Raw genomic sequence first — 57,671 nt, 5'->3', positions numbered from 1 at the left:
ACGGAGAAATTTGTTGTCAAAAGGTGCATGTGACCATTTCGTCAAGCAAGAGAAGACTGTAAAGTAAGATTATGGTTGTGATGGAGAGTACAAATAAATTCGTGATTTTATTGCGCTATTGACTATCCAACAGCTAGTTATAACCCTTTGTATCAATTGTTCGACGCATATCACTATTGTTTTAATTAGGTTCATTTAATCAATAGGTTATGGATTACCCGTTTAAGGTTTAGATACATTTTAAGCTATAGAAATAACGGTTAAGCGTTATTGTATAGATTAGCGACTAAGAGGGTAGATAGATTGACTTGAAAGGTTACTGGTATAATAAGGACTTGAACGCAAATAGGTGATTAAAGGGGAGAGCTATCGACTACATAACGCAAAGTCATTTACCTAACAAAGCCAACAAATACCAAGGAGGTATTTTATAAACGTATCTATCGACAACACCGTTATAGAATCGGCAACATGGTTCACTGTTGCTTTAGTGTTCTTAGTAATCGCTTTAACATTCTTCGCTGTTAAAGCAATTCCACATCTTTGCCAATTTATAAAAGTATGGAGAGCAAAGTAATACGTACAGTAAACCTCTTTTATCGTTTGGTAGCGGATAAGAGGTTTACCACGCTTGTATGCGTTAATATAACTGTATGCTAACTATGTTTGCATTACCACCACTTAATTTGATGGTTGGTTAAATAAATATGTTGACGTGACGGTCATCACGAATTTTTTGAAAGATATTTGTATGTATTTTCAACAAAGCGCACCGGTTGGACTCTAGTTGACTGGCAATAGATGGTGAATGCCTATCCTTTATTTGTGGCACGTGCATAATGTTAGGATAATATTTTGAAATGGATAAATTTATGTCTTACAATGAATTTTGGCACAATAAATGGGCCTCTAATCAAATTGGTTTTCACCTTGATGATGTTAACCCGCTGCTTATCCAATACTGGCCAATGACCAATCCAAGCTCAAGCGATAGTGTCTTTGTTCCTTTGTGTGGTAAGTCTGAAGATTTGGTTTGGCTTGCGACAAAGCATCAGGATGTACAGGGGGTAGAGCTTAGCAATATTGCCGTTAGAGCTTTTTTCGCCGAGCATTTTTATACACCGATGGTAATGCCTGTTGGAGGGCAACATGAACTGTTTCAGTTTGATGAGCTGTCCATTTATATCGGTGATTACTTTACGGCGCCAATCAAACCGGTTGATATCATTTATGATCGTGCGGCATTAATTGCATTGCCTGAAACGATGAGAGATGAATACGTCGCTTGTTTGAAAACACGTTTGAAGTCAGGTGGCCGTATTTTGTTGGTGAGCCTTGATTACCCGCAAGAAGAAATGGCGGGTCCTCCGTTCTCAGTACCGGAGCAAGAAGTGCTGCGTCATTTTAGTGAATTTAAAGTCACTAAGCTGTATCGCGATGAAGCCGATGAGAATCACCCTAAAAGAGCTCAAAAAGGCTTGTCTCGTTTTGCTGAGGAAGTTTATTTAATCGAGAGTTGATTTCGGGTTGGATTAAAATGAATAACGCTTGCCACTCGGCAAGCGTTTTTTTGTTTAGACCGTGGGTGGGTGATGAATTAGTAGATCACCTTAACTTTACTGGCTGCCTCAACCGCATCTTCGATCGCTTGCTCGATACTATCACGACGCGTAATCGTAACACCTAAACGGCGGCGGCCATCGATATCAGGCTTACCAAACAGGCGCAGTTGCGTTTGTGGGGCAGAAAGTGCATCAGCCATGCCTTCAAAACGAAGGTTGTTTGAGGTACCTTGACCAAGGATAACCGCAGAAGCCGCTGGGCCTAATTGAGCGATGGTTGAAATCGGCATACCTGTAAAGGCGCGTACATGTAGGGCAAATTCAGACATTTCTTGCGACATCAATGTGACTAAGCCTGTATCGTGCGGGCGAGGGGAGACTTCATTAAAGATCACCGTATCGCCTTTGATAAACAGCTCAACACCAAAAATACCGTATCCGCCTAAAGCATCGACGACTTTACCTGCTGCATGCTGCGCTGCTTTTAATGCCGCAATCGACATCAATTGTGGTTGCCAGGATTCACGGTAATCGCCATCTTCTTGGCGATGACCTATCGGTGCACAAAAATGAATGCCATCAACAGCGCGAACCGTTAAAAGGGTGATTTCATAGTCAAAGTCGATAAAGCCTTCCACGATGACACGGCCAGCACCAGTGCGGCCACCTTCTTGGGCGTAATGCCAAGCGGTTTCAACATCTGCGACCGTTTTTATGACACTCTGGCCTTTGCCAGATGAACTCATTACGGGTTTGCAGACACATGGAATCCCAACTGCTTCAATTGCCGCCACGAAATCATCATAGTTATCAGCAAAACGATAAGGAGATGTGGTCAGTTGTAGCTCTTCAGCGGCAAGACGACGAATGCCTTCGCGGTTCATGGTCAGCTTGGTTGCCTTCGCCGTCGGTACCACGTTAAGACCTTGCGCTTCCAGTTCAACCAGCTTGTCAGTCGCAATAGCTTCAATTTCTGGAACGACATAAGCAGGTTGTTCTTTGGCAATAATCTCAGCCAGCGCGTCTCCATCCAGCATATCCAGCACATAACTACGATGAGCTACCTGCATCGCAGGGGCATTAGGGTAGCGATCACAGGCGATCACTTCTAATCCTAAACGGTGACATTCGATAGCGACTTCTTTACCTAGTTCACCAGAACCAAGCAGAAGAACACGGGTAGAGTTTTCACAAGTAGCGGTGCCAAACATACATAACCTTTCATCTAAAGATATCGAGAACTGGCACGAATCATACTGGATTAAACACAAAAAGCAACGTTTGCTTTTTGTTGGTTGCACGGCTAATTACTTGTAAAACAAGACATGAAGCACAGTTTTATGAGTAGGGTATTTTTGAATGAATATTCATTGATCTAAAGCTACGTTTCGCTGCAAAAACAAGCGGATGATACGGGTTCACTATTAAAATCTCAGGAAGAGTTGTGACGTTATGCGTTCTTATTTTAAATATATAATCCCAGTGGTGATCCCACTGCTGATTCTTTTAATGCCGTTAAGTGCGTTCCCGTTTGAAGGGATTACTATTCTCCAGCAGCGCGTGATTGCCATTTTCTTACTCGCTGCTTTGTGTTGGGTACTGGAACCCATTCCAATCTATGCCACGTCAGTGCTGATTATTGTGCTTGAGTTATTGATGCTATCGGATAAAGGTTTGATCTTTTTCCGTCTTGCTCAAGACGAACCCCAGTTTGGTGAGCTGCTTAAATACAATGAAATAATGGCCACCTTTGCCAGCCCAATTATCATGCTATTTTTGGGTGGTTTTTTCCTTGCAATGGCCGCGACCAAATATCGTCTAGATGTCAACTTAGCACGTGTTCTTCTCAAACCATTTGGGCGTGACCCAAAATACGTCATGCTGGGTTTGATGCTCATCACCGCCATTTTCTCGATGTTTATGTCTAACACGGCAACGACGGCAATGATGCTCTCTATCTTAACGCCGGTGATTGCGGTTTTCGGTCCTAAAGATCCAGGAAGAGTCGCATTTGCATTATGTATTCCAGTTGCTGCAAACATTGGTGGTATCGGTACGCCAATCGGCACGCCACCCAATGCGATTGCGTTAAAATACTTGGTCGGAGAGAACTACATTTCGTTCGGTGAATGGATGGCCTTTGGTGTGCCATTTGTCATCGTGATGATGGCGCTGGCTTGGTTCCTGATTAATCATCTTTACAGTGCGGAACAAAAGACGATTGATCTTGATATTAAAGGTAAATTCCTAAAAACGCCGAAAGCAATCGTGGTTTACATAACCTTCGGCCTAACGATTTTGTTGTGGCTGATGGGTTCAAGTCATGGCATGAACTCTTATACAGTGGCGCTAATTCCAGTCGCGGTGTTCTCATTGACGGGCATTATTAATAAAGAAGATTTGAAAAAAATATCGTGGGATGTGTTGTGGCTTGTTTCAGGCGGTATCGCTTTGGGCCTTGCGCTTGATAAAACCGGTCTTGCCCATGAAGTGGTGCATAGCATCCCATTCGATGAATACTCGCCATATGTCGTGCTATTTGGTGCAGCCTTCTTGTGTTTGTTGATGGCAAACTTTATGTCCCACACTGCAACAGCCAACTTGCTGATGCCGATCATGGCAGCACTTGGTGCTTCAATGACCTCTTTGGCGCCACTTGGTGGCGAAGTGACTCTCATTCTTGTGGTGACTTTCGCCGCATCATTAGGGATGTCGTTGCCAATCAGTACACCACCAAATGCTTTGGCTCATGCCACAGGTAATGTACAAAGTAATCAAATGGCACGTGTTGGCGTCGTATTGGGCGTCGTTGGCGTCGCATTGAGTTTTGTGTTGGTTTGGGTGCTTCACTTTGTCGGTCATATTGGCTAAGTGATGTATCAAGCAGATTTAAAGACTCTCATTGAACGCTATTTTAGCCAGCCAGAGCGTATCGTGTTGGTGGAAGCTGGGTGCACCCTGATTGAGCAAGACGGAACCAATGAACGTCTTTTCTATGTGTTAAATGGTGAGTTAGGCGGCTACTTTAGCGAAAATGGTGAAGATCTCACTCAAGTGTTTTCTGCCGGACAGGGCGCTTTTATTGGTGTGCACAGTTTTTTCTCTGGTACGTGGACGGCCTCTTCAACGGTAATCGCGAAAAGTGATGTTGAACTGGCATGGATTGATCGAAATACCCAAGCGGTAGAAGAGGAGAACTATGGACCTTTGACTGCTCAATTCACGCCAGTGATTGTCAATGAGTTATCGAGAAGGCAGCGAAGAGTGACACAAGAAGCATTGGCGAAAGAGAAGGCTTTGCAAAAGCTCAATTTGGCTGAGCAGATGACCACTCTAGGTCAATTAGCCGCAGGAATTGCTCATGAGCTAAATAATGCAATTGGTGTGGTGAGCAGCAAATCAGAGCGGCTAGAAAGTGTCATCATGTCGCTATTAGAAGAGGTTCACCCCGAAGCAAGTCAGTTCTTTGATTACGGCTTAATGCACGGGCAAAAAGTCTCGTCAAGTGAAGCGCGCAGTCGCGGCAAGCAGCTTGAACAACGCTATGGCTTGGACAAGCCTATAGCGAAAGAACTAGCGCGTGCGCTGCCGAATGAGTCGATTTCATCGCATTGGTTAAAGAACCCTCATGAAGCGATAAAATACTGGCAAATGGGGCGTGATCTGCATGATTTACGCATTGCTTCGAAGCATACGGTTGGCATTGTAAAGTCGGTGAAGCAGTTAGGTAGAGCCGATGTTGAAACCGTTGAAGAGATCGATATAAACGAAAGCATTAACCGCGCAGTTTCATTATTGCAAAGTGATCTTCGTCGTGTCGCTGTACGTATTCGGCCAGCCACATTGCCACTATTTGTTGGTTCGCAAACGGAGTTGGTTCAAGTGTGGGTAAACATTATTAAAAATGCCTGTGATGCAATGCTTGATGTTGATGAACCGGAAATAGAGATCCAAACAAGACACAGTAAAAATCGAATCTTAATCACCATTGCCAATAATGGCCCTGAAATAGATTCATCAACAAGACGCAAAATATTTGACCCAAACTTTACCACCAAGAAGGGCGGTTTATCGTTTGGTTTAGGGTTAGGGTTATCCATTGTGAGAAGAATTATTTCAGGCTACGGCGGAAGCATTGCGGTCAAGAGTGATGCAGACCTAACGATATTCAGAATTAAATTACCGATTGAGGATTAATATGGACAAGCTTAATGTGATTTGTGTTGATGACCAACGTGAGGTTCTTAGTGCCGTATTGCAAGATCTTGAGCCATTAACTGCTTGGTTAAATATCGAAGATTGTGAATCTGCTGACGAAGTGTTGCAGCTTATGGATGATCTCGACGCTGAAGGTGAGTACATTGCGCTGATTGTCTCTGATCATGTCATGCCGGGAAAAACCGGGGTTGAACTACTTTCCGAAGTGCAGCGGGACCGTCGTTTTGCTCATACTAAAAAGATATTGCTGACCGGGCAAGCGACGCATACCGATACTATCAATGCCATTAATGCGGCGGGTATCAACCAGTATTTTGAAAAGCCATGGCAAGCAAATGTATTGGTTGATGCGATTAAACGTTTGGTAACTGAGTATATTTTCGACGTTGGTCTAGATTATACCGAATTGCATAGTCATCTTGATCAGCAAGTGGTGTTGGAACGATTAAGATAATAATGTGATATCGTTAAATATTTTAACTTTGAAATATAAATTATGCGTTTTTAGACGAGAGTAGAAACCAAGGGCTGAAGTAAGTCCTTGGTTTTATTGCGGGAATTAGAATAATTTGCGATGCACTTTCAATAATCTGCGCAACACATTCTGTTGTTTTTGCGATATTTGCACAGAAAAGAACCAAACGGACAATAAATTAAGGCAATGTCTGCGCGAGCGTAATATAATTCTCGCCGACTTATAATAATGATTTGAAGAATATTGTCTTAATGAAATACGATCCTAATAAATCAATTAAAATTTCAATAGACACCTTATCTATTGGCATGTTTGTAACAGCAATAGAGCACAGTAAGCGCGTTAATTTAGCCAATGCTGGACGTGTCGCAAGCGATAAGGCGATCGATCAATTAAGACAGAGTAACGTGAAGTTTGCTTGGGTTGACCGCGAGTTATCCGCTGATGGGTGCGAGTTCAAGCCAGTAGACGTTTCAGCCTCCAATCCAATCCCAAATCAAACCGTCTCTCCTGTATCAACGGCACCAAAAAGAAGTAGTCGATTTTCTCAGCAGCAGCGCGCCTCAAAAATTATTCGTGAAGCGAAAGGGCTTGCCCATAAGCTGATTAATCAAACTTTTGAAGGTAAAGTGATTGATGTTGCTGACATCGATAACTGGGCAGATGACCTGATTGAATCGGTGCTAACCGATTCGGATGCCTTGCAGTGTGTTTCTGCCTTACGTAACAAAGACAAATATCTGCTTGAGCACTCGGTTAATGTAGCCTGCTTATTAGTCAGTTTCGGTCAGCATTTGAAGCTGCCCAAAGAGACGCTAAAGCACATGGCGATCGGCGGTATTATCCATGATGTTGGTAAAATAAAAGTAGACGATGAAGTGCTGCATAAACCAGCTCGCTTGACGCCTGAAGAGTTTGAGCACATGAAATTACATCAGGTTTACGCTAAGCAAATTATTACTAACGTTAAAGGACTGAGTGATATTTCTCGCGATGTTTGTTTGATGCACCATGAAAAGTTAGATGGTAAAGGTTATCCTTCAGGTCTTGCTGGTGAGCAAATTCCAATACATGGTCGTATGAGTTGTATTGTCGATATATACGATGCACTCACATCAGATCGTTGTTATAAAAAGGGCATGAGTTCGGCTGAAGCATTTAAAATTTTGCTGAGTTTAACGCCCCATCATCTTGATAAAGAATTGGTGTATAAGTTTATCAACTGTATCGGTGTTTATCCGGTGGGGTCAATTGTTGAGTTGAGTGACGGTCGTGTTGGGATTGTATGGAGCTCAAACTCAGATGAACCGTTAAAACCCGAAGTAAAATGTTTCTATTCACGCAAGTATAAGCGCTATGTTGATGTGGCTTACATCGATCTGAAGCATGCACCGATTAAAATTGAACGTGCGATTGCGCCGCATAATTTAGAAGTCGATGCGACTCCCTTCTTTGATCTGTAGCATCACGCATTGCCCTAGATATAAAACGGTTGATACAGAAAAGGCGCATAGAGCGCCTTTTTGTTCTTTATTTTCGAGGACGAATCGTCCGGCAAACAGTGTTTATACGGCTAGGTAAGCCAGTGGGATATCCGGATCAACCGCATCCAATGTTGCCTGGGTATAGGCAAGGTGGCTGATGCTACCGTCAACCAATTCAGCTAATGCTGCCGATTCAATATCCGCTAGTTGCTGTTTGTCTAAAAGTAATTGAACCATCGCGACTTGCAGTGGTGGAAGGCTAGGGTTAAATGCAGCATTTTCAGCATAAGCACCGATATATTCCTTACCATCTTTCATCCGCAGTGCCACACCACTTAGATTTTGGCTGTATGGAGCATGACTACGATTTAGTGCTGCAAGTGCTTTAACAACTAAAGGATCGTTTTCATCACTCTGTTTGCCGTGATCGACTGTGGTCATCAGGCCTGATTCAATTCCCAAATCACTTGGGCCAAAAGATTCTGGCAGGTATTCTTGTAAGGTTTTTTCGTCACGTTGTGGTAATTGCACCAGCAACGATTGAGCCGTGCTTAGTTCGTTCATAAACTGTCGGCAGTGGCCACAAGGGCTAAAGTTGATGGTGATATCGGAAATGCCTTGTTCGCCTTTCATCCATGCGTGGCTAATAGCAGATTGCTCTGCATGAACGGCTTGATTTAGTTGAGTGCCGAGAATTTCCATGTTTGCGCCGAAGTACAACTTACCTGATAGTCCACGGGCAATTGCACCAACGTAAAAGTTAGAGATAGGCGCGTAAGAGTAGGCCGCCGCAAAAGGAAGCAGGGCAACACGTAACTCAGCGTCTTCTAATCCTGATAGTTCGAGTAGTTTATCAAATTGCTCACAGCTTAATGTAGCGTCATAGTTGTCCGCTAGTAGGATAGGTGCGAGATATTCGGCAACGTTCGATGGAATATCAGCCAGCGCTTGTTCGATACGGCTTCTCATAGTGAATCCTTGTTAGATCAGTCATTCGCTCTTAGTTAATTCAGCTAAGGCGTTGGCTACCCATTTTATGATCGAAAAGAGATATTTCCGAGATTTAAATCACATTAATTGATGCAACAGAATTTAACGTTTCACAATTAGAGTGAGGTCACACTATGCGACCTCATTAATGGGGGCGAACGTTGGATTAACCGTGCAGCCAAACCGCGAAAGCAAAGAACATGGGCGCTAAAACTGAGGTTAAAACGCCGCACAACACCAACGCAAGTGAACTAAACGCAGCATCTTCACCGTCTTTTTCAGCGCAAGTAGCGGTCCCAAGCGCATGGGAAACCGTTCCCATGGTTAAGCCTTTAGCAATAGGGTGGGTAATGTTAAGTAAGTTATAAATTGGATAGGCGAGAATGGCGCCAAACAAGCCAACAATCAGCACTAATATTGCAGCAATTGCTGGTTCTCCGCCCAAATTACGCGAGACTTCCATTGCGATGGGTGTGGTTACAGATTTACCCAATAGGCTAGCAATCAGCGACATGTCTGCTTGCATGTAGACTGCGATAACACTGGCAGTAAACATCGACATCACGGAGCCTACACCACATGCCAACATGATGATGCGCCAATTCGCACGGATTTGTGGCAACTGTTCGTAAAGCGGGTAGGCTAATGCCACAACGGCAGGTTGCAGTAAAAAACTGATCCATTGATTGTCGGCATAATAAGTTTCAAATGGAATTTTGCAAAATATTAATAGCGGGATCAAAATAGCAATACAGATCAGCAAGGGATTCATCAAGGGTGTATTGCATTTGCGGCTTAGCCAACGGGCGAAGAAAAACACCACGACAGTAACAATCAACCACATTATTTATTCCCCTTCTTAAGTAAGCGATCAAGAAAGAGCCCGAGAGTCACCAGAACGATCAGCGTACCACCAACAGCACTGGCCAAAATTGGCAGCGCGTTATGAATTAGGGTGTCGAAGTGTTCCATTAAGCCAACACTGATAGGAACAAACAGCAAAATCATGTAACGGATAAACAAGTTAGCACTCGGCTTAACCCAATCCGATGAGACAAGCCCACTAGCCATTAAAGCAAAAAGGAGCAGCATACCAATGATGCTACCTGGTATTGATGTACCAACCAGTTGTTGAATATTGGTGCCCGCAAGTAAGCAGAGGAAGATTAACCCCATGGATACTGCGTATTTTAAAAACGTTTTAGCCATATTTTTAGCCGTAAGCGAAGAGCGGTGGTGAAGAGCTTGCCGGTTACGAAACAAGCTTCTCTACGTATTGATACACAGATTTTAATAGAGTGATTTTCTTTGTATCACTTTCATGTTCGTGAACTAAGTTTTCAAAATTTAGCATGTACTCGTCCATGCGACTTTGGAAGTAGTCCTGGCAATGGCTATTCCAACGAAGCTGTTCTTGCTCGGTGAGTGTCCATGGGAAGTTACGCGCACGATAACGGAACAATAGCGGTTCGATACGCGCATCGCTGAAGGTGATATCAAGCGCCGCTAAGTGCTCAGGTTCGGTTTGACGAACAATGTCCATCGCAGCGCGATCCGCGGGTGAAAAGAATCCATCATAGAGTTGAGTATCAACGTCAGCGCTCTTTTCATATTCACGTTCAACAGCGAACAAGCCAATCAATTTTTCTCGGATCTCTGGGTGTTGACGGATCACTTGTAAGTTTTGTAAGCACTGTTCACGATCGATGCCAATCTTGTCGGCATTTTCTGCCGTCAGTGTTTTCGCAGGGGCAAGAATCGGACATTTGTTCAAATGCACCAGCTTTACAGGAACGGGCAACTCATCAGGAGCCAAATCACTGTGTTTGGTATATAGGCGCTCTTTCAACGCATCCCCATCCAGATCGAACAATACTTGTGGGTCTTTGGCGAGATCAACCACGATAACTGCATTTTTATTGGTTGGGTGCCAAGCAACAGGCACAATCCAGCTGGTATAGTTGCATTCACGGCCAAGCATTCCCGAGACATGCATCAGCGGGGTCATATTGACGATATCGACCAATTCGTTGAGCTTGCGCTTGTGACGCATGGTAAGGAAGTAATCAAACAGTTTTGGTTGTGCGGCTTTGATTTTTTTTGCCAGTTCGATCGTGGCAATAACATCGGCCATCGCATCGTGCGCATTGGCGTGTTCAATACCATTCGCCACAGAAAGGTGCTCAAGTTTGAAGCTAATATAGCCTTCGTCGTTTTCTGGCCATTCAATACCTTCAGGGCGTAAAGCATGGCAAGCACGCATCACATCGAGTAAGTCCCAACGCGAGTTACCGTTTTGCCAGCTCCACGCATAAGGGTCAAAGAAATTGCGGTAACAAGTATAGCGCGTTACTTCGTCATCAAAACGAATACTATTGTAACCAAGGCTAATCGTGTTTGGCGTTGCCAATTGTTCATGAATTTGGCGGATAAATTCAGGCTCGATCAGGCCTTTACTTGCAGCCAGTTGAGGAGAAATGCCAGTGATCAGCGCCGCTTCGACTCCTGGCAAATAGTCTGAGGGAGGTTGGCAATAGATGACAAGAGGTTCGCCAATAATATTGAAGTCCATGTCCGTGCGCACACCCGCAAATTGGCTTGGGCGATCTTTGGCTGGGCTGGTTCCCCACGTTTCATAATCGAAGAAGAAAAACGTCGGTTGGTGCTCTTGTTGCATGCTATCTACCATGGTTTAAAGGCTTTTTTACTATTAGACCACTGAGTGGTGCGCTTAGCAATCAAGTCGCGAGAGTTCGGCTACTTTGTGCGCCTTTTTAAGCGTAGCAGTCTGCATGCTCAGCTTCTTGTTATGTTAATGAATAACAACGCAAGGAAGCGTTATTCAAGACGGGTCGAAGGGAAAAGCCACTAACCCCATCAGGGGTAGTGGCAAATGATCACGCTTGAAGCGCTATGGTGGCTTCTATCTCAATATGCAGATCAGAATCAAACAGGTGTGACACTTCGACCAGCGAACAAGCTGGCAAATAGCCTTGGTAAAAATCGGAAAGAATTTCACGAATATGGGGCAGTTTGCTGATATCACGCACGAATACGGTGAGCTTAATTAGATCACTGCGAGAGCGTTTTTCTTGCTCTAAAATGGCGCCAAGTTGCGCTAACACTGCTTTGCTTTGTTCAATCAAATTTGCCTTTTGATCGGGAGTGCCAAAGGCGGTCAAACCCGAAACATACAGCGTATCATTGTGCTTTGTCGCGTGAACGTAGGGTCCAGCTGCACTTGGCAAGCACTCATAATTAATCCTTTGTACCACTTTATTTCCTTACCTTAGAAAGTTGCCTTACACGTGTGATGATAACGGTCAATGTTCGTGTGAATTCAGCACGTGAAAGAAGCAACAAAAGCCAAATATGCGCTTGATTGTGTCATAGGTGAGATTAAATAAATTTGAGAGCCGTCATGATAACGCAATGAAAAATAGCGATTTTCATGCCAAGTTGGCGCAAAGATACCGTTGGCGTGTTGAAAATAATTTCAGATGTGACTCTCAAAGGCACGCGTTATTGTCAACTTATATGCATTTACCAATATGATGGCGGTAGTCGATTTATAAGGATCTATCATGCAACAGTTTAGCGGCATATTTACAATGTTGATGTTGTCTTTTGTCATCCTATCGGGTGACGCAGCAGCAAGAGAGTTCAATAAAAGTAAGTTAGACGATTACCTTTCCTCACTGAATGATGCAAATAAGGTGATGCTCAGCATCGAAATTACGGAGAAAGGTGCAGTAACGTATCGTAATCAAACTGGTTACGTTGATATTAAGAAGCGTTTTTTCACACCAGATGAATACATTCCCGCGAGTCCAAATACACGTTATAAAATCGCCTCAATAACCAAAACTTTTACCGCGACACTCATCTTTCAACTGATCGAGCAGGGAAAACTGCAACTATCAACGCCTTTATCGCAGTTCTATCCTCAAGTACCTAATGCTGAAAACATTACTGTAGATGACTTGCTCTCTCATCACAGCGGAATCGTCAATTTTCTTGATCAGGAAGCGTTTTATAGCAATATCAAAAGTGATTATACGCTTGCTGGATTGGTTGAGTTAATTGCCAGCTATCCGGCCCGTCCTTACGCGATGAGAGATTTTCGCTATTCCAATTCAAATTACATTTTGCTGACGGGGATTATTGAACAGGTAACAGGCAACACATACGAACACGCGCTATACCAGCAGATTATCGACCCACTTGATTTAAGTGATACTCAGTATTGCTCAGGAGCGAAAGGGTGTGAAGGCTATGCACAATCGTATATTCACTACCAACAAGGCATTGTGACTGCAGATGAATGGCCGAAAACAACCTTTATGGGGACCGGTGGGATGATATCGACACCGACAGACCTCAATCGATTTAATCACGCTCTGTATCAAGGTGAGCTAATTTCTGAAGCGTCACTTAAATACATGAAAGGGGAGATGGATTATCGCGGTAAAGGTTTAGAAGAGATCTATTTCCATTCCCGAACACTTGTTGGGCACGGTGGTTTGCTCGAAGGTTTTAGGACATTGCTTGCTTATCTTGAAGACGACGCGTTGAGTATCGCCATTGCGTGTAATTTGAATGACATGGAATTGAGGATCCTACTGATTGAGATACTTGATATCTACTATGAATCAGAGTGAATTTTGCAGCGAACGTGTTTAACCGATGCGGAATAAACCGCATCGGAGTGGGGACGAGTTCTGATTTACGTCGCTACTTGTACTTGTTAAGCAGTTGTCGCATCGCGACACTATCAATAATCTCAATAGAACGAGCCTGCTGACTGAACGAGGCGTACAACATTGCTCGGGCAACCAATTCGGCTTTGATGGGAATGAGACGAGCCAAGCGACCAATCATAACGGGACGGAAGATTTTTAAGATGCCTTGCAATAAGGTTTCATCCCACCTTGGTGTATCGCGTAATCCGACTAAAGGGCCGGGCTGAACAAAAGTCAGGTTTTCAAAGCCAAGATTCTCAAGCGCCAGTTCCATCTTACCTTTGCAGCGCAGATAGTGAGAAGAGGAGCGTGGATTCGCACCATAACTTGATACCACGGTGAGATTCTTTACCCCGAGTAGAGCCATGTTTTTAGCCACATCGCAAACAAGATGATAATCGACCGCTTCCAAGGCCGATTTTGAACCTGCTTGTTTACGAGTTGTGCCCAGACAAATATAGCCTTTTTCCGGTGCGGGCTTGCTGTCATCCCAATCGATGACACGCAATTGCGGATCACGCAGTTCTTGCAGTTTAGGGTGATTAAACGCCAGTCCCTTTCGAGTGAGCGCGTAGATATGATCGATCGCTCGCTCTTCGAGCATCAGCTTGAGTAGTTCGGTACCAATCAAACCAGTGGCACCGGCGATGATCACGATCTGTTGCTTAGCCATTATCGAAGCTCCAATTCTCTGTTTGGTTAAGAATCGGTCATCTGGCTCAATAAGTCTATGAGGTTGCGCAAAAAGCCAATCTTTCGATTGGCTTTAACTTTAGTTTACTCTTTGTTAATGCAGGGCTTATTTACGTCAATGATAGCGGCACACTGCGTTTTTTGTTCTGCTTTGGCTTGGCAGGTTTAGGTTTGTTGCGGTTTTGATTGGCAAACATATTCGTTTCCTCGCTTCACAGTACATCTCATCACGTGAGCGTTTTTAAAAAGAACGTTATCGGCTAAAAGTTCGTTGCTCAGCGCGATGCGAGTTTCACAATCAACTCAATAGAACATGCTTAAATCAAGCCAATAAACTTAATGAATAAAAACAGTAAGATAGGGGTGTTAGCGCCGTCATTTCTCATTTTGATTCTTAAAATAGATAGATGGGATGGTAAAAATCGAAAGTCGACACCACGACCTTCAATAATTTTGCCGCTCTATTTTGATGGTTCGTGATTTTGTTGGTACTAGAAAGCGGCGAAAAAATGGATTATGAAGGCGACAATACGAATAATCACGCCAAAATGGTGATAACGGATTGATTTGTGGCTGGAACTGATAGGATTCGCTAGAAAATACAGTGATACAAGGAGTACACTGATTTAAGTAACGTATTTTAAATACGTAATAGATAATTCTATTAGTAACAGGGACGTCTATGAATATTGATATGAGTGCGCTTGCACCATCGCAAGTGTACCATCTGTTGACTCAAACGATCATTCCACGTCCAGTGGCGTGGGTACTGACTGAATCAGACAGTGAAAATTATAATTTGGCGCCATTCTCTTATTTTACCGCTATTTCCAGCCAGCCACCGTTATTGATGTTTTCGGTTGGCAATAAGCCTGATGGTGAAATGAAAGATACAGTTCGCAACGTACTAGAGACCGGTAAAATGGTCATTCATATTGCTAGTATTGACCTTGCCGAGGCTGTCACGCTAAGTGCAGCGACATTGCCACATGGCGAATCCGAAGTAGAAGCCGGTCGAATTGAATTGTGTGAGATGGAAGATTTTGAACTCCCTCGCGTAAAAGATTGCTCAATTGCCTTCGGCTGCAAACTTTATGAAATAAAAGAAGTTGGCGATTCTCCTCAGCATTTGGTTTTTGCCGAGATTGAGCAAGTGTTCGTTGATTCTCAAATTATTGCTCAGCGAGAGGACCGTTTAGAAATTGACGCGATGAGCGTAAATCCGCTTTGCCGTCTTGGTGGTACAAATTACGCGATGTTAGAAAAAACATTCTCCATAGCCAGACCGAATTAAGTAGTAGCGAATCATGTTAGATAAATCTCATTCAGATGCCATTTGGCAGAAAATTAACAATAAAACCAAACCTTTGGGTTCATTAGGCAAGTTAGAACAGGTAGCCCATAAGTTGGCTATGATTCAAGGACAGGGTAAGGGTGACGTTGTCACTAAGATAAAAATCAAGAAACCGACTGTCATCGTATTTGCTGGCGATCATGGGATTGCTCGTGAGGGCGTGAGTATTGCGCCACAGGAAGTGACTCAACAAATGGTGAAGAACTTCTTGGCGGGTGGTGCGGCGGTCAACTGTTTTTGTCGCACCAATGACGTTGACTTGCTAGTGGTTGATGCGGGTATGGTTGAGCCAATTAAAACTGACTCGTCATTGTTGGTTGAGCAGCGTTTAGGCACTTCTACTGAAAACTTTGCTCATAAACCAGCGATGACCAAAGAGCAGGTTGAACAGGGCTTAGCGTTTGGTGACAAAATCGTTAAACAAGTGGTCGATTCTGGCTCCAATCTAATTATGTTTGGAGAAATGGGGATCGGTAATACCAGCAGTGCCGCGGCTATCTTAGCGGCGTTGTCACGCCGTAGTGTTGAGAAGTGTGTGGGCTTAGGCACGGGAATAAACGACCAACAGTTGCGTAAAAAGCGCCAATTTGTCCAATTGGGTGTGAACCGATGCCGTGGTCAAAACGTTCAAGAGATTTTGCGCCAAGTCGGTGGTTTTGAAATCGCACAAATGGTCGGCGCATTCTTGGCGGCAGAAAAATACAACACCCCTGTGATTGTTGATGGTTTTATCGCCACAGCGGCGGCTTATGTGGCTGCTAAGATAAATCCAGCATGTCGTGAGTACATGATTTTTGCTCATCAATCTCATGAGTCAGGACATAAATTTATGTTGCAAGAACTTGCAGCAACCCCATTGTTTGACCTTGCTTTGCGTTTAGGTGAGGGAACAGGTGCCGTATTGGCCGTACCTCTAATTCGCTCTGCTGCTGAGTTTTACAACCACATGGCCAGTTTTGACCAAGCTGGAGTCGAGATGTAATGCGTAAAGCGGCGCAATACCAACTCCAGCTATTTTGGCTGGCGTTGGGGTTCTTTTCTCGTTTACCTATCCCAAGTGATACCCCTTATTCAGAACAACGAATGAATCAAGCTGGACGCTATTTTGGCTTGGTGGGCGTGTTACTTGGTGCGATCTGCGGTCTGACATTCCTATTCTGTACTTTTCTTTTTCCAACTAGTGTGGCCGTCTTGCTGACGATGGCGATAAGCCTATTGCTGACAGGTGCTTTCCATGAAGATGGCTTAACCGATATGGCGGATGGCATTGGCGGGGGGATGACTTTAGAGCGTCGGCTCTCCATCATGAAAGACAGTCGTATTGGAACATACGGTGCAGCAACGCTGGTTATGGCGCTGCTAGCCAAGTTCGTATTATTGAATGAACTTGCCTTAGTCAGTCAATTAGTCGTGGTTATTATTGTCGTTTATACGCTTAGTCGCTGTGTGGCCGCATCGCTGATTTATGATATGCCTTACGTTGCCGATCTCGATAGCAGCAAAAGTAAACCGTTAGCAAATAGACAAAGTAAAGCGGACTTAGCGATTTTGATCGCCACCGGCGTATTGAGTAGCTTGTTGTTACCACTTGGTTTGGCCGCGCTGTTGCTTGTTTCTGCGGTAGTCTTTCGTCATCTATTTAAAGCATGGCTTATCAAACGTATTGGCGGTTTTACCGGAGATTGTTTGGGCGCTGCGCAGCAATTGATGGAACTGCTAAGCTATCTACTTATTCTTGCTTGGTTTACCCATACACTATGAGTCTTCATTTAATCTTAGGCGGCGCTCGTTCGGGCAAATCGAGTTATGCTGAATCTTGTGTTCTTGCTGATGCAAAACACCGTCGTCACTATGTCGCCACCGCAACCCAAACAGACCAAGAGATGTCGCAGCGAATCGCTCATCATCAAGCAAGACGTGATGAGTCGTGGCAGTTACACGAGTGTCCAATTGCGGTTGCTGACTTACTCTCGAACTTTACATCGCAAGATGTTGTGTTGATTGATTGCCTGACTTTGTGGATGAGTAACATCATTTTTGAGCACGGTAAAACTGCAGAGGAAGCGGCGATCAATCAACATGTAGCGCAACTGGTTGGTGCGTTGAGCAATAGCCCGGCAACGATTATTTTGGTTTCAAATGAAGTTGGCCTAGGGATTATCCCAATGGGCGAAGTTACCCGTTTGTTTGTTGATCATGCCGGATGGATGAACCAAGCGATCGCCAAAGTAGCCGATAAGGTTACCTTTGTTGCGGCAGGCTTACCGATGACACTGAAAGGCTAGCACAATGAAAAGTGTCAATATCTACTTACTGCGACATGGTAAAACGCTTGGCGAAGCCGCGCTCAACGGCCATACCGATGTGTTGGTGGCAAGTTCAGTGCAGCAATCTATCTGCAGCGGTTTACTTAAAATAAATCTACCGTTTGAACATGTCGTTAGCTCGCCGCTGCGCCGCTGCCGAGACTTAGCCATGCGTTTAGTGGTTGAGAAGCCTTGTTTGAGCCTGCAAGTCAGCCCCGAGTTTCAAGAGATGAATTTCGGCCAATTTGATGGTGTGCCATTTGACCAGCTTAGTCAGCAATGGCCAATGCTGGAGCAGTTTTGGCAGGATCCGGTCGGCCATCCATTGCCTGGTTCAGAGTCGATTGACGCGTTTTATCAACGTATATCTGATGGATGGCAAGCATTAGCACAGAGTGCAGAGCAAGACACCTTATTAATCGCCCATGGTGGCACAATCCGAATGATTTTAGCCAATACCTTGGGCTTGGATTGGCGTAATCCAGCACTATTTTCAACGCTACAGATCGCCAATCAATCCATTTCGCATATAAAAATTATCCACGCAGATAAAATCTACGTTCAAATTTGTTCGATCGGTACACCGCTCTCTGGGTTATCGCACGCTTAAAGGAAAGAATTATGACTGCACCAAGTTGGAATTTATCCATCGCTTATCAAGATTTAAATGATGCTAAGATCACACAAGATATTGAGCTGATTCAGCAGTGTATTCAAGTTCTCAATCAACACGTTGATCGCCGCGATTTAACGGCAGTGATGCAAAATGCGATTCAAACCAAAGAAGCGGCTGGGAAGTTATTAGCCACTATCAACACTTTTGCTCAATGTCATGCTTCGATTGATGCCATCAATCCTGGTGCGAAGTCATTAATTGGTAAGTTGGCGAAATTAAGCTCACAGTTATCGCAAGCCTATACACCATACCAAGATACCTTGGCGAATGCGCCCTTAGAGTACATCCAAGAAGTGCTCGATCACGATAGTGGTGATGTGTATGGACAGGCCTTTTTAATTGCTTGTGATAGAAAAATTGCCGACACCAAGTTAAGCGTGGCAGAGGAGCAACTGCTTGCCGCGATGCAAGTGGATGGGCGAGATGCTTGGAGTAGGATGTACGACAACATTACTGGCTCGCTACAGATCACACTCGATGATGGCCAAACGATAGGTTTTTCCCAAGCAGCAAGTTTGCTCTATGGTACTGATTTTGAGAAGCAACAATCGGCGTGGCGTGGTATTCAAGAGGCCATGGCGACCCACCAAGAGAGTTTTGCTGCCATTTTAAATGCACTGGCGGGTTGGCGTCTTAGTGAATATCAAAAACGCTCTTCTCAGTACAGCGTCCATTTTCTCGATCCAAGCTTGCATCAAAGCCGTATTCTGCCGGATACCTTAGATGCGATGATGGAGACGACACTCGCTCATCGTGATATCGGGCAAAAAGCTGGGCGCTTAATGGCGAAAGTGCATGGGTTGGAACAAATGCAACCATGGAACCATATGGCTGGTATGCCAAGCTTAGATGGCGATGCGGAGCAAAGTTACACATTCGATGCTGCTATTGAAGTGATCAAACAAGCATTCTCGGAAGTCGATCAAGAGATGGCGGACTTTGTTGACTTGATGGTAGAAAATGGTTGGATTGATGCTGAGCCAACACCAAATCGTCGTTTAGGTGCTTATTGTACCAAGTTTGCCGCTACCCGTACGCCACTGGTCTTTATGACTTGGGGCGGCAGTCGTTCAGATCTGATGACGCTTGCTCATGAATTAGGCCATGCGTTCCATAACTGGGTGATGCGCGATATGCCGCTGTGTCAAACTCGTTATCCAATGACGTTGGCTGAAACGGCCTCTATTTTTGCAGAAAACATCGTCCGTGATTCGCTACTGGCTAAGGCTCAAACTCGCGAACAAAAATTGGAAATGTTGTGGGAAGAGCTCTCTTCTGCCTATGCGTTATTGGTCAACATTCCGGTCCGCTATCAATTTGAAAAACATTTTTACCAACAGCGCCAAGAAGGCGAGCTGAGTGCTGATCAGCTATGCCAGTTAATGGATGAAACGTGGCGCGAGTGGTATGGCGATTCAATGAGCGAAAGCGATCCGTATTTTTGGGCGAGCAAATTGCATTTCTCTATTTCAGAAGTGAGCTTCTACAATTATCCGTATCTATTTGGTTACTTGTTCAGTAAAGGCGTTTACGCGCAAAGAGAAAGCAAGGGGAGTCGCTTCTATCCTGACTACGTGCAGTTATTACGTGATACCGGCTCAATGATGGCGGAAGACGTGGTTGAGCGTCACTTGGCGATGGATTTAACACAGGCCGATTTTTGGCGTCAGAGCCTGCAAATGGTTGAAGATAAAGTATCGCAATTTGAGGCGTTGCTCGCGCAAGGTGAGTAAACTCGCTAAGGAATCCGCCTTAGATCAACAAATTACCATTTTATCTTATGGTACTATCGTTTAGCCGAGTGATTGCTCGGCTATTTTGTACAGCACTCGCTTTCTTCTCTACGTGTTCCTCGGGCTGCGTAGCGTGGCAATGTTTGTTTTTTCGATGAAGCACGTAATTTCTATCCATAAGTGCGACCGCAGCGACAAAACTTGCTAGAACATTTTATTAACATACCGCTGTGCAATAAAGGAGTAGCGCATGACGAAGAAATTATTTCGGCAATCTTTTCTTTTTGACAGCTTAGACTTAGAAAACGATATGATTCCTGCTGAATCTATCGTGGCTTCGGGTACACGATTTAAATTGCATCAACGTGGTGTGTTGGAAGTGATTCCAGCTCGCCTTGATGTTGATAGTAAGCATATTGTTATCTCGTGTGGTGTTCATGGTGATGAAACCGCCCCGATGGAGTTAGTTGATCGGATTATTGAAGACATCGAGACAGGGTTTCAACCCGTTAAAGAGCGGTTGCTGTTTATTATTGCTCACCCTGAAGCGACCAATGCGCACACTCGTAGTATTGAAACTAATTTGAATCGACTGTTTGATGCCAAGCGCCACGAGCCAAGTAAAGAGCTTGCTATTGCTGATATGCTCAAGCAGCAGGTGAGTGACTTTTTCACTGGTACGCAAGATGAGCAGCGTTGGCACTTTGATCTGCACTGCGCCATTCGCCAGTCTAAGCACTATACTTTTGCCGTTAGCCCAAAAGCTCGACATCCTGTGCGTAGTCGAGAGTTGATGGATTTCGTCTGTAGTGCACATCTAGAAGCGCTGCTGTTTTCTAACGCGCCATCAAGTACGTTTAGTTGGTTTAGCGCTGAGAATTTTGCTGCGCAAGCGCTGACGGTTGAACTGGGTAGCGCGGCGAGAATTGGTGACAATGACCTGAAAAAGTTGATTGCTTTTGACCTCGCATTACGTGACTTGGTCAGTGCCAGCGAGGCGGAGCATTTACCGCGTAAGCCGGTAATGTATCGTGTCAGTCGTACCATTGTTCGCATTCATGATGATTTTGATTTCTTATTTGGTGATGATGTTGAAAACTTTACCAGCTTTAAGCACGGTGAAGTCTTTGGCCATGATGGGCAAAAACCGTTAATGGCGAAAAACGAAGAGGAAGCGATCGTTTTTCCAAATCGCCATGTTGAAATCGGCCAACGAGCGGCATTAATGATCTGTCCTGTTCAAGTTCGTTATGAAGATGGACAAATCGTCTACGATTAGTTGCTAAACATCTAAAATTTCTTTCTATTTAAATGGCTTAACGGTATCGTTAGGCCATTATTTTTTCTCGTTATTTTGTATTCGATACGGATAAGCACCTCTCTACGCTATGGACTTTACTCAACTTCTGGCTCGCAAACATAAACGATGGCAACGCACGATAGGTTGGGTGGTTTTTGCGCTAATTTCTATCAGCTCGCTCTACCTTATGGTGGGAGAACTGTTCATCAATCCGTTCAACTCTCTTTCATCCCTTGAGCAACAATTGATGACACAATTGCGCTTGCCACGACTATTGGCGGCGATTGCCATTGGTGCCTCTTTGGCGGTTTCAGGCGCCGTATTGCAAGTTTTGCTTGGTAATGTCTTAGCGGAGCCGGGGGTACTCGGTATCTCTGGCGGCGCCAGTGTGATGATGGTATTGCTGCTGTTTTTTCTGCCAGCATTCGCCACCCCAATCGGGTTTATGTTCGCCGCGATTCTTGGTGCATTAGCGTTTACCTTGTTACTGGTTGTGATGACCAGAGCACTACGCTTAACCACAACGCGTTTGCTGCTGGTGGGTGTTGCGCTTGGTATTCTCGCTGGGGCAGTTGTCACCTGGGCATTCTATTTTAGTGACGATTTAAGTCTTAGAATTTTGATGTACTGGTTGATGGGTAGCATCGGCGGTACGAGTTGGTATCAACACATTTTGACTTTAGTGATGATCCCAGTTCTAGTATGGCTTTGCTGCAAAGGTGCTTTGCTTGATAAGTTAATGATGGGCGAAACCCACGCCAAGCAACTTGGTATTGATGTTGAAAGCATGCGCTGGAAGTTGATTTTGGCGGTTTCAGTGTTAGTCGGTTGTACTGTTGCATTAGGCGGTGTGATCAGCTTTGTTGGTTTAGTGGTTCCACATTTACTCCGTTTAGCATTAGGCAGTGAAAACCGCTATCTATTGCCGATTTCAGCGTTAACTGGTGCGCTGCTGGTGGTGTTTGCTGATTTGATCGCGCGAACAGCGTTGAGTGCCGGTGAATTGCCATTGGGTGTCGTAACAACCTCAATTGGTGCGCCAATATTTATCTGGATGCTGGTGAAAAATCATGATTCTCGTTAATTCGCTCTGTGTCGGTTCACGACTGCTCCCTTTATCTTTTCATGCTGAACCCGGTGAGATAGTGCATGTGATTGGCCCAAATGGCAGTGGCAAAAGCACACTTTTAGCTGCGGTGGCCGGCCTATTGGAATCGACAGGTGAAACAACCATTGCTGATCTCTCTGTTAATCAAGCATCGATTTCTCAGTTAGCGGATTATCGCGCTTTTCTCGCGCAATCAGACCGTCCGGCTTTCAACTTAGAAGTGTCGCATTATCTGTCGTTATCGATTCCTGCCCACGCGAAATTTAAGCTCAATGAAGTTGAAGAAGCGGTACTTGAGTTATCGGAGATCTTGCAGCTAGAGGATAAGTTACATCGAAGTATTCACCAGCTATCAGGTGGTGAATGGCAACGGGTGAGACTGTGTGCCATTTGTTTGCAAATCTGGCCAAAGCTTAACCCCTTTGCCAAGGTGCTGATTTTGGATGAACCAGCAGCGCCGCTCGATATTGGTCAAGAAGCTTTGTTGTATCAACTGATTGATCGGGTTGCAGCGATGGGATTGACTGTCTTGATGTCTAATCACGATTTGAACCGAACCTTAAAACATGCCGATAAAGCCTTGTTGTTAGAACAAGGGGTGATGAATGCATTTGGTCCGGTAAATAAAGTGCTTGATCCTGAACGGTTGTCAGCGGTGTTTAATACTCGCGTGGAAAGAGTGGAACTAAAAGATAAGAGCATTTTATTATTTGATTGATGGCGTACTGCAGCTCACATAGAGGATTAGCGCGTTAATTAAGATCCAAGCGATATTCGATACAGTCCAGAGTTTCTCCCTGTACTTGGGTGAATTTTGCTAGGCGATGATGCGCTTTAAAGCCTTGTGAAGAGAGAACTTTCTGCGAAGCGATATTGGTCACGGAGGCGAGGGCAACCAAACGTTTTAGCTTGAGTATTTTTGCTTGCTCAATCATGAGCTTCACCCCTTTTTTCGCCAGCCCTTTCTTTACCCATGGCTTGCCGAGTCGATAACCAAGAAAGGCTTTTCCTTGGTGCATGTTGGCTAGGTTGACCCGCCCAACGAGATTGTCGTGACGATCGAGCAATAACGTTGAATAGGCTCTGTTTAGAGTCTGATCGAGCAGCAGTTCGGCGATATGGGTTTGCACGCCAAGTAGAGTATAGAAATCCTCTTCACGTGGTGTGATGTGCCGTTCAAACCAACCACGATTTTTTTGCTCGAACGTCAGTAATGTCGGAGCGTGTTCCATGGTAAGAGGGATGAGTTTCACGATTAAATCCATGTGACTGGCTTGCTCACTGTCTGTTTACTGCTTTTCATGTCTGCACTTAAAAATAAAGCCACCCGAAGGCAGCTTTAGTCTATCTGTTACTTTGTCAGTTGCGCGAGGTCAGCCGGACGGTAGTAAACCGATTTTAGTACCTTACCTTGACGGATGGTCTTCGCGTCTGAGACGAAGTCTTCTGCACACTTCGCAATGATGTAATCGCCTTTAGTCACCGCCATTAATTTAATACCTTGCTCTGCGTAAAAAGCTTCAGTTTCTGCATACTCTTTTTCGTTACGGCACACTTTGCTCATGTTGCTTGAGTGTACTTCATCCCAACAAGGTAGGAAGTCGATTCCGCGGTTCACAGCAACGTTAAGCAGCAGGTCGATTAGGTAGCTGATCGCAAGGTTGTCTTCAACTTTGTCGTTACCAAGGTGTACAAGGCGGCCCATCAAAACGTAAACGCTGTCGATGATCGCGTCTGCTTGTTCAGTTTTATTGTCCGCTTCCGCAAGTTCTGTCAATTCTTCGATAGCCAGTGAGGTGTGCAGCGTGTCGGCTTTAGCGTCTAGGCTTTCTGGCGCAGCAACGGGTAGGTCGAAAGTGCTACGGAATTCGTTAATATCACAGTAAAGGTGATCGAAAATTTCTTGAGTCAGTTTTGATAAATACATGCGCTTAAATCCGGCAATAACAAATATCGCGCAATATTAGCAAACGCATGCTCTCCTCGCCATGGTTCGACGCGAATTAGCCAATTGATCGAGTAAGAAATCACACATTCGTCAGCACCAAGAGCTGATGCTGACGATAGAGAAGGAATTAACTAAATAAGTAAGGAAAGAGCTGTTTGCGCTCTTCGCTGGTAAGTGCGCCAACACGGGCAATATTGGTTTCTGGAATCGCTTCCGGATCAGGGTAATGTTTGAGTACTTTTTCCATGCTTTCTTCGCGGATCAGGTGGAAAACCGGCACCGGTGAACGATTGGTCAAATTGGAGTCATCGTCAGGCTCACAATCGGCAAAACAGTAATCGGGATGGAAGGTCGCGACTTGGAAAATACCATCCCAACCTTGTTGGCGGATCAAGCCTTCAACCCAATCAATGAACAGGTTGTAGTCCCAAAAGTCCGCGAGCATATTTGGCACGGCGACCAGTGTTGTTTCCAGTTCGTTTACTGGGGTTTGGTCGAGCCTTAATAGCTGGTTAAAGATGTCTTCCAATAAAGCTTCGTCGGTTGTTGCTTGGCTAACAAAAATTTCAATCTGTTTGTTGCGCTGCGGCTTTGCTGCAAAAGGGCAAAGGTTTAATCCAATAACGACATCGTTGAGCCATTGATTGACTTGCAAAGCAATGTCTGGCTGTTGAGTTGAGTGTGGGCAATTCATCGTGCTTCCTGATATTTGCATGCCTTTTGATTTTTTATAATGGCATGAGGCTAGTTTTACCGCGTAATGATACCAGATTTCGCCAGTTGGTTTTTAGGTTTCGTTTGTAGGCGCAGGCAGAGCCAAAATATCAATAGGTAGAGTACACTACCGGCAAGGATGACAGCTGCCCAGCCGCCATGTTGCCAGCTGTAGATTAAATAGAACCCGCCTAAACTGCCTCCAATGTAATAGTGCACCAAGTAAAGTGCGGTTGCCGTCGCTTTGGCTCGTTTCGCTTTCTGACTCACCCAGGCATAAGCAAGAGTATGGGTAAAGAATGCGCCAAAACTGATCAGCAACAATCCCATGACCATCCAGATAAGTTGATCAAAGTAGGCCACGAGCATCCCAAGTAAACTGATGGTGGTTCCAATCATCATCCCGTGAATGGCTGAATAGTGGCGGTTCCATGTTGCGGTGAGTTTGGAGCTTAATGTCCCCGCCAGATAACAGAGAAAGATCATCGAGGCGATACCAATCGGTAATTGATGAGGGGGCGCGACCAAGCGAAACGCCATCACGGAATAGAGGTTAACAAATAGGGCAAAGTTGAGGCCACCAATCAACATCGCCAGCCAGATGGTACGATTGCGAAGGTGGGAAAGTAGTGCGCGATTGTGATAACGAAGCATCCCTTTCTGCGCTTTAAAGTGACGCTGATGCGGCAATAACCCGATTACGATAAAGGCACCGATTATGGTTAAAATAGCCATAGTAATGACGGCTGACTGCCAACCTAGATGTTCGGTTAACATCCCACCTAGGATTCGACCACTAATACCGCCCAGTGAATTGGCAGCGATGTAAGTGCCAATCGCTTGACTAAAGGCTTTTGGGCTGAGCTCTTCTACCATGTAAGCCACTGCCACAGACGCGAAAGCGGCTAACGCGATGCCCATTACTGCACGCAGTAATACCAAACCGATCAATGAATCAGTAAACAGCATAGCAAGGCTGATAACAGGTAAAACGAGTAGCCCAAACAACATCACATTTCGTCGCCCAAACCGTTCAGAGCCCACCGCCCAAGGAACTAATGAAATTGAAAGGGCGAGGGTGGTCGCAGCAAAAATCCAATTGACCTGAGTTTCAGATACGGCAAAGTGGTTAGCCATATAAGGCAGCATGGGCTGAAATAGGTATAAGTTACAGAAAATCAAAAATGAGCCAAGTGCCAGACTTAGCGTGACTTTTTGATACTGCGGTGTGCGACATTCGATCATGGGACTTCTGATTTATCGTTGTGGTTGTGATCAAATTAGCAGCGAGATGGGAATAAATAAAATATATTAAAAATATCACCTTAATATAATTTGTATATCATGAATTCAAAACAGCTCAAGTATTTTGTTACCGTAGCGGAATTTGGTCATTTTACTCATGCCGCCAAAGCGTTACACATTGCCCAACCCGCACTGAGTATCTCGATTAAAAAGTTTGAGCAAACACTTGGCATGGAATTGTTTCGTCGAGAAGAAAGGCGCGTCGAACTCACCGATGAAGGGCGTGTATTATTGGAGCATGCTAAACGGGTATTGCAACAAATCGAAGATGCAAAGCTGGCAATGGATGAGTTGAAAGGGTTGGAGAAAGGAGAAGTAAGATTAGGTGCACCCAGTATGATGGGTTCCTATTTTTTTCCGCAGGTGTTAATGGCGTTTAAAAGCCGTTATCCCAATTTAAAGTTGGTGCTGATTGATGCAGGCACGAGCTCCATTCGCCAAATGTTATTGGATGGGGAACTTGATATTGGTGTGATCAATCAAGATAACGTGCCCGACGATCTAGAAACTGATCACCTGCTCAGCTCGGAAATGGTGGCGGTGGTTGGCCGAGAGCATCCTTTTGCTGACTATAGTTCGCTACGCTTCGATGATTTTTTCCAACAAGAACTGGTGATGTTTAAAGATGGCTACTTTCACCGTGACTATATCGAAGCAAAGGCAAAGGAGCACAATCATCAACTACAGTGTGCGTTTGAAACCAACCTATTACCTCTGATCTTGAGTATCGTGCGGCGTGAATTTGCGATTACCGCTTTGCTAGAATTAGTTACCCATCATGAATCTGACGTGGTGGGTATTCCTTTTGAGCAACCCGTAAAACTCGATTTAGCGTTGGCGTGGCGCAAAGATGGCTATCTCTCGATTGCCGATCGCACCTTTATCGAATTTGTAAAAAGTTTTACCTTGAATGAGCCGATTGCGGTTGGTGAATAGACAAAAGAGCCGCGAGCGGCTCTTTTGTCGTTGGAATGTATTATCTGTTTTGGAGCGAGGTTAGCCCATAAACTTGCTTACGAAGTTGCCAATGTTGGTCACGCTTGAAGCGGCCATCACCACCACAATCGTCACACCAATCGCCGTTAGGTACATTGGGTGTTTGTAGTCACCAATGATGTCTTTGCGGCGTGTTGCAGCCAGTACCATGCCAAGAACGATAGGCAGGATGATACTGTTCACCAGGCCGGCTAGCATCAGCAGTAAAATTGGCATGTTCATCGTTACTGTACCAAGGCTAGTGACTAGGATAAATGCCACACACCATGCTTTTTCATTGCGAGCAACCGTTGGGAATAGGGTTTTGATCAGTGAGATAGCCATGTAAGAGTTGCCGACTACCGAAGTAATTGACGCGACAAACAGTACCAAACCAAAGATGAAGTAACCTGTTTCACCGGCACCTTGACGGAAAGCATCTGCTGCTGGGTTTGAGCTATCGAGTACCGCTCCTGCTGAGATAACACCAAACACGGCCAAGAACAGTAGAATACGAATCACAACCGCGATTGAAATACCTGCCCAAGCCGCCGTTTTGATTGAAGGAATGTTTTCTTTACCTTGCAAGCCGATATCAACTAGGCGTTGTGCGCCCGTGTAGTAACCGCCGACCGCGCCACCAACGATGGTAAGCGTTGGCAAAAGAAGGCTACTAAAATCAGAAGGCATCACCGCGGCTGTTAGCGTTTCACCCATTGGTGGAAGGCTGGTCATAGCGACGTAAGCGATAAGGATAATCATGAATAGGCCAAGGTAGCGCGCCATTTGATCCATTCGTTTAGACGCGTTGTGCACGACGAAAAGTAAGCTACCAACCAGACCGGTAAACAATGCTCCCCAAGTCGTATCAATGCCGGTTAGCACATTGATGCCTAGAGCCGCACCACTGACGTTACCAAAGTTGAAAGCGACTGCGCCAAGTGCCAGTAGAATACCAACAGCGTAACCCATACCTGGAGCCACTTTGTTCGCAATGTCTTGGATGCGTAGACCAGATACGCCAACAATGCGCCACAAGTTCATCACAATACCAAAAGTGATAAACATTGAAGCGAAAACAGGGAAGGCCATGTCGACTTTGTAGATGTTGGTAAATACAGCCGTTTGCGTAAGGAAACCTGGACCCACAGAAGTGGTTGCCATTAAGAATGCTACGCTAAGAATTGCTTTAGATTGCCAAGATGTTTGGCTGTCGTTTGACGCTGGAGCTGAGGTAGTTTGTGTAGTCATGCCGAATCTCAAATTTGTTGTCTCTCTACTTTTAAAAAATAGAAACACAACTGACCGAAATCAGCTGAATCTGTGCGGGTAATACTTTGTAAAACAAGTGGTTTTTTCAAACCCTTTACTTGCTGGCGGCGGATATTAAAGAGCTAAGTGACACTTGTCAACATTTGTTTTGTTGTTTAAGAAGATAAATTTACGATCGTATTTGAACTTCAATTATTGCTATTAGGCTGGGTGCATATTGGCCTTGCCTACGATGATAATTGTTATGCTATCGAGTGAGTAAAGGGCGATAGCGTGTGAAGTGGCTCTCTAACTCAGGTCTTTCTAGTAGCTCAATAGTCGAGAGCGAGTTATCAAGCTTTAAGGTGTTAAATCAACCACCAAATCAAACAGAGCATATTAAGGAGTTTATCTATGCCAAGAACCTTCGATGTTATCGGTGCCCCCTTTAATCAACTGGGTTGTTACCCAACGAGTGAAAATACGGTAGAGGGGCTACGACGATTGAATGAAGGTTCATGGATGGGTCTAACGGAGTGGATGGCGGTGAGGAATCAGCGTTGGGGGGCAGATATACGCGACCTCGGAGATGTACAACCGACGCAAAAAGTCCTTGATATGATCGCGCAGGCGCAAAAAGAGTCTGCCCTCAAACACTATTGTGATGAGCTAAAAAATAAAGTGATAGCGTCGTATCAGAACCAGCGTGTGCCAATCACTCTGGGCGGCGATCATTCTATCGCCGTGGGCACTGTTCAAGCGGCATTAGAGTATTATCAAAAACAACAGGGTAAGCGAGTGGCGGTGATCTGGGTGGATGCTCACGCCGATTGTAATAACAGTCTGGCCAGTAATTTACATGGTAAGCCTTTGGCGCTATTGATGGACCAATATCTTCACAATGGTTGGCAAGTAGAGCCAGAATTGGCACTCAGCCCTCGTGATGTGTATTACGTGGCGGTCCGTGATTTAATGCCTAACGAGCATCAATTGATGCAGCGCTATGACATGGTCAATTTCGATATGGCGATGATTGAATCGTTGGGTATTGATTGGGTGCTGAAACAATTACTCGCTAAGGTTGAACAAGAGTATGACCATGTTTATTTGTCGTTTGATTACGACGCGTTAGATGGCAGCGTATTCCGAGCCTGCGCGACGCCAAATGTGGGGGGCTTGAGCGCAAGGGAAGCGTTGCATTTAGTCTATGGAATCGCTCAACACCCTAAGTTTATCGGCGCGGATTTTGTTGAATACTTACCAGAAAAAGATGGTGAAGAGATTTCAAAAGAGCTGATGATTAAGTTGATTGATGCGGTATGGGGGTTTAGAGCGTAGGTAACGAGTTGCGTTGGCTAAAACAAAAATGGGTGGAAATTCCACCCATTTAACTTCCTGAAGTAATACTAACTTTGATACATCTTCTCAAAGTTCTTCTGATTCCAACCGACCATAATTTGGTCACCGATCTTCAATACAGGGATAGAGCGAGCACCCATCGCTTGTAGTTCTTTGCGTCCGCGCTGCATTTTTGCGTTGGTCAAACGGTATGGGTAGCCTTTTGAGTCAAGATAGCGCTGCGCATCTTTACAGTGTGGACATTTGTCGGCGACATATAAAACCAGTCTTTTCATACTGAGCCTTTTTAAATCAGGAGATGAAGAAATTGGCTGGAGTATAGGCGAATAGCGCGCATGCGACAATGATTCGAGTGATGAGTGCGGGTAATTGGGGTAAACTTAGGCCGTTATTGATTATGTTGTCGAGTCACTATGAATCCTGCGTTGCGTTATATCCAAGGGTATCCTGAACATATCCTTACGCCAGTGTCACAAATGCTTGAGTCTGGCCGTTTCTGTGCTTGGTTTGAAAAACGCTATCCAGAGCGTCATAAGATTCAAAGTGAAAAAGCGTTGTATGAATATACCATCGCGCTGAAAAACCAATATATGAAGAAAACGTCACCACTGAGTAAGGTGGTGTATGACAATAAGATCCACCTAATTAATAACGCGTTAGGGCTACACACTTATACTGCGAAGGTGCACGGCGGAAAAATAAAATCGAAGAACGAGATTCGTATCGCTAGCATGTTCAAAGATGCACCAGAACCCTTATTGCGTATGCTCGTGGTTCATGAGCTTGCCCATTTAAAAGAGAAAGATCATAACAAATCGTTCTATCAACTTTGCTGTCATATGGAACCTGAATATCATCAATTGGAGCTGGATGCTCGTTTGTTTATGATTTATCGAGAACAGAAGTAACCAATTCGCTATGAGTACAAATGATGCGCCGCGCGACAAGCGCGCCCCACGATCCGCTAAAACAACCAAAGGGTCGTCAACCAAGCGTCCGGCCAATAAAAACGGTGTAAAACGTGGCATGAGCGCTAAGAGCGACAAAGTGTCATCGAGTAGTGTGACAAACATTACTCAACTGAAAGGTCAGCAAGGGCTGCACAAGCGTAACGTTCATCAAGGACGTTACGATTTTGCACGCTTGGTGAAAGCGCTTCCCGAGCTTGCAAAACATGTGGTTAAAAACCCAGTTGGTGAAGCGACGATCCGTTTTGATGATCCTATTGCGGTGAAGCTATTAAACAAAGCGTTACTGGCTGAACATTACAGTGTCACGCAGTGGAATATACCTGAGGGGTATTTGTGTCCGCCTATCCCTGGTCGTGCGGATTATATTCATCGTTTAGCAGATTTGCTTTCATCAGAAGCACCAAAGCTTAACCACAAGCTTATCAGGGCGCTGGATATTGGTGTTGGCGCTAACTGTATTTATCCGATTGTCGGTGCGACGCAATACGGCTGGCACTGTGTGGGCAGCGATGTTGATTCGGTGTCAGTGGACAACTCAAATCGTATCGCCACAGAGAACGATGTATTAGTCGGTAATGTTGAGTGTCGCTTGCAAAGTGACAGTCGTCATTTCTTCCAAGGCATCATACAGCCGGGTGAATACTATGATGTGACCACGTGTAATCCACCTTTTCATAGTTCGTTAGAAGAAGCACAGAAAGGCACCGAGCGTAAAATCGCCAACCTTAATGCACATAAGGCAAAGCGCGGCAATGTGAAAGCTGAGAAGGCAACGTCTACACCAGTAAAAACCGCATCAAAACAAAGCACCACGCTCAATTTTGGCGGTCAAAAAGCCGAGTTATGGTGCCCGGGGGGCGAAGCCTCTTTTGTTAAAAACCTCGCGTATGAGAGTGAAAAGTTTGCCACACAGGTGCTATGGTTTACGACCTTGATTTCAAAAAAAGATAACGTCCGTTGGTTGTGCAAAAACTTGGAAAAAGTGGCTGCCAAGCAAGTGACGATTGTCGAGATGAGCCAAGGGCAGAAGATCAGCCGATTTGTTGCGTGGAGCTTTAAAGACCAAGCTCAGCGAGCGGCATGGTTATCGCTTAAATCTCGCTAATACTCGTAAAACTCTGTTTAAGCCCGCTGCTAATGCGGGCTTTTTTGTGACCGTGATTGATATTGGTGGTTGAGACGCGGCTCTATCGTTATCCCAGATCATGTGTTGATTTCGGCCAGTTGTTGCTGATAGCGCTCGACAAGAGTTGCGTTGTTGGCTTTGGTTTCTAGTGCAATCATTAACGTAAGTACTTTGCGCTTCACAGGCAAATTTAACTCTTCGGTCTGCATTAATCGAAACAATCGCAAGCGAGCCTCATTCAGTTGGCTCTGGCTAATTTCAAGTTTTGCTAAGTTCAATACTGCACGATGGCGAGTCGGTTCATAATCAATTGCTCTTGAGAAATAGAGCATTGCTTTATTGATGTCTCCTGATTTGATGGCGCAAAAGGCGGCATTTTCGTAACTAGCCGAAATGGAATAATACCTCGGCTGTTTGATCGCTTGTTTGAAATAACCTTCAGCCGCTGTGAAGTTACCTTGTTTACAAAGAAAGGTACCGTAGTTATTGAGTACGTTGCCATTGTTGGGGTGTAAGGCGAGTGTATTGCGATACAAGTTTTCCGCGTATTGATATTCACCAACTTGTTGGTGATAGTGGGCGAGTGAGAGTTGAGCGCGATAGTAATCAGGTGTGTGTTGCAGGGCTTTTTCAAAATTCTCTCGCGCTTTTGCTAGATTACCTTGTTGCAGATAGCCAATCCCAAGCTCAATCCGTGCTTCGGCTTTTTCTTGGGATGAGATATTGAGTGTTACACGTTCATCGGTGTGAATGGTGACACAGGCGGAAAGTAATAACAGACAGCTGGTGGCGATAAGTGTCTGGTTATTTGTGATAACTTTGCGAATACAAAATGTCATGACCAACCCCTTGGTTATGAGGGGATTATAATCACGGCAACGCGCGGAAAGCCCTGTAGAGCGGGTGAGTATATGGTTAACATGCGAGTTGAACGGCAGCAAAGAATGTAAAAAAAGGCCATGCGTGATGGCCTTTTGGGAGTGTTGTCGTTGTTCGAGAGTGGTTTACTCTTGTCTTTCCGATTAGTCGTCTTTAGTAAAGTTCGCTTCACTAAAGTGCTCAAGGTCAAACGGTGTTTGTTGATAAACACAGTAATTGAGCCAGTTTGAGAACAATAGATGACCATGGCTACGCCAACTGGCGCGTGGATTGTTCTGTGGGTCATTATTTGGGTAATAGTTTACCGGAACCACGGGTTCCATCCCTTCATTACTATCTCGCACATATTCATTGTGTAGGGTATGGGCATCGTATTCAGGGTGTCCTGTAACAAACACATTGCGCTTGTCTTTCGTTGACGCTAAGTAAACACCAGCAACATCGGATGTGGCTAGAATATCCAGATCAGTGTGTTCGCTTAAATACTCTGACGAAAAATCAGCATAACGAGAATGGGGCGCTAGAAACTCATCATCAAAACCACGCAGTAGAGCATGGTAAGGTTGCTGCACTTGATGGCGATACACGCCGGACAGTTTCTCTTTACGAGTTCGTTTTGGTAAATCGTAGAGCAGTTTTAAGCCCGCTTGCGCAGCCCAGCACACATATAGCGTCGAGGTGACATGTTCTTTGGCCCAGCTCATAATATTCTTTAAGTGATCCCAATAAATCACATCCTCAAATTGCACCAAACCCAGAGGGGCACCGGTGATGATCATGCCATCAAAATTACGTTGCTTGACCATTTCAAATTGACGATAGAAGGTATCAAGATGTTGAGTGGGTGTATTCTTACTTGGACGGTTATCAATGCGTAGCAATTCAATATCTACTTGCAGCGGGCTATTTGATAACAGGCGCAAAAACTGAGTTTCCGTCTCGATTTTTTTCGGCATTAGATTGAGGATTAACACCTTCAGTGGACGAATGTTCTGTGTCGCAGCACGAGTTTCGGGCATAACGAAGATATTTTCTTCGCGTAGCACATCTGAAGCGGGTAATTGATCGGGGATCCTAATCGGCACAGCTTTCTCCCTAAAGCAGCTTTGGACGTCTATACATCCAAACTTACCTGAATCAATTTGAGATGTCGATAACAAATTTAAGTATAATCAACAGCAATTGTTCAATATCCCTTAAGCCCCATTAGCAGTATGCCTAAATTAACACTTATTCGTGGTTTACCCGGCTCGGGAAAGAGCACTTTGGCAAGCACTTATCAAACTGCTCATTTTGAAGCGGATATGTATTTTGCTCTCACAACCGGTGAGTATCATTTTGATCCGTTGCAATTGGAAGATGCCCATCAGTGGTGCCAAGCGCAAACGGAAGCGACCCTTAAAAATGGTCAAGATGTAGTGGTTTCCAATACGTTCGTTCGCCGTTGGGAAATCAAACACTATTATCAGATGGCGAAGAGGTTAGGGGCTGAATTTGAAGTGATTGAATGTCTCGGTCAGTATCAAAATATTCATGGGGTATCGCAAGCGGTGATTGAGAAAATGCGCAGTCGCTGGCAGTCATGGCAATAGGCTTTATCACTGGTGGTGAAAGACGGCTAAATATATGAGTAAAAAATAAAGCGTGGTTGATTGACCACGCTTTATTTTTATCGATAACAGCTAATAAGCAAGCTCACTATTTATGGTGGGCTTTCTGCTTGCCTCGATGTACTGACCAAAGCGCCAAGCTAAACCAAGCGATGGCTTGTAGCCAAAGCTGGGTGTAATGTGGTGCGACTTGTTGCCAATCAGCCCCCATTTGATTCAGCGCCAAGAATCCTTGTATCGCGGCGGTACTTGGGAAGAGATTCGCTAGCCAAAGCACAATGTTAGGAATGGATTGTGTCGGCCAAATAAAACCCGCACTGAATATGAGTGGCATGGAGCTTATCAGTACCACCAGCGTGACTAATTCTCGGCGTGGTAATATTTGCCCAAGCCATATTCCGATCGCGCTGGTGGCGATTAAAAACGGCAGTAGCATGGTGAGCAACTGGCTGATAGGGGCGAGTTGGTTAACACTGTACATCGTAAAGCTAGCACCGAAGTAATACATGCTAAGTAGGTAATAGATTATCACCAAGATACAGGTGCGAACCGTGATGAGCTGGAGCGCTGGCGTGCGGCTCCAATACCCTTTACCGTGTTTTTGTGTCCCGCCAAGCAATCCTGCTGCCATGGCAAGTGTTTGCTGCAAAATTAAAACAAAAACCGCCGGAACAACATAATCTAGATAGCCCATGCGAGGATTAAAAGTAGGCTTCATATTGAGCTGACTTGGTGCGTATTGATTCACCGCTTGTTCAAGCGGAGTTCCTTCAATCACCAATTTACTGACGGTTGATTTAGCCGCTAGTGTGCCGCCTGCGTGGGCTAAACCTTCGACAATAGTGCCGTAAACCAAGAAATAAGAGGCATCACCTGCATAAGCCAGAGTGGGGCTTTTACCCATTAACAGATCTTTGTAGAAGTGTTCTGGAATTACTAATATGCCGCTCACATCGCCGTTTAAAAACGCCTCTTTGGCGCCGATGATTGAGCTATCTCTGCGGACAATATTGACTTGTGGTGTTGCATCAACCATACGTTCGAGCTGGTAACTGGTTTGACTCAGGTCCAAATTTACGACAGTAATTTTTTGCTCTAGCGGGGTTTGATTGCTATACGGTAATGGGTATAGAAAAGAGTAGAAAACCACACCGCCAAATACCGTGAGCATGACGACTGGATTGGTAAACAGGGCTTTTAATTCTGCTTTAATTAACGACCACAAACTCATGCTACTTGCTCCTGTTTTAAGTGCTTTTTCACCAGCACAAGAGTGAGCAACAATGGCAGGGCATAGCCCAGCATCGGTAACAGTTCATTGATCGCAATGGGCCAGGGTTCGCCGTAGCTGACTTGGTTAACTTGCAGTTCGATGTAGTGGCTGATGGGTAATAAACTCCGCCAAAATTGCGCCAAGCTATTCATATCGGTCACTGGAAAGGTGATACCCATAAAAGCAAAACTAGGCGCGGTGAATGCGCCAGCAAAGCTCATCGCCCTCGCAGGATCGAGTGTCATAAAGAAGAAAAAACTTCCCATGATCATGCAGGCAATCGCGGTAACAAATTGACCAACAACAAGCAGGAATAAGCTGCCATTCATTGGCCATTTCAAACCGATATAGAACCAACACAAAAACGCAAAACCTTGTAGAACAAAAATAGGCAAGTAGGGCGCTAATGTATTTAGGATTTGTTTTGCGGGTCTCTCACCGAGCCAAGATCGTAAACCTCGCATGCGGTGATTGGCCGTTAAAATTAAAATCGTACTCACAACTACAACGATTTGCCATAATGCAGGCACGACCGCTGACACTAAAAACTGCGCATAGTTGCTGTTTTTATTAAACAGTGGGGTTATTTGCGTACGAATTGGGACGGCGTTTGCCATCGCACTGGTGATGGTTTGGTTACCCAGAGTAAGATTCTTCATCGTGGTAACTTGAGCGTTAAACGTCCCTTGTGCTTGCAAAAAGGCGGAATTGACTAACTTACCGATCAGGATGGTTTGGCTGTTATAAAAGACTGAGACTCGCGGCATTAAACCTTTGTATACGTCGCTGTCAAAGTTGCTTGGGATTACCGCATAAGCGTAGATTTTACCCTCAACCAGTGCTTGTTTCGCCTGTTCAACACTTTGCAATTGCTGGATCACAGCCATGCTTGACGTCGCATCGTAGTAGCGCGTTAAGGTTTGAGACATTTCGCTATGAGAAAAATCCACCACGGCGATAGGCAGGTCACGAGCGATCCCGTGTGAGAAGACGGCCCAAATCGATAGCGCCAAGGCAACCGGCAACCACGTTAGGCTGGAAAGCAACCAGCCGTCTCGCCGAACTATCTGCCATTGACTAATAGTGTGTGAATCGCTTGCCATTACAATTCAACCGCTACGCTCATGCCCATACGCAATTCTGGTTCTGCCTTGGTTGGGCGAGCTTCGACCTCAAAAGTTCGCAAATCAAAGCCTTGAGAAGCATCAGTTGAACGCCATGTTGCAAAGTCACCCATCACAGCAATGTGAGTCACGGTAAACTCAACCGTTTTGTCCAAAGCGGGTAGATAAGCGTTAAATGTTGCTCCTTTTTGGAAGTGTTTCAGCCAATCTTCACGAACATTCAACACCGCCCACGAATCTTGTCTATCAACCACAGTAACCACAGGGAAACCTTGAGGCGCTAGCTCGCCACTTTGCAATAGGACTTGAGAAACTTCGCCATCAAACCAACTCATGACTTGTGTATCGGCGGCGAAAGCCTCCACTTCGGCGACTGCGCCTGCGGCCATACGCGCTTTTTCAGCTGCCGCGACTTTGGTCTCATCACGAGCGCCTTCTTTGGCCATTTGATACATTTGGAAAGCGGCACTTTGTGTATATTTTGCTGCTTGCCACTGAGTTAGGGCCTCATCGCGCTTTTGCTCTGCAACAACGCCATCTTGATAGAGGTTGTTGACGCGAAGATAGGTTTTTTCAGCTAACTCTTCAGCCGCGCTTGCTTTCCGCCACTGATCTTTCGCCGCTTGAATTTGTTGGCTACGTGCGCCTTTCTCTGCTTCTTTCGCTAGTGCATCCGCCGCTTTTTCGCCCGCTTTAGCTTGCTCTAATTTTGCTTCAATTTCAGGGCTGTGAATGGTGAAGATAAGTTGGTCTTTGGTGACCACGTCACCTTTGTGAACCAGAACTTGGTCGATACGTCCCGCGACTTTGGACGAAATGCTGTATTGCTGAGATTCAATCTGACCTTGTAGGTGAATAGGCTTAGGCTGGTAAGCTTGATAAAATCTGTAACCTACCCATGAAGCTAGAGCAATTGCCGCCGCAGAAAGCGCGAGTGTTTTTATATTTTTCATGTCCGTTCCTTACAGGCTCTTAGTTGCGATGGCAGTTTGCTGGTATTGAGGAAAACTGTTCATTTGATTTGATAGTGCCAATAGCTTCGCCAGCGAAATAAGATAGTTAAAACTCGCGGCTGCACGCTGTGTTTGAATGCTGGCTAGGTAAAGTTGCGCATCAACCACGTCGGTCGAAGTTGATAAGCCTTGTGAAAAACCTTTGTTACGCAGTTTAAGGTTTTCATGTGCTAATTCGAGACTCGATCCAAGGCCGACCACTTCTTCTTGTGCCTGTTGGGCTTCAAGGTAGGTCTTTTTAACCAGCACGGAGAGATCTTGCTTGGCTTGAGCTTTGAGATACTTGACTTGATTCACTGCACTATGTGCTGCTTTTACTTGTTCGCTACGACCGCTGTTATCGATGAGCGGAATGCTCACTCCAACACCGACTAACCAGTCTGGTTTCATTTGGCTTGCCAGTGAATCGTTCTCATGCAGACTGTAGTCACCATAGAGATATACTTCAGGGTAGTATTTACCCTGTTCCGCTTTGATCAAGCTATTAGCTTGCTTTTCTTTGGCATCGAGCAGATCGAGGCCAGGATAGGTGGCGAGTGTTTGATCAACAAAAGCGCTGAGCGGCGGTAAATTTGAGTTGATAAATAGCGGATCGCGCGGCTCTACTTGTGTTGTTTGGTTGAGTATTTCGCTTAATGCTGATTGGGCGATAACCAGTGTTTTTTGTGCTTTCTTACGCTCAACGGTTGCTTTATCAAGCGCAGCTTCAGCTTGTAAACGCTCGACGCGGGCAATTTGACCTTGTTGTTCAAGTTTGAGGGCATTGTTGCGATGTTTGGTGAGCCCTTGTTCAACTAACTGGCGTGTATGCACGACTTCTTCTGCTAATAAAACGCTGAAATAGTATTTACTGAGATCTTCATAGCGAGCTTGGGTCTCCATCGCCAGTTGGCTGACCGCTTCGTCGGTTTTGCCTTCTGCTGCACTTTGCGCAGCGCTGATTCGTCCGCCGGTGAAAATAGGCCAAATGGCGCGAATAGATGAGCTAAAAATATCACGTTCAGAGATAGTGGAAGTTATGCCTCCAAGACCACTCAAAACTTGGCCTATGACTGGTGTTGGTATTATGGCACCTAGCCCAGATAGGTCGGGTACACCACTTAAGCTGTCGCTAAGTTGTTTTCCTGACACGCTCACATCTTGATCAAGTCGGGTGTAATTCGCGCCTACCGTGACTTTTGGCAAGTTGAGGCTATCGCTGGCCTCTTGCAGGTGTTGATAGCGTTCAAGGTTGGCTCGTTGTGCGGCAATCGAGTTATTGTCTTTTTGCAGTAGCAGCCATGCTTCATCAAAACTGATTTCGGCGCTATGTGCCATAGGTGCCAAGGCGACACAACTGAATAGTACTGAAAGGGAACGCAATTTCATGACAAATACTCAAGAAAATAATTTAGAGTATATACTCTAAATATTCTGTCATCAATGTGTATGGAGAAGGTAATTTGCATAAATGTGAGGTATTTGTTGCACTTATGCAAGAATTATAACGAATGGAATGTTGAACTTTTGTGCAGTTAATTGAATACTAGATTAGTATTATATATTGGGTCACAGCTCTAACTAGGATGATTAGATGTGTGCCACGGGCTTAGGATTATAAAAAAGAAATAATAAGCATAATAACAATGACTTACCTGATTGATGCCAAAGGAGGGCAAAAATCACGATGAAGAGTTCGTCAAAAAAGGCTAGAAAATTTTCAATTCGCTTCACTGTCGGTAGCATGTTTCTATTTGCCACTGTACTTACCGCTATATTTGCTATCAGTTTACAATATTACTTTAGTCGGCAAATGACTGAAGAGCACGTGCTGTCTAAATTGACCATGGCCAGCTCAGAGATCAGTGATTATATTCAACAAATCGATGTCAATGCGACCAGTAGCGCGCAAATTTTACGTACGGTTTCTACTGCTGCGGAAAAGCAGTTTAGTGAGAAAGAAATCCGCGATATCTTCGTTCAGGTGTTAAAAGATAACCCATTGTTCTATAGCCTCTATTATGGCAACAGCGCGGAAGACTTTTATCAAATAATTAACTTAGAATCGTCACCTATCGTTCGTGAAAGAATTGATGCGGTTGAGCAAGATCGCTGGGCTATTATCAAGATTCGTGGGGTCGGTCATGACCGCGTTCGTACCACGGAATATTTTGATGCGTCATTGAAGCGCACGCGGATGTTATCCCAAGAGAGCAACTATTTCCCTTCTCAGCGCCCTTGGTACCACTCTGCAACGAATCATGGCGTTTTTAAGACTGATCCCTATTTATTTAAACATCTCAAAATTACCGGGCAAACCTATTCGATACGCAGTAAAAATGCGGTGATCGGTGTCGATATTGTGTTGTCTTCGCTAAGTTCAAAAATCGCCGAAGATGCGAAAGGGATATATGGCGGTGATGGTGTTGAGGCTTTCTTATTCAATCATAACGGTGAGGTGATCGCCTCGAATATCAATCAGCAAGCGCCAGATACATTGCCAATTAGTGTGCCGATGACGTTGACTGATCAGCAAATTCGCGACGTGCAGCATGCGCCAATATTGAAAGTGTCCAACCAGAATAATTGGGGGCCTTATGATTTTGCACAAGCTGGTCAGCCCAAGGGTTATTCTATCGACCAGCTTAAAATTATATCGCAAATGACAGGCTTACAATTTGAATTCGTCAATGGGTTTACCACTCAGGCACTAATGAATAAGTTTGCTCAAGGTGAATTGGATATCGTCCATTCTTTAACTTCCGAACACCCTCTTAATTTCACGGGTAATAGCGCGGAGATGTATACCGTAGCGCTCGGGGTGGCGATGAACAATGGGAAGCAGTTGCCGAGTGAACTGAGTGAATTACAACAAGGCAGAGTTGGGGTGATTGAAGGGCGTGGAATTCAGCAGTTATTACAAAAACGATCGCCTCAATTAACCATCATTCCGATTGCGGATTTTGAACAGGCAAAGGCTCGACTATTAGGCGGTGGCATTGACTATGTGATCGATAGTTATTTTGCGCTTAATGAAATGAAAGGTGCGGCAGATGCGGACAAGATCAGTGTTGGACACTTAAATGATTTGAATCAGGTTGCTTTTAATCTCTATACGAACAAACCTAATGCTCATCTGCTCCCTTTGATTGAGCAAGCTATTAAACAAATTAGCCCAAAGCAAAAACAGAGGTTGCGACTGAAGTGGCTCGATGAAGATGTATCTAAAGGCGTTTTTGTCCCTTATCCTGAACTCTACAATTTATCACTGGATTCCTCATTACATAAACAGATGATTTCAGCCCAAAATGGAGAGCGATTTTTATATGTCACTCCTGTATCAACGAGCGGTGCGCTAGAGTATTTCGCTGTTGTTGTGCCCAGCGAAGTCATTACCGCACAAGTAATCGACCGATTGGTCACTTCAATCAGTATTACGATCGGTATTATGTTACTTCTCCTGCCGATTGCGTGGGTATTTGGTTCGCCGATAGTGCAGCCCATCAGCCATTTAAGACGAGAAACGTTGCGTATTAAACAGAGGCAGTTTAGTCAAGTACGTTTAGTCGACACACGCATCAAAGAGGTTCACGAACTTTCGCTATCCATGGTTGATATGGCAAGCGAAATTGAACGACATGCCAAGGAGCGTGAGGCGTTTATTGATGCATTTATTTGCCTAATAGCACAAGCGATCGATGACAAATCTCCTTATACCGCGGGCCATTGTAACCGAGTGCCAGAGCTGGGAGTTATGTTGGCTAAGATTGCTGAAGAGACCGATTCAGGCAAATTTAAAGATTTTCGTTTTAATAACGAAGATGAACGACGAGAGTTTAGAATTGCCGCTTGGTTGCACGATTGTGGAAAAATAACCACACCGGAGCATGTGGTTGATAAAGGCACTAAACTGGAAGCGAATTATAACCGTATTCATGAAATACGCACTCGCTTTGAAGTGTTGTGGCGGGATGCGGAAATTGAGTATTTACGTTCACTATTGGATCAAAGTAGTGACAAAGCGAGTGCGTTTGAAAAGCTGCATAATCGCCAATCAGAACTTAAACAGGACTTTGAATTTGTTGCAAAAGCCAATGTTGGCGGCGAGTTTATGAGTGACGATAAGATTGAAAGGGTGAAGAGCATCGCCAAACAAACTTGGTTACGTCATTTTGATAATCGTCTTGGTCTATCTCCATTTGAGGAGTTAAGCAAAGTCCCCCCGCAAGGTTCATTACCAGTGAAAGAGTCTTTATTGGCTGATAAACCTGAGCATATTATTCATCGCGTTCGTCAAATTGAGTTTGAAGAAAAACACGGTATTCAAATGGAAGTGCCGACGCACCAATACAATTATGGTGAAGTTTATAATCTCACGATTTCTCGCGGTACTTTAACACCGGAAGACCGTTTCAAAATCAACGAACATATGATTAGCGGTATTAAAATGCTGGAAGCGTTGCCATTCCCTCCTGAACTATCGAATGTACCGCGCTTTGCTTCTACTCACCATGAAACGATGGATGGTCGCGGTTACCCGAGAAAGCTGACAGCGTCGGATCTTTCTGTCCCGGAAAGGATTTTGGCTATTGCGGATATTTTTGAAGCACTTACCGCAGCAGACCGACCTTACAAAAAAGCCAAGCCATTCAGTGTGGCGATTGACATTATGCATAAGATGGCCCTGGACAAACACATTGATAAAGATTTGTTCTTACTATTCTTAACAAGTGGCGGATTTCAGCAGTATGCAGAGCAATACCTTCCGCCAGAACAAATTGATCATGTCGATATCCGCAAATACATAAACCAGCCAGAGCCGGCTTAATCGCAACGGCTAAAACGATATAAACAAGGAGTGATATTCACTCCTTGTTATTTTAATCAAAGCACTCAATTAAGATAATGGCTGAGAGCAGCTTTAAGGTTCACACGATTTCGATTGTAAAATTTGATGTGAATATTGGCAGTTTTCATTGATTGTCTTGACGCTTCCGAGCAAACTGAGGCTACTTATAACCCATTAATTAGTCTAGCAGTGATCACGATAACCCCCGCTCGCGAAAGCGATCTATATGCGTTGAATGAATTGATGTATCAGCTTCATCATGAGCATCATGTCCAAGCACCAGACAGTTTTAAAACAGCAGAAGAAATTGAGCAAGAGAAGAGCATAGCGCGCTATTTGGATAATCCAGACTGTTTAGTGTTTGTTGCAACCGTGGAGAGTAAAGTGGTTGGTTTTATCACTGGTCATTTTTGTGAATTGATTTCAACGGTGAGTAAGCCAGTGCAAATGGGCAGTATTGACGAATTGTATGTATTGCCCGAATTTCGTAAGCAAAACATTGCTCAGCAGCTCTATTCGACCCTGGAGAAAAGGTTGTTTGAATATGGCGTGAAGGAAGTGTTCGTAGAAGTTTGGGACTTCAATTCCAGTGCCTGTCAGTTTTACTTTAAATCTGGTTTCGCGCACCATATCCACTGGCTAAGAAAGTCGATTCAATGATGAATAAAGCATATGTAAGAATATTCAGTTTAATGGCTGGTGTGATCTTTTCTGTTTTTTGTAGTGCACAGGTTTTCGCGCAGCCTAAAGGTGCTGTTTGTATTATCAATGCCAATAATCAAATCGTGGTTGTTGATGAAATCCTTACGGGTAAAGTGTCGTTACCGGCCGGTACGATTGGTGCGGATGAATTACCCCAAGTCGCCGCTCAAAGAGAGGCGTGGGAAGAGACAGGGTTAGTCGTGACGGTCGGTGAAGAACTGGCGCGAAATGAAAAGGCGATATTTTATCACTGTGTGTCGGATTCAGAGATTATCGCCTTTCAACAACAAGATAAACGGGAAGGGCGAGTATTACCCAACTGGTTTGCACCTCATTATGGTATTGAAGTCTCATCGGCACGTTTAATTGATCCAAAGCAACTGAATGTTGCCGATTATCGTTATCCACAGCAATGGCCGTTGGTACAAGACTTGTTTGCGAAAACAGTGCCTCAGTCAGTCAATTATGTGAGTAATCTCTTCGAGGCTGCACCGGGATACAATCAGGTAGAGTTGCAATGGATTGCCTCGTTGCAATCGTGGGTCGCTCATTTAGATAGCCGTGTCTCGAGTTTTGTCGATAGCTTTCTGCTTACGGGGTTAGTGTTTACGTCAAGCTGGTGGCTACTGCTATTATTGCCTATTTGCTATGGCTATTTTGAACGTAATTTTACGCTCAAGTTACTCTTTACCTTGATCATCACCACTTTATTAGTTCAAGTTGGTCAACTTGGTTTTGCTCAACCAAGGCCATATGTCTATCTGCCATTATTGGAGAAAGGTACGCAAGTTGGCTTTGGTTTGCCAAATCTTGCTATTGCTCTGTGGGCTGTCGTGATTACGATGCTTCTAAAGCGTACCCGTCTATGGAGCTTTAACAAAGGCTCAATGGTTTGTATCGCTCTGTTAGGTTGGCTATCCATCGCCTTGGTTTACAGTGGAAGTGCCTTTGTCCTTGATTGCTTGGCTGGGTTATTGCTTGGTTGGCTGTGCGCTTGGCATATGACGCGTCTAGACCGACAAATTGGTGTTGAGAGTGAACAGTTATTCCAACAAAAAGGTGTCTGGCTTCTGGCGATGACAGCAAGTGGTATTTTACTGTTGTGGTGGCAAACCCCGATGTTACTCACATTGGCACTGATGACCACGGTGATATTATTGGTCATGATGTGCGTACGTTTGCCTGAGCGAGTGACTATGCGGTCAATGATGCTTCTAATACTATTATTGGTTGCTTGTTCATTGGCATTATCAGGGCTTCATAAACAAGTAGATAGCAGCAACTTATACGCACTGCTTGTTGATGGGTTGCATTGGCCGCTATTACTCCTTGTTTCTGCAAGTTATCTGATGATGAATAAAACAAAGGCCTAGCGATGCTAGGCCTTTGGCTATTTAGTGGCAGGATCGGAATCCTCGTGAATCGTTAGCATTTGAACTGGGCAACCAGTTGGTCTAGCTGTTCACATTGTTGATTCAAACTGTCGATTTTATGTTCTGCTTGGCCAACTATGTCGACAACTTCTGAACTGTTGGTCGCAATACGAACGATGTTTTCCGTTACTTGCTCGCTGACTTCGCTCTGCTGAACCGCTGCTGCTGCGATGTGTGTGTTCATATCGCTCATGCTTGAAATCGCTGTCAGGATAGCTTGTAGTGATTGACTGGCTTGACCCGCTGATTCGATAGTACTTTCGCTACTATGACGGCTTGATTCCATGACACTAACCGCTTGTTGCGCACCTTGCTGCAACTTTTCAATCATGTTGTGAATTTCACCCGTACTCTGTTGGGTACGACTTGCAAGAGAGCGAACCTCATCGGCGACAACAGCAAAGCCGCGACCTTGCTCACCAGCGCGCGCAGCTTCGATAGCGGCGTTCAGTGCCAATAGGTTGGTTTGCTCTGCAATGCCACGAATGACATCTAATACAGAAGCGATGTTTCCAACATCCGCATCTAGATCGTGAATAACACCGCTTGCTTTTTCAATATCAGCGGCGAGATCACGGATAGAGCTGACGGTTTTATCCAGAGTTTGATTGGTCGATTGCACTTCAAGGTTGGCATTTTGACTCGCGTTAGCCGCTTCATTGGCATTATCACTCACTACACCACTGGTCGCTTGCATTTCGCTCACGGCGGTCGAAACGAGCTCACTCTCTTGTTGTTGCTGGGTGGTTTGTGAGGCGATAGTTTGAGAAATGGCAACTAGACCGCTTAGTTCCGTTCTGACCGAAGAGTTTGTCGCAACAACCTGCTGAATTGTCGCACGAATTTTCGATACAAACTGGTTAAAGCTTTTTGCTAATTGGCCAATCTCATCATTAGATTTTGATTCGATGGTCTGGTTAAGGTCACCTTCGCCCGAGGCAATTTCACGCATCGCGAGTTGAATATCTTCGATAGGTTTAACGATTGTGCGAATTAGAATAAAGCAGGTTGCAATCGCGAGAAGAATTACGACAAGTGTACCAAGTTGTAGCCACAACTCACCTTTCTCGGCGGCTTTGCTAACATCACTTTGCATTTCCAGTTTTTTGGCATCAATCTGATCTTTAACCACATTAAGTTGCTTACGTGTTGCCACAAACTGCTCTTCATACACTTGTTTGTTTTGCTGATAGATAGGAATCCAATCTGATTGAGGGTTAGCAAGAAGAGCCTCATAGCTGCTAAGCCATTGGTTACCTAATTCCACCAATTTATCAATCTCTTTCGTTGAAGAACCTGGAAGTACACCTGCATCGACGACGTTTTGAATTTTTTGCATACGCGGAATGGCTTTGTACGCATTATCTTCATATTCAAAGTGGTTAAAATCGATCGCTTCTTGGTTGTTTTCCGCCAGTGCGATACCTTGAATTGCGGACGTAGCTTGATAAAGATCTCGATAGGCATCTTCAATGGTGAACAAAGCGGGCATGATGACCTCGTTTAGGTCATCCGTTAATTTACTTTGTTGGTGAGAAATGGTGACATTGAAAACCGAACTAGCAGTAAAAAGAGCAATGATACCGATGAGAGGTAGGGTGATTTTTTGTTTTACGGTTAGATTACGCATCATTTTTGATCCTTTATTAAAATGAGCATGAGCCTGCATATGATAGCTTGTTTAAAAAGTGGAATCTTGTAGGAAAAAAAACTTAATGGACAAAATATTATAATCATATCAATTACATATTTTAATTAATTGCTTAATATTATGACGAGTGTCGTATTTCGTACTGTATGTTGTTGAGTGATGCTGATTTTTATAGTTACGACATTGGTTATTTATTGATGAATAATCTAAGCGATTAAAAAGTAGGAACATACGATTGCGTTATTTGACCTAGACAAATGAGTGCTATATCGTCACGACCCAAGACAATGATGTGTAGCATAGGGTGACGTACGGTTTGTACAAATTAAATGAAATGTTTGAAACGATTCAAGGTGAAGGAGCATTCACCGGAACACCTTCGGTTTTTATCCGTCTGCAAGAGTGTGCGGTCGGTTGTGCTTGGTGTGATACCCAGCAGACGTGGAGTGCGGACCCTGAAGATGAAGTGAAGTTAGTTGATATACTCGCTAAACAAGGGGATTCATCAACATGGTGTCGTGTTTCGAGCGCTGAGATCGTCGCGTTGTATCAACAAAAATACAGTGCTAAACATATCGTGATCACTGGTGGTGAGCCTTGTATCTATGATTTACGACCTTTAACCGAGGCGTTTGAAAGCATTGGTTGTGTTTGTCAGGTTGAGACTAGTGGTACTGCGGATATTAGAGTGTCCGAACAGACGTGGGTGACAGTGTCACCAAAAATTGCAATGAAAGGCCGTCTTGAAGTTCTTGAAGGTTCATTAATCCGCGCTAACGAGATCAAGCATCCAGTCGGAACACAAAAAGACATTCAGCAGTTAGATGATTTACTTGCAGGGGTTACCATCAAGCCTTCAACTGTGATTGCTTTACAACCGATAAGCCAAAAGAACAGAGCTACGCAATTATGCATTGATACCTGTATTGCTCGTAACTGGCGTCTTTCAATCCAAACGCACAAATACCTTGAAATTGCTTAGTAAGGAAAACTCAATGAAAAAAGCAGTGGTTGTTTTTAGTGGTGGTCAAGATTCCACCACGTGTCTTGTACAAGCATTGAAAGAGTATGATGAGGTTCACGCGATTACCTTTGATTATGGTCAGCGTCATAAGTTAGAAATTGAGGTCGCACAACAGTTGGCCATTGAACTTGGTGTTGCGGCACATAAAGTAATGGATGTCGGTTTATTGAATGAACTCGCCATTAGCTCGTTAACTCGAGATGACATTCCCGTGTCTCACGAACTGCAAGAAAACGGCTTGCCAAACTCATTTGTGCCAGGGCGCAACATTCTTTTCTTAACTTTGGCGGGTATTTACGCGTATCAAATTGGCGCTCAGAGCGTTATTACAGGTGTGTGTGAAACAGATTTTTCAGGCTATCCTGATTGCCGTGATGAGTTTGTAAAGGCGATGAACAGTGCATTAGTTAAAGGCATGGATCGTCAATTCACTATTAAAACACCGCTGATGTGGCTCAATAAAGCTGAAACATGGGCCTTGGCCGATCAATATGACGCGTTATGCTTGATTCAAGAAAAAACACTTACATGTTATAACGGGATTATAGGTAGTGGTTGTGGTGATTGCCCAGCTTGCGAACTTCGCAAAGTGGGCCTCAATCAGTATTTAGAGGATAAACAGACCATTATGCAGCAATTAGTACAGAAGCAAGCTACTGATAGCTGATTTTTGACTACTGATATGCATCGATAATGCGATTCTTACCCTCGGTTTTTGATTTGTAAAGCGTGTGGTCGAGAATCGCATATAGCTCGTCAAAATCACTCAGTGCTTTTGAGGTGGCTAAATAACAGAAGCTTGTTGATATAGAAAGCGACTCGCCATTGTCTGATTTAAAGCCGGCCTCGGCAATTGCGTGATGAAGCCGTTCAATTCTCTCAGTTACATCCAGCTCGTCGACTTCGGTTAATAGGACCATAAATTCTTCTCCGCCAAGGCGGCCAACGATATCTGAGTTATGCAATTGACTTTGAATCTTAGCAGTGACGTGTTGCAAAGCACGATCACCGCATGAATAGCCGTATTGATCGTTAAAACTTTTAAAATCATTTAGATCGATAATAACCAACACGTGTTTCAACGTACTGTTGCTGGCGACTTTTTGCTGTTTAATTTGTCTTATGGCAGCAGATCGAGTTAAAGCCTCGGTTAAGTTATCTTTTTCATATCGTGCAGTTTCATTACGGCGGTAGTAGATATAGCCGATGAAACTCAATGCTAGTAATACGATTCCAAATAACGCCAAATGATTTTTCTCTTTTAATCTGGATAATTGTGCACGCAAAGCTGCATTATCAATCGTCAGTTCAGAGACTCTGCTTTCGTTGTCAAAATTTCGTCTCGCGGTATCAAGAGCTATAAATGCTGAACGATGCTCTTTATCGCGCTTGCTTAGTTCCGAACGGGCGTATAAGCGATAATAGGAGAGAGCGAGGCTAAAGTTACCTTGTAACTCAGATAGTTCTGCGAGTAGCTTGAGTGATTTGGTTTTAAGTCGCTCACTACTCACCGACTCAGCGAGATCATGTGCTTGGAGCGCAAACTCCCTTGCTGCGAGAAGTTTATCTTGTTGTTTATGAGCGGACGCGAGAGTAAGGTAGATCTCACCGCGAATTTGTGGATTATCTTGTTTGGTTGCGCTCTCTAATGCGCTGAGTAGGTAACGGGTACCTTGCTCGAACTTGCCTAAACCAATGTATGATTGACCTAAACCGAGTTGTGCAAACGTGAGTCCAATGAGGTGACTATATTGTTTAACTATTTGTTTCGACAGCGTAAAATGTTCGATTGCCGTTCTATAGTCCCCTTGTTTTAGGGTCACCTTTCCCATGCTGTGATGCGATTGTGCCTGTTTTAATGGCGACATGTGCTCACCGCGCATGGTTAACGCAATATTGATATATTGCTTCGCTTTTTCAAAATGGCCCAGAGTCGATAGTAATAACCCAGCATCATTATAAATTCCGGATGAGTCAACGTAGTCCGGGATATGAGCTAACAATTTTTGATAGGTGTCGAGGGCTGCTTGATAGTTACCGAGAAACTCTTGATTGTTCGCGATAATGCGATGAGCCATGTGCTTGGGTAATAGAGCGTTAGGTGTATCTTCAATATGGGTGTTTAACGATGAGCAGTAAACATTGGCTTGTTGGTATTGTGCCTGGCGATTTAATACACGGCAGAGATGGTATTCAAAAATAATTTTTCCATCGAGCGAGTCTTTTTTTTCTGCGTATTTCAATAATGATCGATAGCGTTGATTAGCGGACGCGAAGTCGAGTTGTTCTTCAGCATTCAATGCGTCAATGAAGTTTTTCTCATGTGCGGTGAACTCTGCATCAAATAAGTGTTTTTTACTATGGTAAGGCTGACCATTCAGGATCATGAAACCGTGTAATTTACTGCTGACATATAACTTTTCAATGCCCGGTTCTAATGCATTGTAACGATCTTGCAGCAGTGATAATGCACGCGACTTGTCACTTTTCAATGCGTTCGCGTATGTTTCTTCCCATTGAGAATGTAAATCTTGGCTATTTGATGGAAAGGTAGCAAGCAAAGCGAAAGAGCAAGTGAGCTTAACCAGAATTCGGTTCATGAATCTCAGTGAATCATTAGTTATTGATTTAACAGTCTATAATAGGTGAGCTTCAATTAAGGAACAACGTATTGGTTATTGATAGTATTAGTGATGATGGTAAATGGGATGGGAGTCTCATTAGAGTGTTGGTTGCAATGATGGTTCTACAATAAAAGCAAAAAAAAACGCCAGTGTTGGCGTTTTTTCTAAAGGGTTATTTATAGATATAGCTTAGCAAGGTCGCTAGGCTCAAGCTCTTTACCCTCTAGTGTCGCATTCCAGTTAGTACCTACAAGAACACCGTCTTCTGCAAGAGTCAGTAACCAATCCTCAACAAAGATGTCGAGTGGGATTTCGAGCACTTCGAAATCTGCCCATTCTTCAACGTTATGCGTTTGCGCATCTTCCTTCGTTGACCAAAATGGCATCACTTCACTTTCTTCAAACTCAGTCGAGTCACAAGATAACCAACCTTCTTCGTTACGCAAGCCCCAAACAAGTTGAGTTGATTTTGTCTCTTCAACAAAAAGTGCCAAGTTTGCTTCGATATCAGCCGTTAATTTGCTCATAGTTATACTCTCATAGATAGAATTGCCGTAAGGTTAGCACCGCATTGCGTGGATACCAATAAAAAAGGGAGCAATTGCTCCCTAAATTTAATAATTGGTTGTTATTTGGGTAACCGGGTGAAAATAGTCCATTCTTTAACGACATCTCCCTTGTAACCTATCACGTTTGCAATCACCTTGCGGTTGCGTGCGTGACTAATCTCATCGTCACCAAAGTCTTCAAGATGCGTTTCACCATAACCGACAATTGTTACACGATCTGCCGGTATGCCATAGGACTCAATTCTTTCATCAACGGCGATAGCACGCTGTTTTGACAAGGCAAGATTATACTCTGCATTGCCCACCTTACTCGCATAGCCTTGTATCTCGATAGAAGTTTCGGGATATTGCTTAAGAAACTCAGACATTTGACGAATTTGGTTGTTAAATAGTGGTTGGATGTAGCTTGAATCATTAGCAAACAAGATATGTAAGCCAAACTGCTCACTTGAAGTGACGACCAAACCACAGCCATCGTTATCGATCTTTGAACTTAATGGCGTCTCGGTACACAGATCTCGCGCGTTAATGACGCCATCGTTGTCATCATCTTGAAGATCAGCAACTTGGGTTGGCACTGGTGTTGCTATGTAGTCGTATTGACTGTCTCGATTGACACAAGCAGTCAGGCTTAAGCTAATGATTGATAAAGTAAGGATATTTTTCATCATATTAGTACTCTGCTGCTTGATTCCATGCTGTTGGTGTATCGACGCGTAGTGACTCGAGTAATCGACCGGTCGCGTTTAATACTCGATATTTTGCAAACTGCTCTTGATATTTTGCATCTAGGTAGCCTTTACGCGCTTCAAACAATTCGTTTTCGGTATTGAGAACGTCTAAGAGGGTTCGCTTTCCGAGCTTGTATTGTTTTTCGTAGGCAATCACTGTTTCTGATGCAGAATCTACGTGATCCGCTAAAAACTCTTTCTGCTGTACGGTGAGATCGAGAGCGCTCCAGGACAAACGAAGTCCTTCTTCTACTGAGCGGTAAGTTCTATCACGCAGATCTTTTGCTTTATTCAGTTGATATGCCGCACTTTCAGTTCGGTCAGCATCAGAACCACCATTGAAAAGGTTGTAGCGCAATCTTAGCATGGCTGAAAATTCGTCACTTTCGCCGACAATTCCACCAGCATCATCACGCCAAATTTGCGACGCTTCTACTGAAAGGGTTGGGTAATTAACCCCTTTACTTTGGTCGTATTGAAATCTGGCTGAATCAACATCAACAAGGGCCACTTGAATGACTGGGTGGTGATCTTTTGCAAGGTCGAGTGCTTCTCCCAATGTATAAGGTAGTGAAGCTTCATCAGCACGCGGGAATACAAGGCCTAGTGGTGCTTGCCCAACAATACGTTTGAATTGTGTGTGTGTATCAAACATGTTGTTTTGTGCCGCAATCAAATTGCCATGGGCTTTTGCGATACGAGCCTCGACTTGTGAAAGGTCGGCGGTTGATCCGATACCTGATTCAACTCGTTTTTTGATATCAGTATGAATTTTTTTGTGGACCGCTAAGTTAGCCTCTGAAAGCTTTAGCACATCGTAGGCTTTGGTTGCGTCGAGATAGATTTTCGACACATCAAGCGCCATGTCAGATGCATCAGCAAGTAACTGAAAGCGTACCGATTCAGCATCAGCCGCGGTTCTGTCCATGTCGTTTAACGTCGCGTTCCCGTCCCACAGTAGTTGCGTTAGGCTTAAGGTCGCTTCTTTACGGGTCAGTTCGTTATCAATTCCAGATGCTAGATCGACACTTTCATAACCAATACCTGCGTCCAAGTCGATTTTAGGTAGGTACGCACCACCAGAAGCTTCGGCGTCATAAAATTTACTTTGGTACTCGTTGTAGGCCGCCTTTATCTCTGGATTGTTATTTAGAGTGAGTGAAACGGCTTGTTCTAATGTTTGGCCGTGAACATTCAAGCTAGCAGCGACAAGTAAACTGAGCGTGCTGAGTTGTCTTATTTTCACCATTATTCTCCTAGAAATGCTCCTTGGTGAAGGATACTACTCAAAAGTGGGTCTTAAATTTGAGAATAACCCGCCTGTTATCAACTAAATTAACATTGAGAACAGCAGATCGCTATTTAAATTAATAACAAAAGTACAACACTGAATGAGATTATTACATTTGAGAAAAGCGATGTGGTGTTTTTTTTGAACGCATTTTTTTGGGGTGATACTAGACGCATCGTTATCCACCTTTACTGACAACGGTGTTATCAAAAAATACTGGTATTTTATTTGTGATAGTCTCAATGATGGTAATTAGGGGTAATTTGTTAGTTAAAATCTTTTTTATTTGTAATTGGGGTGTTAATTTGCCGAGAAGTGTGAATAGGATTTGCTTGCTTAAGCAACAAATTTTGTGACGAAAGTAACGTATATTTCAGTTGAGGCAAAATTTATGGGCATTGGTGGCTTTTTGTCATTGGCTAATTTGGCCAGTGGTCAGGTTCTGGTAATCGATATTAATGGTGACATAAGAATACTTAATAACGGAGAACAGCCACTACCTGGGGAATTAGTGCTCGATTTTCCGAGTATGGAACAAGCAGATCATATAAGCGCGCAGCAAGTAGACAATAATGGTCAACTAAATGATGTATCTCAAGATATCGCGGGGATAATATCGGCTATTGAGCAGGGAGAAGACCCAACATTGTCTGACCCTGAGCTTGCGCCTGCTGCCGGCGGTCCACAAGGCTCAAGTCTTGGCTTGTCAGGAACGGTAGGCCGTGATGGAAGTGAAGTGCTTGCTGAGACCATATTTCAAACTGAGGGTGCCAGCCCTCTATTACTTTCGCGTACTCAAAGCCAGGGTTTGCTTCAATTGCTCAATTCTCCTGCGGATTCATTGACAGGTATTACACCTACTACGCCAACTATTCCAGCGACTCCACAAAACCCACCTACAGCAGTCGATGATCCGGTTGGTTTTAGCCTTACTCAAGGGGATATGTCACCAGCAACGGGCGCGAGTAGTGGATGGGGGGATGTGACGTTATCAGGAAGCTTCAATGGCATTGATGCGACCATCAATGTCCTCGACGATGATCGAATTGGAGTGACAGATGGCGCATCTTGGGCTGGTCCAACTGGGCAACTGCAATACGACAGAGAGTCAGGTCAATCAGAAAGACTGAGTATCAAGTTTGCTCAACCAGCCACAGAAGGACGTTTTGCTGTTACTAACTTATATACGAATGAAGGCGAAGGTAAGGCGAATCATGAAACTGGCACTTGGGTGGCTTATCTAAATGGTGTTGCAGTCGCCAGTGGAGTGATAGAAGCGGCCAATAATGGCGGAAAAACGTTCGTTGATATAGATACTGATGGTTATGCCTTTGATGAAGTGGTATTTCAAGCCAATGAATATGGCAATGGCTTGGTTGATGATACCCAAAACGATTCTTCAGACTTTTATATTGCCGGTATTGAAGTGAGTTCAAAAGATACTTATGCCACCAATCAAGGCGAAGAGTTAAGAATACCAATTGCTGATATCCTCGCTAACGATAGTGATCTCGATGGCGATACGCTTACCATCACTTTTGTTAATGCGGATGGGACAAGAGGTGAAGCTCGTATTGAAGGTGATGAAATCGTATTTCAACCAAATGGCGCTACGTTTGGTTCTACTCAGTTAGAGTATCAAATTACCGATGGTAATGGCGGTTTTGATGAAGCAATCATTAATGTCATTGTTAATCCTAAACCTGAAGATTCACTCGTCAGCGGCGTGTTCTTACGTGACTCTGATGGCGTAGAGCAGGACACCAATCAAGTCAATGAAGGTGAGTCGTTGATTTATACCGTCGTATTGGATAAACCAACATTTGGCCCAACAACCTTTGATGCATTGTTTTCTGGAAGTGCAGATGGTAGTGATGTGGATTACTCAAGTTTAACCTTTACTAACGGTGTGACACTGGTGGAAGGCGCTAATCCAGGCGAATTTCAATTTGTTGTTCCTGAGGGGGTTAAAGAGTTTGATGTTTACGTCCCAACTATCGTTGATGGTCAGCAAGAAGATCCTGAGCAGTTAACATTGACCGTTGGTTCGACTAACAGTGATGGCGCTTTAGTTGAATCGTCAGGAAGCGGAACGATTATTGACAATAGCGCCCCAAGCTTTGATTCAGACCCATTTGCTTACCAATTGAGCCAAGGTGACATGCGCACCGCAGATAACGGAAAAGATGCGCCAGAAGATAATGAACTGCAATGGCAGGACGTCACTCTGAGTGCGCAGTTTGGATCTCAAACCGCGAATGTGAGTGTTGATAGTAATAATGGCCAAGTGGGGATTGATGATGGCGCTCCGCAAAATGGTCCTACGGGTCAAATTCAATATGACCGTGAAAGCGGCACATCCGAAAAATTAAGCGTTAAACTTGATGCGCCAGCTACCTCAGGCAGCTTTACTATTTCTCGTTTATTTGCCAATGAAGGTGAAGGGAATGACAACCATGAAGCAGGTAGCTGGATTGCGTATTTAGATGGTGTTGCCGTCGCTAGTGGTTCCTTTGATGGTGCTGAATTAGGTCGAGGAAATAAAGGTGAATTCCAGATAGAGACGAATGGTTATGCGTTTGATGAAGTTGTGTTCTCCGCGACCGAATACAGCGAAGGTGTCCAAACCGAAAGCGCAGAAGGTAAGCAGGATTCGTCAGATTACTTTTTGGCGGGCATTGAAGTTGAAGCTAAGGATGGCTTTACTATTATTCGTGGTACCACACTCACCATCCCAGCCGAGTTGTTGCTTAATAATGCACACGATCTTGAAGGGGACAAGCTTAGTATTGGTGACATTTCCGTTCCTTATGCGGCGGGCGGGGTAAAGATTGTCGATGGTAATATCGAGTTTTATTCTCGTAGTGCGTATAAGGGTGATACCGTAATTTCGGTCGAAATCGTTGATGAACATGGCGGTAGCACGGTTGCTGAGATTCCGGTAAGTCTTAAAGGCGCACCACATGCAGCGGAGGTTATATCCGAAGATCTAACTGCTATTGCGGTTAACGGGGATGAATACTCACAGCTTGAAGTTGCCTTCGACAAAGTGACTTTAGAGCCGACTATGTATCAATTGGATTTCTCTTTCATCAATGGCCAAATTGATGCTGCAAATGATCTTTCGTTTACTAATGGCGTCAAAGTGATCTCGCAAGACAGCTCAAGTTTTATTTTGGAGATCCCTGAAGGAATCAAAGATTTCGATATCTATGTCGATGCGGATAAATTGTCTGCAGGAAGTGATGCCACCATTGTTGCTGCAGAGACGTTAAGTTCAACAAAGAGCGCGACAGATGGCAATGATATTATTGTCGGAGAAGAGAGTGATGATCAACTAGAGGGTAAAGCCGGTGATGATTTACTGGTTGCGCGCGCTGGTGATGACACTTTACTGGGCGGCCTTGGTGAAGATACTTTAATTGGCGGATTAGGTGCGGATATTTTAACCGGTGGCGATGAGGCTGATATTTTTAAATGGCTTGATTTTGAATCATCAGCAACGAATATCGATACTGTTACCGATTTTGAGCTAGGCGCTGACAAGTTAGATGTGACCGAATTACTTGGCAATGAACCTTCTATGCAAGATATGTTGGATAATATTGTGATTGAAAAGGGCAATAATCTCGATATTACGCTTTCTGATGGTGATGGCAGTGGGATTAAGATCTCGCTCGAAAATAGTAATAATCAATTTGACTCGATCGATTCAGGCCCAGTCACTGGCGATAATTTAAAAGTGTTAGTGGATTCACTATTCGTTAATTTACCCGATTAAACCAAAATTAATTACTAAAGGGCCTTACGGCCCTTTTTTTATACTTAAATTCAGGTTGAAAGTATTAGAAAAGTATGAGTGATCTTCTGCGAAGAATGGAAGGGAATTTATTTAAATTGTCTTAAATACGAGATGTTAAATTAGTTAATAATAGTGAGGTTAATAAGTTACGCGAGCCGATGTATGACATTTAGTTCATGGCTTACATATCATTCTTAATCGCGCGAATTGTTAATCTCGGATTTATCAGGAATTAAGTCCGATAGCAAAAAATAAGTGCATATAGTAATCAAAGGACGCCAAAGTGATTAGTCAATCAGATCAAAAAAACGACCCGCTAAACACCTCGACAAAAGTAGCTAACAATAATAACAGTGTACAGCAGAGTGCCAATCAGCCACCCATTGCAGTTAATGATCCCGTCAGTTATACCTTAGTTCAAGGTGACATGACGCTTGATTCAAGCATCAATGGTGCGGGTTGGGATGAAGTCACACTTTCTGGCTCGTACAAAGGTGAGCAAGTCGAAATAAAGATTGATGATGAAGATCGCGTAGGCGTGACGGAAGGCGCGCCATGGGCGGGCCCTTCTGGCCAGGTGCAATATGATCGCGTTGAAGGTGAATCAGAAAAGCTAAGCGTCAAATTTGATAAACCAGCGACGAGCGGTAAATTTGCGACAACGAATTTGTATGAAAATGAAGGTGAAGGTCAGAACAATCACGAATTTGGCGTGTGGATTGCTTACCTAGATGGCAAACCCGTTGCAAGTGGTTCATTTGAAGGCTCTTACAAAGGCGGAAAAACACTGTTTGAGATTGACACCGATGGTAAAGCGTTTGATGAAG

Annotated in this window: 50 protein-coding genes and 1 pseudogene; 27 read left to right on the top strand and 24 right to left on the bottom strand. The window is 44.3% G+C overall.

Going from position 1 to position 57,671, the window contains the following annotated elements:
* The first annotated feature begins 872 nt into the window (after positions 1–872).
* Positions 873–1,520 carry a thiopurine S-methyltransferase gene (locus RH86_RS16210; RefSeq protein WP_009387311.1) on the top strand — a complete coding sequence of 216 codons (648 nt, stop codon included), beginning with the start codon at positions 873–875 and terminating at the stop codon, positions 1,518–1,520.
* 77 nt (positions 1,521–1,597) lie between these two features.
* On the opposite strand, the gene purT is transcribed toward RH86_RS16210, so the two are convergent.
* Positions 1,598–2,773: a formate-dependent phosphoribosylglycinamide formyltransferase gene (gene purT, locus RH86_RS16205; RefSeq protein WP_009387310.1), complete on the bottom strand. Its 1,176-nt coding sequence runs from the start codon at positions 2,771–2,773 to the stop codon at positions 1,598–1,600.
* Positions 2,774–3,014: 241 nt separating this feature from the next.
* On the opposite strand from purT, the gene RH86_RS16200 reads away from it, so the two are divergent.
* The 4 genes from RH86_RS16200 (at position 3,015) to RH86_RS16185 (ending at position 7,718) form a co-directional block, all read left to right on the top strand.
* Positions 3,015–4,433: an SLC13 family permease gene (locus RH86_RS16200; protein ID WP_009387309.1), complete on the top strand. Its 1,419-nt coding sequence runs from the start codon at positions 3,015–3,017 to the stop codon at positions 4,431–4,433.
* Positions 4,434–4,436: 3 nt separating this feature from the next.
* Positions 4,437–5,759: an ATP-binding protein gene (locus RH86_RS16195; protein ID WP_009387308.1), complete on the top strand. Its 1,323-nt coding sequence runs from the start codon at positions 4,437–4,439 to the stop codon at positions 5,757–5,759.
* A 1-nt stretch (position 5,760) separates the two neighbouring features.
* Complete coding sequence (locus RH86_RS16190) at positions 5,761–6,234, top strand: response regulator (RefSeq protein ID WP_009387307.1); 474 nt, start codon at positions 5,761–5,763, stop codon at positions 6,232–6,234.
* Between the two features lie 272 nt (positions 6,235–6,506).
* On the top strand, positions 6,507–7,718 hold the full coding sequence (locus RH86_RS16185; RefSeq protein WP_009387306.1) for an HD-GYP domain-containing protein: 1,212 nt from the start codon (positions 6,507–6,509) through the stop codon (positions 7,716–7,718).
* 102 nt (positions 7,719–7,820) lie between these two features.
* On the opposite strand, the gene cdd is transcribed toward RH86_RS16185, so the two are convergent.
* From cdd to RH86_RS16160, 5 genes are all read right to left on the bottom strand, one after another.
* Positions 7,821–8,708, bottom strand: coding sequence for a cytidine deaminase (cdd, locus tag RH86_RS16180; RefSeq protein WP_009387303.1), 888 nt, complete (start codon positions 8,706–8,708; stop codon positions 7,821–7,823).
* A gap of 187 nt (positions 8,709–8,895) precedes the next feature.
* Positions 8,896–9,573: a CidB/LrgB family autolysis modulator gene (locus RH86_RS16175; RefSeq protein WP_009387301.1), complete on the bottom strand. Its 678-nt coding sequence runs from the start codon at positions 9,571–9,573 to the stop codon at positions 8,896–8,898.
* Positions 9,573–9,938 carry a CidA/LrgA family protein gene (locus tag RH86_RS16170; RefSeq protein ID WP_009387298.1) on the bottom strand — a complete coding sequence of 122 codons (366 nt, stop codon included), beginning with the start codon at positions 9,936–9,938 and terminating at the stop codon, positions 9,573–9,575. Before RH86_RS16170 ends, RH86_RS16175 begins: the two co-directional genes overlap by 1 nt.
* Before the next feature lie 43 nt (positions 9,939–9,981).
* Positions 9,982–11,406 carry an exodeoxyribonuclease I gene (sbcB, locus tag RH86_RS16165; protein WP_009387297.1) on the bottom strand — a complete coding sequence of 475 codons (1,425 nt, stop codon included), beginning with the start codon at positions 11,404–11,406 and terminating at the stop codon, positions 9,982–9,984.
* 220 nt (positions 11,407–11,626) lie between these two features.
* Complete coding sequence (locus RH86_RS16160) at positions 11,627–12,004, bottom strand: RidA family protein (RefSeq protein ID WP_005597559.1); 378 nt, start codon at positions 12,002–12,004, stop codon at positions 11,627–11,629.
* Between the two features lie 309 nt (positions 12,005–12,313).
* Here RH86_RS16160 and RH86_RS16155 point away from each other — a divergent pair, with 309 nt between their 5' ends.
* A complete protein-coding gene (locus tag RH86_RS16155; RefSeq protein WP_009387296.1) occupies positions 12,314–13,390 on the top strand; it encodes a serine hydrolase domain-containing protein in 1,077 nt (358 codons plus the stop codon).
* Positions 13,391–13,463: 73 nt separating this feature from the next.
* Here RH86_RS16155 and RH86_RS16150 read toward each other — a convergent pair whose 3' ends face one another.
* Positions 13,464–14,144, bottom strand: coding sequence for a nucleoside-diphosphate sugar epimerase (locus RH86_RS16150; protein WP_009387295.1), 681 nt, complete (start codon positions 14,142–14,144; stop codon positions 13,464–13,466).
* A 702-nt stretch (positions 14,145–14,846) separates the two neighbouring features.
* Here RH86_RS16150 and RH86_RS16145 point away from each other — a divergent pair.
* The 9 genes from RH86_RS16145 to btuD all read left to right on the top strand — a co-directional run bounded on the left by RH86_RS16145 (position 14,847) and on the right by btuD (position 23,359).
* Entirely contained in the window at positions 14,847–15,458 is a 612-nt protein-coding gene (locus RH86_RS16145; protein ID WP_005597544.1) for a flavin reductase family protein, read from the top strand.
* A gap of 13 nt (positions 15,459–15,471) precedes the next feature.
* Positions 15,472–16,500, top strand: a complete 1,029-nt coding sequence (gene cobT / locus RH86_RS16140) for a nicotinate-nucleotide--dimethylbenzimidazole phosphoribosyltransferase (protein WP_009387294.1) — start codon at positions 15,472–15,474, stop codon at positions 16,498–16,500.
* The gene (locus tag RH86_RS16135; protein WP_009387292.1) at positions 16,500–17,279 is read left to right on the top strand and encodes an adenosylcobinamide-GDP ribazoletransferase; all 780 of its coding nucleotides are present in this window, start codon (positions 16,500–16,502) and stop codon (positions 17,277–17,279) included. The genes cobT and RH86_RS16135 overlap by 1 nt, the downstream gene beginning before the upstream one ends.
* The gene (cobU, locus tag RH86_RS16130) at positions 17,276–17,803 is read left to right on the top strand and encodes a bifunctional adenosylcobinamide kinase/adenosylcobinamide-phosphate guanylyltransferase (RefSeq protein ID WP_009387290.1); all 528 of its coding nucleotides are present in this window, start codon (positions 17,276–17,278) and stop codon (positions 17,801–17,803) included. The genes RH86_RS16135 and cobU overlap by 4 nt, the downstream gene beginning before the upstream one ends.
* Before the next feature lie 4 nt (positions 17,804–17,807).
* Positions 17,808–18,434: a histidine phosphatase family protein gene (locus RH86_RS16125; RefSeq protein ID WP_009387288.1), complete on the top strand. Its 627-nt coding sequence runs from the start codon at positions 17,808–17,810 to the stop codon at positions 18,432–18,434.
* An 11-nt stretch (positions 18,435–18,445) separates the two neighbouring features.
* Positions 18,446–20,233, top strand: coding sequence for a M3 family oligoendopeptidase (locus tag RH86_RS16120; protein ID WP_009387285.1), 1,788 nt, complete (start codon positions 18,446–18,448; stop codon positions 20,231–20,233).
* A 250-nt stretch (positions 20,234–20,483) separates the two neighbouring features.
* A complete protein-coding gene (locus RH86_RS16115) occupies positions 20,484–21,512 on the top strand; it encodes a succinylglutamate desuccinylase (RefSeq protein WP_009387283.1) in 1,029 nt (342 codons plus the stop codon).
* Between the two features lie 109 nt (positions 21,513–21,621).
* A complete protein-coding gene (gene btuC, locus RH86_RS16110; RefSeq protein WP_009387281.1) occupies positions 21,622–22,617 on the top strand; it encodes a vitamin B12 ABC transporter permease BtuC in 996 nt (331 codons plus the stop codon).
* Positions 22,604–23,359: a vitamin B12 ABC transporter ATP-binding protein BtuD gene (gene btuD / locus RH86_RS16105; protein WP_009387272.1), complete on the top strand. Its 756-nt coding sequence runs from the start codon at positions 22,604–22,606 to the stop codon at positions 23,357–23,359. The genes btuC and btuD overlap by 14 nt, the downstream gene beginning before the upstream one ends.
* Before the next feature lie 34 nt (positions 23,360–23,393).
* Here btuD and RH86_RS16100 read toward each other — a convergent pair whose 3' ends face one another.
* From RH86_RS16100 to RH86_RS16085, 4 genes are all read right to left on the bottom strand, one after another.
* A complete protein-coding gene (locus tag RH86_RS16100) occupies positions 23,394–23,894 on the bottom strand; it encodes a GNAT family N-acetyltransferase (RefSeq protein WP_223296359.1) in 501 nt (166 codons plus the stop codon).
* Positions 23,895–23,992: 98 nt separating this feature from the next.
* Positions 23,993–24,568, bottom strand: a complete 576-nt coding sequence (locus RH86_RS16095) for a nucleoside triphosphate pyrophosphohydrolase family protein (protein WP_009387269.1) — start codon at positions 24,566–24,568, stop codon at positions 23,993–23,995.
* A 148-nt stretch (positions 24,569–24,716) separates the two neighbouring features.
* On the bottom strand, positions 24,717–25,283 hold the full coding sequence (locus tag RH86_RS16090) for a DUF1415 domain-containing protein (protein ID WP_009387267.1): 567 nt from the start codon (positions 25,281–25,283) through the stop codon (positions 24,717–24,719).
* A 56-nt stretch (positions 25,284–25,339) separates the two neighbouring features.
* Positions 25,340–26,548: an MFS transporter gene (locus RH86_RS16085; protein ID WP_009387266.1), complete on the bottom strand. Its 1,209-nt coding sequence runs from the start codon at positions 26,546–26,548 to the stop codon at positions 25,340–25,342.
* A gap of 99 nt (positions 26,549–26,647) precedes the next feature.
* On the opposite strand from RH86_RS16085, the gene RH86_RS16080 reads away from it, so the two are divergent.
* Positions 26,648–27,544 (top strand): LysR family transcriptional regulator, encoded by an 897-nt coding sequence (locus tag RH86_RS16080; RefSeq protein WP_009387265.1) that lies wholly within the window; start codon positions 26,648–26,650, stop codon positions 27,542–27,544.
* Between the two features lie 60 nt (positions 27,545–27,604).
* On the opposite strand, the gene RH86_RS16075 is transcribed toward RH86_RS16080, so the two are convergent.
* Positions 27,605–28,834: an NRAMP family divalent metal transporter gene (locus tag RH86_RS16075; protein WP_009387264.1), complete on the bottom strand. Its 1,230-nt coding sequence runs from the start codon at positions 28,832–28,834 to the stop codon at positions 27,605–27,607.
* A gap of 414 nt (positions 28,835–29,248) precedes the next feature.
* Between RH86_RS16075 and RH86_RS16070 the strand changes: the two genes are divergently transcribed.
* A complete protein-coding gene (locus RH86_RS16070; RefSeq protein ID WP_009387263.1) occupies positions 29,249–30,172 on the top strand; it encodes an arginase family protein in 924 nt (307 codons plus the stop codon).
* 68 nt (positions 30,173–30,240) lie between these two features.
* Here RH86_RS16070 and RH86_RS16065 read toward each other — a convergent pair whose 3' ends face one another.
* Entirely contained in the window at positions 30,241–30,468 is a 228-nt protein-coding gene (locus RH86_RS16065; protein ID WP_005597514.1) for a glutaredoxin family protein, read from the bottom strand.
* Between the two features lie 138 nt (positions 30,469–30,606).
* Between RH86_RS16065 and RH86_RS16060 the strand changes: the two genes are divergently transcribed.
* Both RH86_RS16060 and rlmF read left to right on the top strand, forming a co-directional pair.
* A complete protein-coding gene (locus tag RH86_RS16060) occupies positions 30,607–31,101 on the top strand; it encodes a M48 family metallopeptidase (RefSeq protein WP_005597512.1) in 495 nt (164 codons plus the stop codon).
* Between the two features lie 10 nt (positions 31,102–31,111).
* A complete protein-coding gene (rlmF, locus tag RH86_RS16055) occupies positions 31,112–32,269 on the top strand; it encodes a 23S rRNA (adenine(1618)-N(6))-methyltransferase RlmF (RefSeq protein ID WP_009387262.1) in 1,158 nt (385 codons plus the stop codon).
* Positions 32,270–32,367: 98 nt separating this feature from the next.
* On the opposite strand, the gene pilW is transcribed toward rlmF, so the two are convergent.
* Together pilW and metA are read right to left on the bottom strand one after the other, a co-directional pair.
* Complete coding sequence (pilW, locus tag RH86_RS16050) at positions 32,368–33,129, bottom strand: type IV pilus biogenesis/stability protein PilW (RefSeq protein ID WP_009387261.1); 762 nt, start codon at positions 33,127–33,129, stop codon at positions 32,368–32,370.
* A 183-nt stretch (positions 33,130–33,312) separates the two neighbouring features.
* Entirely contained in the window at positions 33,313–34,254 is a 942-nt protein-coding gene (metA, locus tag RH86_RS16045) for a homoserine O-acetyltransferase MetA (protein WP_009387260.1), read from the bottom strand.
* Between the two features lie 129 nt (positions 34,255–34,383).
* Here metA and RH86_RS16040 point away from each other — a divergent pair, with 129 nt between their 5' ends.
* On the top strand, positions 34,384–34,761 hold the full coding sequence (locus RH86_RS16040) for an AAA family ATPase (RefSeq protein WP_009387259.1): 378 nt from the start codon (positions 34,384–34,386) through the stop codon (positions 34,759–34,761).
* 106 nt (positions 34,762–34,867) lie between these two features.
* Here RH86_RS16040 and RH86_RS16035 read toward each other — a convergent pair whose 3' ends face one another.
* Genes RH86_RS16035 through RH86_RS16020 form a run of 4 tightly spaced genes read right to left on the bottom strand, consistent with a single transcriptional unit; the run spans position 34,868 to position 39,557 of the window.
* Entirely contained in the window at positions 34,868–36,010 is a 1,143-nt protein-coding gene (locus tag RH86_RS16035; RefSeq protein WP_009387258.1) for an ABC transporter permease, read from the bottom strand.
* The gene (locus RH86_RS16030; protein WP_009387257.1) at positions 36,007–37,155 is read right to left on the bottom strand and encodes an ABC transporter permease; all 1,149 of its coding nucleotides are present in this window, start codon (positions 37,153–37,155) and stop codon (positions 36,007–36,009) included. The genes RH86_RS16035 and RH86_RS16030 overlap by 4 nt, the downstream gene beginning before the upstream one ends.
* A complete protein-coding gene (locus RH86_RS16025) occupies positions 37,155–38,129 on the bottom strand; it encodes an HlyD family secretion protein (RefSeq protein WP_009387256.1) in 975 nt (324 codons plus the stop codon). The genes RH86_RS16030 and RH86_RS16025 overlap by 1 nt, the downstream gene beginning before the upstream one ends.
* A 9-nt stretch (positions 38,130–38,138) precedes the next feature.
* Positions 38,139–39,557 (bottom strand): TolC family protein, encoded by a 1,419-nt coding sequence (locus tag RH86_RS16020; protein WP_038219808.1) that lies wholly within the window; start codon positions 39,555–39,557, stop codon positions 38,139–38,141.
* Positions 39,558–39,855: 298 nt separating this feature from the next.
* On the opposite strand from RH86_RS16020, the gene RH86_RS16015 reads away from it, so the two are divergent.
* The 3 genes from RH86_RS16015 (at position 39,856) to RH86_RS16005 (ending at position 45,092) form a co-directional block, all read left to right on the top strand.
* Positions 39,856–42,996: an HD domain-containing phosphohydrolase gene (locus RH86_RS16015; RefSeq protein WP_009387254.1), complete on the top strand. Its 3,141-nt coding sequence runs from the start codon at positions 39,856–39,858 to the stop codon at positions 42,994–42,996.
* Positions 42,997–43,194: 198 nt separating this feature from the next.
* Positions 43,195–43,677, top strand: coding sequence for an N-acetyltransferase family protein (locus RH86_RS16010; RefSeq protein WP_411572011.1), 483 nt, complete (start codon positions 43,195–43,197; stop codon positions 43,675–43,677).
* Positions 43,674–45,092: an NUDIX domain-containing protein gene (locus tag RH86_RS16005; protein ID WP_038219806.1), complete on the top strand. Its 1,419-nt coding sequence runs from the start codon at positions 43,674–43,676 to the stop codon at positions 45,090–45,092. Before RH86_RS16010 ends, RH86_RS16005 begins: the two co-directional genes overlap by 4 nt.
* 52 nt (positions 45,093–45,144) lie before the next feature.
* Here the strand turns inward: RH86_RS16005 and RH86_RS16000 are convergent, their stop codons facing one another.
* Positions 45,145–46,785: a methyl-accepting chemotaxis protein gene (locus RH86_RS16000; protein ID WP_038219804.1), complete on the bottom strand. Its 1,641-nt coding sequence runs from the start codon at positions 46,783–46,785 to the stop codon at positions 45,145–45,147.
* A 334-nt stretch (positions 46,786–47,119) separates the two neighbouring features.
* On the opposite strand from RH86_RS16000, the gene queE reads away from it, so the two are divergent.
* Positions 47,120–47,785, top strand: coding sequence for a 7-carboxy-7-deazaguanine synthase QueE (queE, locus tag RH86_RS15995; RefSeq protein ID WP_038219810.1), 666 nt, complete (start codon positions 47,120–47,122; stop codon positions 47,783–47,785).
* 13 nt (positions 47,786–47,798) lie between these two features.
* Positions 47,799–48,494, top strand: a complete 696-nt coding sequence (gene queC, locus RH86_RS15990; RefSeq protein WP_005597485.1) for a 7-cyano-7-deazaguanine synthase QueC — start codon at positions 47,799–47,801, stop codon at positions 48,492–48,494.
* 7 nt (positions 48,495–48,501) lie between these two features.
* Here the strand turns inward: queC and RH86_RS15985 are convergent, their stop codons facing one another.
* From RH86_RS15985 to RH86_RS15970, 4 genes are all read right to left on the bottom strand, one after another.
* Entirely contained in the window at positions 48,502–50,427 is a 1,926-nt protein-coding gene (locus RH86_RS15985; protein ID WP_009387249.1) for a GGDEF domain-containing protein, read from the bottom strand.
* A gap of 200 nt (positions 50,428–50,627) precedes the next feature.
* The gene (locus RH86_RS15980) at positions 50,628–50,978 is read right to left on the bottom strand and encodes a DUF2750 domain-containing protein (protein ID WP_005597481.1); all 351 of its coding nucleotides are present in this window, start codon (positions 50,976–50,978) and stop codon (positions 50,628–50,630) included.
* 101 nt (positions 50,979–51,079) lie between these two features.
* Positions 51,080–51,691, bottom strand: a complete 612-nt coding sequence (locus RH86_RS15975; RefSeq protein ID WP_009387248.1) for an OmpA family protein — start codon at positions 51,689–51,691, stop codon at positions 51,080–51,082.
* 1 nt (position 51,692) lies between these two features.
* Entirely contained in the window at positions 51,693–53,000 is a 1,308-nt protein-coding gene (locus tag RH86_RS15970) for a TolC family outer membrane protein (RefSeq protein ID WP_009387247.1), read from the bottom strand.
* Between the two features lie 394 nt (positions 53,001–53,394).
* On the opposite strand from RH86_RS15970, the gene RH86_RS15965 reads away from it, so the two are divergent.
* Both RH86_RS15965 and RH86_RS15960 read left to right on the top strand, forming a co-directional pair.
* Positions 53,395–56,823, top strand: coding sequence for a cadherin-like domain-containing protein (locus RH86_RS15965; protein ID WP_223296358.1), 3,429 nt, complete (start codon positions 53,395–53,397; stop codon positions 56,821–56,823).
* Between the two features lie 304 nt (positions 56,824–57,127).
* Positions 57,128–57,671: pseudogene (locus RH86_RS15960) on the top strand (calcium-binding protein); the annotation flags it as partial.

This window comes from Vibrio sp. N418 (assembly GCF_000222565.1).
Lineage (GTDB): Bacteria > Pseudomonadota > Gammaproteobacteria > Enterobacterales > Vibrionaceae > Vibrio > Vibrio scophthalmi.
Note: the sequence above shows the minus strand (reverse complement) of the source record. Positions and strands in the feature narration are given on the sequence as shown.

Excerpts from the sequence above, each read along its gene's own strand:
- RH86_RS16075 (WP_009387264.1), bottom strand. The coding sequence starts at position 28,834 with ATGACTACACAAACTACCTCAGCTCCAGCGTCAAACGACAGCCAAACA.
- RH86_RS16080 (WP_009387265.1), top strand. The coding sequence starts at position 26,648 with ATGAATTCAAAACAGCTCAAGTATTTTGTTACCGTAGCGGAATTTGGT.
- RH86_RS16035 (WP_009387258.1), bottom strand. The coding sequence starts at position 36,010 with ATGAGTTTGTGGTCGTTAATTAAAGCAGAATTAAAAGCCCTGTTTACC.
- RH86_RS16125 (WP_009387288.1), top strand. The coding sequence starts at position 17,808 with ATGAAAAGTGTCAATATCTACTTACTGCGACATGGTAAAACGCTTGGC.
- RH86_RS16015 (WP_009387254.1), top strand. The coding sequence starts at position 39,856 with ATGAAGAGTTCGTCAAAAAAGGCTAGAAAATTTTCAATTCGCTTCACT.
- RH86_RS16145 (WP_005597544.1), top strand. The coding sequence starts at position 14,847 with ATGAATATTGATATGAGTGCGCTTGCACCATCGCAAGTGTACCATCTG.
- RH86_RS16195 (WP_009387308.1), top strand. The coding sequence starts at position 4,437 with ATGTATCAAGCAGATTTAAAGACTCTCATTGAACGCTATTTTAGCCAG.
- RH86_RS16095 (WP_009387269.1), bottom strand. The coding sequence starts at position 24,568 with ATGTATTTATCAAAACTGACTCAAGAAATTTTCGATCACCTTTACTGT.
- RH86_RS16030 (WP_009387257.1), bottom strand. The coding sequence starts at position 37,155 with ATGGCAAGCGATTCACACACTATTAGTCAATGGCAGATAGTTCGGCGA.
- RH86_RS16120 (WP_009387285.1), top strand. The coding sequence starts at position 18,446 with ATGACTGCACCAAGTTGGAATTTATCCATCGCTTATCAAGATTTAAAT.
- RH86_RS16210 (WP_009387311.1), top strand. The coding sequence starts at position 873 with ATGTCTTACAATGAATTTTGGCACAATAAATGGGCCTCTAATCAAATT.
- RH86_RS16060 (WP_005597512.1), top strand. The coding sequence starts at position 30,607 with ATGAATCCTGCGTTGCGTTATATCCAAGGGTATCCTGAACATATCCTT.
- RH86_RS16135 (WP_009387292.1), top strand. The coding sequence starts at position 16,500 with ATGCGTAAAGCGGCGCAATACCAACTCCAGCTATTTTGGCTGGCGTTG.
- RH86_RS15980 (WP_005597481.1), bottom strand. The coding sequence starts at position 50,978 with ATGAGCAAATTAACGGCTGATATCGAAGCAAACTTGGCACTTTTTGTT.
- rlmF (WP_009387262.1), top strand. The coding sequence starts at position 31,112 with ATGAGTACAAATGATGCGCCGCGCGACAAGCGCGCCCCACGATCCGCT.
- btuC (WP_009387281.1), top strand. The coding sequence starts at position 21,622 with ATGGACTTTACTCAACTTCTGGCTCGCAAACATAAACGATGGCAACGC.
- RH86_RS16065 (WP_005597514.1), bottom strand. The coding sequence starts at position 30,468 with ATGAAAAGACTGGTTTTATATGTCGCCGACAAATGTCCACACTGTAAA.
- cobU (WP_009387290.1), top strand. The coding sequence starts at position 17,276 with ATGAGTCTTCATTTAATCTTAGGCGGCGCTCGTTCGGGCAAATCGAGT.
- cdd (WP_009387303.1), bottom strand. The coding sequence starts at position 8,708 with ATGAGAAGCCGTATCGAACAAGCGCTGGCTGATATTCCATCGAACGTT.
- RH86_RS16040 (WP_009387259.1), top strand. The coding sequence starts at position 34,384 with ATGCCTAAATTAACACTTATTCGTGGTTTACCCGGCTCGGGAAAGAGC.
- RH86_RS16190 (WP_009387307.1), top strand. The coding sequence starts at position 5,761 with ATGGACAAGCTTAATGTGATTTGTGTTGATGACCAACGTGAGGTTCTT.
- RH86_RS16150 (WP_009387295.1), bottom strand. The coding sequence starts at position 14,144 with ATGGCTAAGCAACAGATCGTGATCATCGCCGGTGCCACTGGTTTGATT.
- RH86_RS15985 (WP_009387249.1), bottom strand. The coding sequence starts at position 50,427 with ATGAACCGAATTCTGGTTAAGCTCACTTGCTCTTTCGCTTTGCTTGCT.
- RH86_RS15970 (WP_009387247.1), bottom strand. The coding sequence starts at position 53,000 with ATGGTGAAAATAAGACAACTCAGCACGCTCAGTTTACTTGTCGCTGCT.
- RH86_RS16070 (WP_009387263.1), top strand. The coding sequence starts at position 29,249 with ATGCCAAGAACCTTCGATGTTATCGGTGCCCCCTTTAATCAACTGGGT.
- btuD (WP_009387272.1), top strand. The coding sequence starts at position 22,604 with ATGATTCTCGTTAATTCGCTCTGTGTCGGTTCACGACTGCTCCCTTTA.
- RH86_RS16185 (WP_009387306.1), top strand. The coding sequence starts at position 6,507 with ATGAAATACGATCCTAATAAATCAATTAAAATTTCAATAGACACCTTA.
- RH86_RS16155 (WP_009387296.1), top strand. The coding sequence starts at position 12,314 with ATGCAACAGTTTAGCGGCATATTTACAATGTTGATGTTGTCTTTTGTC.
- purT (WP_009387310.1), bottom strand. The coding sequence starts at position 2,773 with ATGTTTGGCACCGCTACTTGTGAAAACTCTACCCGTGTTCTTCTGCTT.
- RH86_RS15975 (WP_009387248.1), bottom strand. The coding sequence starts at position 51,691 with ATGATGAAAAATATCCTTACTTTATCAATCATTAGCTTAAGCCTGACT.
- RH86_RS16085 (WP_009387266.1), bottom strand. The coding sequence starts at position 26,548 with ATGATCGAATGTCGCACACCGCAGTATCAAAAAGTCACGCTAAGTCTG.
- sbcB (WP_009387297.1), bottom strand. The coding sequence starts at position 11,406 with ATGCAACAAGAGCACCAACCGACGTTTTTCTTCTTCGATTATGAAACG.
- cobT (WP_009387294.1), top strand. The coding sequence starts at position 15,472 with ATGTTAGATAAATCTCATTCAGATGCCATTTGGCAGAAAATTAACAAT.
- pilW (WP_009387261.1), bottom strand. The coding sequence starts at position 33,129 with ATGACATTTTGTATTCGCAAAGTTATCACAAATAACCAGACACTTATC.
- RH86_RS16115 (WP_009387283.1), top strand. The coding sequence starts at position 20,484 with ATGACGAAGAAATTATTTCGGCAATCTTTTCTTTTTGACAGCTTAGAC.
- RH86_RS16025 (WP_009387256.1), bottom strand. The coding sequence starts at position 38,129 with ATGAAAAATATAAAAACACTCGCGCTTTCTGCGGCGGCAATTGCTCTA.
- RH86_RS16170 (WP_009387298.1), bottom strand. The coding sequence starts at position 9,938 with ATGGCTAAAACGTTTTTAAAATACGCAGTATCCATGGGGTTAATCTTC.
- queC (WP_005597485.1), top strand. The coding sequence starts at position 47,799 with ATGAAAAAAGCAGTGGTTGTTTTTAGTGGTGGTCAAGATTCCACCACG.
- RH86_RS16200 (WP_009387309.1), top strand. The coding sequence starts at position 3,015 with ATGCGTTCTTATTTTAAATATATAATCCCAGTGGTGATCCCACTGCTG.
- RH86_RS16020 (WP_038219808.1), bottom strand. The coding sequence starts at position 39,557 with ATGAAATTGCGTTCCCTTTCAGTACTATTCAGTTGTGTCGCCTTGGCA.
- RH86_RS16000 (WP_038219804.1), bottom strand. The coding sequence starts at position 46,785 with ATGATGCGTAATCTAACCGTAAAACAAAAAATCACCCTACCTCTCATC.
- RH86_RS16090 (WP_009387267.1), bottom strand. The coding sequence starts at position 25,283 with ATGAATTGCCCACACTCAACTCAACAGCCAGACATTGCTTTGCAAGTC.
- RH86_RS16175 (WP_009387301.1), bottom strand. The coding sequence starts at position 9,573 with ATGTGGTTGATTGTTACTGTCGTGGTGTTTTTCTTCGCCCGTTGGCTA.
- RH86_RS16005 (WP_038219806.1), top strand. The coding sequence starts at position 43,674 with ATGATGAATAAAGCATATGTAAGAATATTCAGTTTAATGGCTGGTGTG.